Annotated in this window: 45 protein-coding genes and 3 pseudogenes (1 of these 48 only partly in view); 13 read left to right on the forward strand and 35 right to left on the reverse strand. The window is 64.6% G+C overall.

All coding sequences use genetic code 11. From position 1 onward, the window contains the following. Positions 1-55 precede the first annotated feature (55 nt). The 7 genes from K4A76_RS02630 to exaC form a co-directional block, all read right to left on the reverse strand. Entirely contained in the window at positions 56-871 is an 816-nt protein-coding gene (locus K4A76_RS02630) for a zinc-dependent peptidase (RefSeq protein WP_029886279.1), read from the reverse strand. Between the two features lie 9 nt (positions 872-880). Beyond that, on the reverse strand, positions 881-1,528 hold the full coding sequence (locus tag K4A76_RS02635; RefSeq protein WP_009685738.1) for a DedA family protein: 648 nt from the start codon (positions 1,526-1,528) through the stop codon (positions 881-883). Between the two features lie 189 nt (positions 1,529-1,717). After that, on the reverse strand, positions 1,718-2,176 hold the full coding sequence (locus K4A76_RS02640; protein ID WP_054913673.1) for a GNAT family N-acetyltransferase: 459 nt from the start codon (positions 2,174-2,176) through the stop codon (positions 1,718-1,720). A gap of 108 nt (positions 2,177-2,284) precedes the next feature. Further along, a complete protein-coding gene (eutC, locus tag K4A76_RS02645) occupies positions 2,285-3,103 on the reverse strand; it encodes an ethanolamine ammonia-lyase subunit EutC (protein WP_274411471.1) in 819 nt (272 codons plus the stop codon). Positions 3,104-3,111: 8 nt separating this feature from the next. Beyond that, positions 3,112-4,506, reverse strand: coding sequence for an ethanolamine ammonia-lyase subunit EutB (locus K4A76_RS02650; RefSeq protein WP_274411472.1), 1,395 nt, complete (start codon positions 4,504-4,506; stop codon positions 3,112-3,114). Positions 4,507-4,552: 46 nt separating this feature from the next. After that, on the reverse strand, positions 4,553-6,001 hold the full coding sequence (gene eat, locus K4A76_RS02655; protein ID WP_009685742.1) for an ethanolamine permease: 1,449 nt from the start codon (positions 5,999-6,001) through the stop codon (positions 4,553-4,555). Between the two features lie 187 nt (positions 6,002-6,188). Continuing rightward, complete coding sequence (exaC, locus tag K4A76_RS02660) at positions 6,189-7,709, reverse strand: acetaldehyde dehydrogenase ExaC (protein ID WP_274411473.1); 1,521 nt, start codon at positions 7,707-7,709, stop codon at positions 6,189-6,191. A 254-nt stretch (positions 7,710-7,963) separates the two neighbouring features. Between exaC and K4A76_RS02665 the strand changes: the two genes are divergently transcribed. The 4 genes from K4A76_RS02665 to K4A76_RS02680 all read left to right on the forward strand — a co-directional run bounded on the left by K4A76_RS02665 (position 7,964) and on the right by K4A76_RS02680 (position 12,290). Beyond that, a complete protein-coding gene (locus tag K4A76_RS02665) occupies positions 7,964-9,964 on the forward strand; it encodes a sigma-54-dependent Fis family transcriptional regulator (protein WP_274411474.1) in 2,001 nt (666 codons plus the stop codon). 66 nt (positions 9,965-10,030) lie between these two features. Further along, positions 10,031-11,380: a UDP-N-acetylmuramate:L-alanyl-gamma-D-glutamyl-meso-diaminopimelate ligase gene (mpl, locus tag K4A76_RS02670; protein ID WP_173887472.1), complete on the forward strand. Its 1,350-nt coding sequence runs from the start codon at positions 10,031-10,033 to the stop codon at positions 11,378-11,380. Next, the gene (ubiX, locus tag K4A76_RS02675; RefSeq protein WP_173887473.1) at positions 11,377-12,006 is read left to right on the forward strand and encodes a flavin prenyltransferase UbiX; all 630 of its coding nucleotides are present in this window, start codon (positions 11,377-11,379) and stop codon (positions 12,004-12,006) included. The genes mpl and ubiX overlap by 4 nt, the downstream gene beginning before the upstream one ends. Further along, positions 12,003-12,290, forward strand: a complete 288-nt coding sequence (locus tag K4A76_RS02680) for a YceK/YidQ family lipoprotein (RefSeq protein WP_054904355.1) — start codon at positions 12,003-12,005, stop codon at positions 12,288-12,290. The genes ubiX and K4A76_RS02680 overlap by 4 nt, the downstream gene beginning before the upstream one ends. Positions 12,291-12,317: 27 nt before the next feature. On the opposite strand, the gene K4A76_RS02685 is transcribed toward K4A76_RS02680, so the two are convergent. From K4A76_RS02685 to K4A76_RS02715, 7 genes are all read right to left on the reverse strand, one after another. Next, positions 12,318-12,962: an oxidoreductase gene (locus K4A76_RS02685; RefSeq protein WP_009685749.1), complete on the reverse strand. Its 645-nt coding sequence runs from the start codon at positions 12,960-12,962 to the stop codon at positions 12,318-12,320. 27 nt (positions 12,963-12,989) lie between these two features. Continuing rightward, positions 12,990-14,723 (reverse strand): C13 family peptidase, encoded by a 1,734-nt coding sequence (locus tag K4A76_RS02690; protein ID WP_029886943.1) that lies wholly within the window; start codon positions 14,721-14,723, stop codon positions 12,990-12,992. Positions 14,724-15,072: 349 nt separating this feature from the next. Further along, positions 15,073-16,137: a 2,3-butanediol dehydrogenase gene (locus K4A76_RS02695; RefSeq protein WP_223809663.1), complete on the reverse strand. Its 1,065-nt coding sequence runs from the start codon at positions 16,135-16,137 to the stop codon at positions 15,073-15,075. Between the two features lie 52 nt (positions 16,138-16,189). Next, on the reverse strand, positions 16,190-17,296 hold the full coding sequence (locus K4A76_RS02700; RefSeq protein WP_274411475.1) for an acetoin dehydrogenase dihydrolipoyllysine-residue acetyltransferase subunit: 1,107 nt from the start codon (positions 17,294-17,296) through the stop codon (positions 16,190-16,192). Continuing rightward, complete coding sequence (locus K4A76_RS02705; RefSeq protein WP_009685756.1) at positions 17,293-18,315, reverse strand: alpha-ketoacid dehydrogenase subunit beta; 1,023 nt, start codon at positions 18,313-18,315, stop codon at positions 17,293-17,295. The genes K4A76_RS02700 and K4A76_RS02705 overlap by 4 nt, the downstream gene beginning before the upstream one ends. Positions 18,316-18,348: 33 nt before the next feature. Further along, a complete protein-coding gene (locus tag K4A76_RS02710) occupies positions 18,349-19,326 on the reverse strand; it encodes a thiamine pyrophosphate-dependent dehydrogenase E1 component subunit alpha (RefSeq protein WP_274411477.1) in 978 nt (325 codons plus the stop codon). Between the two features lie 22 nt (positions 19,327-19,348). Further along, positions 19,349-20,404, reverse strand: a complete 1,056-nt coding sequence (locus K4A76_RS02715; RefSeq protein WP_274411478.1) for an ATP-NAD kinase family protein — start codon at positions 20,402-20,404, stop codon at positions 19,349-19,351. Between the two features lie 283 nt (positions 20,405-20,687). Between K4A76_RS02715 and K4A76_RS02720 the strand changes: the two genes are divergently transcribed. Continuing rightward, positions 20,688-22,541: a sigma-54-dependent Fis family transcriptional regulator gene (locus K4A76_RS02720; protein ID WP_274411480.1), complete on the forward strand. Its 1,854-nt coding sequence runs from the start codon at positions 20,688-20,690 to the stop codon at positions 22,539-22,541. A 203-nt stretch (positions 22,542-22,744) separates the two neighbouring features. On the opposite strand, the gene accC is transcribed toward K4A76_RS02720, so the two are convergent. The 6 genes and pseudogenes from accC to K4A76_RS02750 all read right to left on the reverse strand — a co-directional run bounded on the left by accC (position 22,745) and on the right by K4A76_RS02750 (position 30,662). After that, positions 22,745-24,100 carry an acetyl-CoA carboxylase biotin carboxylase subunit gene (accC, locus tag K4A76_RS02725; RefSeq protein WP_009685761.1) on the reverse strand — a complete coding sequence of 452 codons (1,356 nt, stop codon included), beginning with the start codon at positions 24,098-24,100 and terminating at the stop codon, positions 22,745-22,747. Positions 24,101-24,117: 17 nt separating this feature from the next. Continuing rightward, on the reverse strand, positions 24,118-24,582 hold the full coding sequence (gene accB / locus K4A76_RS02730) for an acetyl-CoA carboxylase biotin carboxyl carrier protein (protein WP_054914092.1): 465 nt from the start codon (positions 24,580-24,582) through the stop codon (positions 24,118-24,120). 98 nt (positions 24,583-24,680) lie between these two features. Further along, on the reverse strand, positions 24,681-25,136 hold the full coding sequence (gene aroQ, locus K4A76_RS02735; protein WP_003255330.1) for a type II 3-dehydroquinate dehydratase: 456 nt from the start codon (positions 25,134-25,136) through the stop codon (positions 24,681-24,683). Positions 25,137-25,315: 179 nt separating this feature from the next. Next, positions 25,316-27,088, reverse strand: a complete 1,773-nt coding sequence (locus tag K4A76_RS02740) for a protein-disulfide reductase DsbD (RefSeq protein WP_274411482.1) — start codon at positions 27,086-27,088, stop codon at positions 25,316-25,318. Positions 27,089-27,191: 103 nt separating this feature from the next. Next, positions 27,192-27,716: pseudogene (locus K4A76_RS23815) on the reverse strand (methyl-accepting chemotaxis protein); the annotation flags it as partial. A 1,590-nt stretch (positions 27,717-29,306) separates the two neighbouring features. Next, positions 29,307-30,662 carry a diguanylate cyclase gene (locus K4A76_RS02750; RefSeq protein ID WP_274411484.1) on the reverse strand — a complete coding sequence of 452 codons (1,356 nt, stop codon included), beginning with the start codon at positions 30,660-30,662 and terminating at the stop codon, positions 29,307-29,309. 248 nt (positions 30,663-30,910) lie between these two features. Here K4A76_RS02750 and K4A76_RS02755 point away from each other — a divergent pair, with 248 nt between their 5' ends. The 4 genes from K4A76_RS02755 to speA all read left to right on the forward strand — a co-directional run bounded on the left by K4A76_RS02755 (position 30,911) and on the right by speA (position 35,268). Continuing rightward, positions 30,911-31,978 (forward strand): DUF2333 family protein, encoded by a 1,068-nt coding sequence (locus tag K4A76_RS02755; protein ID WP_274411485.1) that lies wholly within the window; start codon positions 30,911-30,913, stop codon positions 31,976-31,978. 2 nt (positions 31,979-31,980) lie between these two features. Continuing rightward, on the forward strand, positions 31,981-32,517 hold the full coding sequence (locus K4A76_RS02760; RefSeq protein WP_009685767.1) for an NUDIX hydrolase: 537 nt from the start codon (positions 31,981-31,983) through the stop codon (positions 32,515-32,517). A gap of 316 nt (positions 32,518-32,833) precedes the next feature. After that, a complete protein-coding gene (locus K4A76_RS02765; RefSeq protein ID WP_009685768.1) occupies positions 32,834-33,205 on the forward strand; it encodes a translation initiation factor Sui1 in 372 nt (123 codons plus the stop codon). A 149-nt stretch (positions 33,206-33,354) separates the two neighbouring features. Beyond that, a complete protein-coding gene (gene speA / locus K4A76_RS02770; RefSeq protein ID WP_029885908.1) occupies positions 33,355-35,268 on the forward strand; it encodes an arginine decarboxylase in 1,914 nt (637 codons plus the stop codon). 109 nt (positions 35,269-35,377) lie between these two features. Here speA and K4A76_RS02775 read toward each other — a convergent pair whose 3' ends face one another. Then, positions 35,378-35,833: an REP-associated tyrosine transposase gene (locus tag K4A76_RS02775; RefSeq protein WP_274411486.1), complete on the reverse strand. Its 456-nt coding sequence runs from the start codon at positions 35,831-35,833 to the stop codon at positions 35,378-35,380. Positions 35,834-35,953: 120 nt separating this feature from the next. Further along, positions 35,954-37,291 (reverse strand): MATE family efflux transporter, encoded by a 1,338-nt coding sequence (locus tag K4A76_RS02780; RefSeq protein ID WP_274411487.1) that lies wholly within the window; start codon positions 37,289-37,291, stop codon positions 35,954-35,956. 239 nt (positions 37,292-37,530) lie between these two features. On the opposite strand from K4A76_RS02780, the pseudogene K4A76_RS02785 reads away from it, so the two are divergent. After that, a pseudogene (locus tag K4A76_RS02785) lies at positions 37,531-42,432 on the forward strand (alpha-2-macroglobulin family protein). 133 nt (positions 42,433-42,565) lie between these two features. On the opposite strand, the gene K4A76_RS02790 reads toward K4A76_RS02785, so the two are convergent. Next, on the reverse strand, positions 42,566-42,859 hold the full coding sequence (locus K4A76_RS02790) for a hypothetical protein (protein WP_009685776.1): 294 nt from the start codon (positions 42,857-42,859) through the stop codon (positions 42,566-42,568). A 77-nt stretch (positions 42,860-42,936) separates the two neighbouring features. Here K4A76_RS02790 and pbpC point away from each other — a divergent pair, with 77 nt between their 5' ends. Next, the gene (gene pbpC, locus K4A76_RS02795; RefSeq protein ID WP_274411488.1) at positions 42,937-45,291 is read left to right on the forward strand and encodes a peptidoglycan glycosyltransferase PbpC; all 2,355 of its coding nucleotides are present in this window, start codon (positions 42,937-42,939) and stop codon (positions 45,289-45,291) included. A 54-nt stretch (positions 45,292-45,345) separates the two neighbouring features. On the opposite strand, the gene K4A76_RS02800 is transcribed toward pbpC, so the two are convergent. The 8 genes from K4A76_RS02800 to K4A76_RS02835 all read right to left on the reverse strand — a co-directional run bounded on the left by K4A76_RS02800 (position 45,346) and on the right by K4A76_RS02835 (position 51,477). Beyond that, complete coding sequence (locus K4A76_RS02800) at positions 45,346-46,122, reverse strand: response regulator transcription factor (protein WP_178126201.1); 777 nt, start codon at positions 46,120-46,122, stop codon at positions 45,346-45,348. 120 nt (positions 46,123-46,242) lie between these two features. Then, positions 46,243-46,713 (reverse strand): prepilin peptidase, encoded by a 471-nt coding sequence (locus K4A76_RS02805; protein ID WP_274411489.1) that lies wholly within the window; start codon positions 46,711-46,713, stop codon positions 46,243-46,245. 180 nt (positions 46,714-46,893) lie between these two features. Then, a complete protein-coding gene (locus tag K4A76_RS02810; RefSeq protein ID WP_029885902.1) occupies positions 46,894-47,463 on the reverse strand; it encodes a DUF4136 domain-containing protein in 570 nt (189 codons plus the stop codon). A 19-nt stretch (positions 47,464-47,482) separates the two neighbouring features. Continuing rightward, positions 47,483-48,106, reverse strand: a complete 624-nt coding sequence (locus tag K4A76_RS02815) for a DUF4136 domain-containing protein (protein ID WP_047149812.1) — start codon at positions 48,104-48,106, stop codon at positions 47,483-47,485. Between the two features lie 21 nt (positions 48,107-48,127). Then, positions 48,128-48,877: a methyltransferase domain-containing protein gene (locus K4A76_RS02820; protein ID WP_274411491.1), complete on the reverse strand. Its 750-nt coding sequence runs from the start codon at positions 48,875-48,877 to the stop codon at positions 48,128-48,130. Next, the gene (locus K4A76_RS02825) at positions 48,874-49,179 is read right to left on the reverse strand and encodes a MazG-like family protein (RefSeq protein WP_009685784.1); all 306 of its coding nucleotides are present in this window, start codon (positions 49,177-49,179) and stop codon (positions 48,874-48,876) included. Before K4A76_RS02825 ends, K4A76_RS02820 begins: the two co-directional genes overlap by 4 nt. A gap of 91 nt (positions 49,180-49,270) precedes the next feature. Further along, positions 49,271-50,122 (reverse strand): MaoC family dehydratase, encoded by an 852-nt coding sequence (locus K4A76_RS02830; protein WP_274411492.1) that lies wholly within the window; start codon positions 50,120-50,122, stop codon positions 49,271-49,273. A 2-nt stretch (positions 50,123-50,124) separates the two neighbouring features. Then, positions 50,125-51,477, reverse strand: coding sequence for a 3-oxoacyl-ACP reductase (locus K4A76_RS02835; protein WP_274411493.1), 1,353 nt, complete (start codon positions 51,475-51,477; stop codon positions 50,125-50,127). Between the two features lie 118 nt (positions 51,478-51,595). Here K4A76_RS02835 and K4A76_RS02840 point away from each other — a divergent pair, with 118 nt between their 5' ends. Continuing rightward, positions 51,596-52,873, forward strand: coding sequence for an acetyl-CoA C-acetyltransferase (locus tag K4A76_RS02840; protein WP_054913409.1), 1,278 nt, complete (start codon positions 51,596-51,598; stop codon positions 52,871-52,873). A gap of 108 nt (positions 52,874-52,981) precedes the next feature. After that, positions 52,982-53,761, forward strand: coding sequence for an AraC family transcriptional regulator (locus K4A76_RS02845; RefSeq protein ID WP_009685789.1), 780 nt, complete (start codon positions 52,982-52,984; stop codon positions 53,759-53,761). Positions 53,762-53,834: 73 nt separating this feature from the next. Here the strand turns inward: K4A76_RS02845 and K4A76_RS23820 are convergent, their stop codons facing one another. From K4A76_RS23820 to K4A76_RS02860, 4 genes and pseudogenes are all read right to left on the reverse strand, one after another. Continuing rightward, positions 53,835-54,602, reverse strand: a complete 768-nt coding sequence (locus K4A76_RS23820) for a methyl-accepting chemotaxis protein (RefSeq protein ID WP_370593767.1) — start codon at positions 54,600-54,602, stop codon at positions 53,835-53,837. 138 nt (positions 54,603-54,740) lie between these two features. Then, positions 54,741-55,778 (reverse strand): annotated as a pseudogene (locus K4A76_RS23825) (cache domain-containing protein); the annotation flags it as partial. 156 nt (positions 55,779-55,934) lie between these two features. Next, entirely contained in the window at positions 55,935-56,345 is a 411-nt protein-coding gene (gene cueR, locus K4A76_RS02855) for a Cu(I)-responsive transcriptional regulator (RefSeq protein ID WP_274411495.1), read from the reverse strand. Beyond that, positions 56,342-57,671, reverse strand: the 3' portion of a protein-coding gene (locus K4A76_RS02860; RefSeq protein WP_054913407.1) for a heavy metal translocating P-type ATPase. The gene runs 1,070 nt beyond the window's last position; 1,330 of the gene's 2,400 nt are visible here — the last part of the coding sequence; its start codon lies off the right edge, out of view; the stop codon is at positions 56,342-56,344. Before K4A76_RS02860 ends, cueR begins: the two co-directional genes overlap by 4 nt.

Raw genomic sequence — 57,671 nt, forward strand, 5'->3', positions numbered from 1 at the left:
GATTATAGGCACATTCTGCCGGGGCATGCCACGCCTGGCCTGATGTGCGGCCGCGTCAGGCGTGGCTTTCGCGGTAGTCGGGGTGCTCGGCCTGAAGCCGGCGCAGGCGCGCCAGCGGGTCTTGCCGGTAGAACAGCGCCAACTGCTGATAGACCAATGGATAGGCCTGATGGAGCAGGTCGGGGGCACTAAAGAAGTATTCGCTGGTGACGGCAAAAAACTCGGCGGGGTTCTCTGCCGCATAGGGGTCGATGGCGGTTTCGGCGTCGGGGTTGGCATCGAGCTGGCGGTTAAGGTCGTCGTAGGCCTGTTGCATGGCGGTGGCCCACTCGGCCACGGGCATGCCGCTGTGCAGCGGCGGCAGGCCGTTGGCATCGCCATTGAGCATGTCGAGCTTGTGCGCCAGTTCGTGGATGACCAGGTTGTAGGCCTCCCAGCCGCCACTGGCCAGTACGCCGTTCCAGGCCAGGATGATCGGGCCCTGCTGCCAGGCCTCGCCACTGTGCTCGCCGTCCCACACGTGCTCCACGCCACTGGCATCGCGGTGGCGCTGCGGGCTCTTGAAGTCGTCGGGGTAGAGCACGATTTCGTGAAAGCCCTGGTACCAGTTCAGTTCGCCCAGGTGCAGCAGTGGCAGTTGCGCCTGGGCGGCGAGCAGCAGCCGCTGCTGGTCGCCCAGTTCAACGCCCGGCAGGCACGTGAGGTGCTTGTCGAGCAGGAACAGGATGCAGGCTTCGCGCAGCCAGTGGTCTTCTTCGTCGGTGATGCCGTCCAGCATCGGCAGGCATTCGCGTACGGCCTGCCATTGCTGTGGCGTGATCGGGTAGCGTGCCAAGGCCCGCTTGCGCCGCCAGGCGCGGAAAGACCACATGCTGGCCGGTCAGTGCGCCTTGGCTGCGCGGCCCAGGCGGGTACGCAGCAGGCCGAGGATCATCGGTACCAACGACAGGATGATGATGCCCACCACCATCAGCGACAGGTGTTGCTTGATGAACGGCACGTTACCGAAGAAGTAGCCCAAGGTGACCAGGCCACCTACCCACAGCAACGAGCCGGCCACGCTGAAGCCCAGGAAGCGCGGGTAATGCATGTGGGCAATACCGGCCACGAATGGGGCGAAGGTGCGCAGAATGGGCAGGAAGCGCGCCATGGTCACGGTCTTGCCGCCGTGGCGCTCGTAGAAGTCGTGGGTCCGCTGCAGGTAATCGCGACGGAAGATCTTCGAATTGGGGTTGTTGAACAAACGTTCGCCTGCCGTGCGCCCGATCACGTAGTTGGTGCTGTCGCCCATGATTGCAGCAGCCATCAGCAGGCCGGCCAGCAAGACGGGGTCCATGCCGCCGCCTGCGGCTACGGCGCCGGCGATGAACAGCAACGAATCGCCCGGCAGGAAGGGCATCACCACCAGCCCGGTTTCACAGAAAATCACGGTAAACAGGATGGCGTAGATCCAGGGGCCGTAATTGGTGACCAGCAAATCGAGGTAGGCATCGAGATGCAGGATAAGGTCGAGCGGGTTGAAATCCATGTACAGCACCTGTGTTCTTGGGCGTAGGCTCGGTTTACCGGCGGATGGGTAAATTTTCACACATGACAGGTGGGCCATTATACGGCTAAGTGACGATCATGCCCGGGGAGTTTGTAGCGGGGGGTTACTGCACGCGGTAGTGCCGTATCCGCCCCTGGGCGGGCTTGCCCGCGCAGGGGCGGACGCAGGTCAATCCTGGTTGATGGACAGGATGTAGCTCTTGAACTCGGTATCTTCACGAAAACCGATGGACTCGTAGGTCTTGTGCGCCGTCTCATTGTTGCTGCTTGTGGACACCCGCATGCGCACGGCGTTGGTTTCCTTGGCCATTTTCTTCGCTTCGCGCATCAGGTGGTCGGCTACCAGCATGCGCCGGGAGTCTTCGGCCACGTAGATATCGTTGAGAATCCATACCCGCTTCAGCGACAGCGACGAGTAGCTCGGGTACAGCTGGCAGAAGCCCAGCAGCTTGTTGTCGTCATCATCGGGGAGCGCCAGGTAGATCACCGATTCGTCCCGCTGCAGGCGTTTTTCCAGGAAGCTGCGCGAGCTGTCGGGATAGGGCAGTTGCCCATAGAATTCACGGTATTTGACGAACATAGGCGTCAACAGGTCGAGGTGTTCCAGTTTTGCCTTGATGATGCGCATGTGCGGCCCTCAGAGTCCATTAGGGAAAACAGCGGATTGCCAGCAGCTTCGAGGGCATGCTGCCCCAAGCCCGGCCCGCGGCGCAATCCGCTTTGCATGACAGGGTGTTCAGCCCTCGCCAAGCAGGAAGTTGCCTCGCTGCGCGGGGCCATGTTCGCTGTCGATGCTATGGACCTCGGCTTCGTCCTTCAGATTCACCCCCGACAGCTGGCGCCGGCAGGCTTCACGCATCAGGTACAGCAGGCGGTGTGCGGCCATGCCATAACTCAAGCCCTCCAGGCGTACGTTGGAAATGCAGTTGCGGTAGGCATCGGTCAGGCCGATCTTTGGCGCATAGGTGAAATACAGCCCCAAGCTGTCGGGCGAACTGAGCCCGGGCCGCTCGCCGATCAGCATCACTGTCATGCGCGCGCCCAGCAGTTCACCCACCTCATCGGCCACTGCCACGCGGCCCTGCTGCACCAGCACCACCGGTGCGCTGGTCCAGCCGTCGGCGGCGGCCTGTTCCTCGAACCGGCTCAGCAACGGCAGGGTATGCCGGTGTACGGCAAGCGCCGACAGGCCATCGGCAACCACGATGGCCAGGTCGACCCCACCTGGGTTGGCCTGGGCATGCTGGCGCAGGGTGGCGACCGATGCTTCGTTCAGGCGCCGGCCCAGGTCGGGCCGTTGCAGATATTCGTGGCGGTCGCTGGCGGCGCTGTGCAGCACCAGGCTTTCGCGGCCGCGTTCAGCCAGCTGGGTAGCCAGGCCAGCGTGGTCGAACGCCAGGTGCACGGCATCACGGGCCTGGGCATGGGCGAACTGGAAGTCCAGTTGCGCCCCGGTCGGCAGGCTGGTACCGCTGCGGCCCAGGGCGATACGCGCCGGGGTCAGCGTGCGCAGGGCCAGCCAAGGGTTTTCAGGGGTAGGGGTGCGATGGTCCATGGTGATCCCTATGCAAGCTGTGCCAAGGCCTGGCGGAAGGCCGGCGGCAGGTTGTCACCGAAGCGCACCCGGCCATCGGCCTGGGTGAATATGCCGGTGCGGGCCAGCCATGCCTCGAATTCCGGCCCGGGCTTCAGGCCCAGGGTCTGGCGCGCGTAGAGCGCGTCGTGGAACGAGGTGGTCTGGTAGTTGAGCATGATGTCGTCGGAACCGGGGATACCCATGATGAAGTTGATCCCGGCCACACCCAGCAGGGTCAGCAGGGTGTCCATGTCGTCCTGGTCGGCCTCGGCGTGGTTGGTGTAGCAGATGTCGCAGCCCATCGGCACGCCCAGCAACTTGCCGCAGAAGTGGTCTTCGAGCCCGGCGCGGATGATCTGCTTGCCGTTGTACAGGTACTCCGGGCCAATGAAACCGACCACGGTGTTGACCAGGAACGGCTTGAAGTGGCGGGCCACGGCATAGGCGCGGGTTTCGCAGGTTTGCTGGTCGACCCCGTGGTGTGCATTGGCCGACAGCGCACTGCCCTGGCCGGTTTCGAAGTACATCAGGTTCTGCCCCAGGGTGCCGCGCTTGAGCGAAAGGCCGGCCTCGTAACCCTCCTGCAGTACATTCAGGTTGATGCCGAAGCCGGCATTGGCCGCTTCGGTACCGGCGATGGACTGGAACACCAGGTCCAGCGGCACGCCGCGGTTGATCGCTTCGATGGAGGTGGTGACGTGGGTCAGCACGCAGGACTGGGTGGGTATGTCGTAGCGCTGGATGATGGCATCGAGCATTTCCAGCAGGGCGCAGATCGAGGCAATGCTGTCGGTTGCCGGGTTGATGCCGATCATGGCATCGCCGTTGCCGTACAGCAGGCCGTCGAGAATGCTGGCGGCAATGCCGGCCGGCTCGTCGGTCGGGTGGTTGGGCTGCAGGCGGGTCGACAGGCGCCCGCGCAGGCCCATGGTGCCGCGAAAACGGGTGACCACACGTATTTTTTGCGCCACCAGCACCAGGTCCTGCACGCGCATGATCTTCGATACCGCCGCCGCCATTTCCGGGGTCAGCCCCGGCGCCAGGGCGCGCAGGCTGTCCTCGTTGGCCTCTTCACTCAGCAACCAGTCACGCAGGCCGCCGACGGTGAGGTGGCTGACCGGCGCAAATGCCTGGGCATCGTGGCTGTCGATGATCAGCCGGGTGACCTCGTCGGCTTCGTAGGGGATCAGGGCTTCGTTGAGAAAATGCGTCAGCGGGATATTGGCCAAGGCCATCTGCGCGGCTACGCGCTCGCCGTCGTTGCTTGCCGCAACGCCTGCCAGGTAGTCCCCGGAGCGCGCCGGGCTGGCCTTGGCCATGACATCCTTGAGGCTGTCGAAGCGGTAGACCAGGTGGCCGACCGTGTGTACGAAACTTGCCATACAGAATCTCCAGAGCCGCGGGTTGCCCCGCGGCGGGTGGCGCCGGTCAGTGCAGAGCCTCTTCGGCCTGCTGGATCGCGGCGAATTCCTCTTCCGGGGTGCCCGCTACCAGGTGGTGGCGGCTGTAGAAAGCAAAGTAGGCAATTAATACCGCATAGATCACTGCGGCGCCAATCACCACGCGCGGGTCCACCAGGAAACCGGCGACCACGGCGATGCACGCCAGCACCAGGGCCAGGCCGGAGGTGAAGATGCCGCCAGGGGTACGGTACGGGCGCTCCATCTTCGGCCGGCGGATGCGCAGGGTGATATGCGCGGCCATCATCAGCACGTACGACAGCGTAGCGCCGAACACCGCCACCAGGATCAGCAGGTCGCCCTGGCCAGTCAGCGACAGCGCAAAACCGATGATGCCAGGTATGACCAGGGCCATGACCGGCGCCTTGCTCTTGTTGGTTTCCGACAGCTTGCGCGGCAAATAGCCGGCGCGGGAAAGGGCGAAAATCTGCCGGGAATAGGCGTAGATGATCGAGAAGAAGCTGGCGATCAGGCCGGCCAGGCCGACCAGGTTGACGAAGCTGCCCATCCAGGTAGCGCCGCCGTAGGCTTTGGCCAATGCTTCGACCAGGGGGTTGCCGGAAGCTTTCAGCGCCTCGGAACCCGCGCCGCCAGGGCCGACCACCAGGATCAGCAGGGCAAAGGCCAGCAGCACCAGCATGGCGCCGATTAGGCCGCGTGGCAGGTCACGTTTGGGGTTCTTGGTTTCTTCGGCGGCCAGCGGCACGCCTTCGACGGCGAGAAAGAACCAGATGGCATACGGGATCGCCGCCCATACCCCGACATAGCCGAACGGCAGGAAGCTGCTGGCGCCGACAGCGTCCGTTTTGGCGATGTCGAACAGGTTGGCTGCATCAAAATGGGGCACCATGGCCACCAGGAACACCGCCAGGGCAATGGCGGCGATGGCCGTGATGATGAACATCAACTTCAGTGCTTCGCCCACCCCGAAGATGTGGATGCCGATGAACACCACGTAGAACGCCAGGTAGATCATCCAGCCGCCAATGCCGAACAACGACTGGCAGTAGGCGCCGATGAAGGTCGCGATGGCGGCGGGGGCGATTGCGTATTCGATGAGGATCGCCGTGCCGGTAAGGAAACCGCCCCAGGGGCCGAAGGCGCTGCGGGCAAAGCCGTAGCCACCGCCAGCGGTCGGGATCATCGAGGAAAGCTCGGCCAGCGAGAAGCACATGCACAAGTACATGGTGGCCATCAGCAGGGTCGCGAGGAACATGCCGCCCCAGCCACCCTGGGCCAGGCCGAAGTTCCAGCCGGCGTAGTCGCCGGAAATGACGTAGGCCACCCCCAGGCCGACCAGCAGCACCCAGCCGGCCGCGCCTTTTTTCAATTCACGTTGCTGGAAATAGTCCGAACCGACCTTCTCGAAGTCGACGGAAGAGCCTGCCGGCGAGCCGGCGGATTGATCGCTTGGCATAGTTTCACCTGTTGTTTTTCTTGGTGGGCGGAAGGGGTCCGCGCCGATGGTGATGGGTACTGCAGGAAGCGAGCCAGAGCAGGTCTGGCCTCTTCGCGGGCTTGCCCGCTCCCACAGGTAGTACGCAAGTATGAAATATGCGTGGTCCCTGTGGGAGCGGGCGAGCCCGCGAAGCAGGCGATGCGGTTTAGAAGAAGCCCAGCGGATTGATGTCGTAGCTCACCAGCAGGTTCTTGGTCTGCTGGTAGTGGTCGAGCATCATCTTGTGGGTTTCACGCCCAACCCCGGACTTCTTGTAGCCACCGAACGCGGCATGCGCCGGGTACAGGTGGTAGCAATTGGTCCATACACGGCCAGCCTTGATCCCGCGGCCCATGCGGTAAGCGCGGTTGATGTCGCGGGTCCACACGCCGGCGCCCAGGCCGAACTCGGTGTCGTTGGCAATCGCCAGCGCTTCGGCTTCGTCCTTGAAGGTGGTGACGCTGACCACCGGGCCGAAGATTTCCTCCTGGAACACGCGCATGCGGTTGTTGCCCTTGAGCAGGGTCGGCTGGATGTAGTAACCGGTGGCCAGCGAGCCTTCGAGTTTTTCAACCTTGCCACCGGTCAGCAGCTCGGCACCTTCCTGCTGGGCGATCTCGAGGTACGAGAGGATCTTCTCGAACTGCTGCTGCGAGGCCTGTGCGCCAACCATGGTGTCAGTGTCCAGAGGGTCGCCGCGCTTGATCTGCAGCACCTTCTTCATCACCACTTCCATGAACTGCGGGTAGATCGACTCCTGCACCAGCGCCCGCGATGGGCAGGTGCACACTTCGCCCTGGTTGAAGAAAGCCAGCACCATGCCTTCGGCCGCTTTCTCGATGAAGCTCGGCTCGGCTTGCATGATGTCTTCGAAGTACACGTTCGGCGACTTGCCGCCCAGTTCTACGGTAGACGGGATGATGTTTTCGGCGGCGCATTTCATGATGTGCGAGCCAACCGGGGTAGAGCCGGTGAAGGCAATCTTGGCGATGCGCTTGCTGGTCGCCAGCGCTTCACCTGCTTCGCGGCCATAGCCCTGCACCATGTTGAGCACGCCTTTGGGCAGCAGGTCACCGATCACTTCCAGCAGCACGGTGATGCCCAGCGGGGTCTGTTCCGCCGGCTTGAGCACCACGCAGTTGCCAGCGGCCAGGGCCGGTGCAAGCTTCCAGGCGGCCATCAGGATCGGGAAGTTCCACGGGATGATCTGCCCGACCACGCCCAGCGGTTCGTGGATGTGGTAGGCCACGGTGCCTTCGTTGATTTCGGCGGCGCCACCTTCTTGTGCACGAATGCAGCCAGCGAAATAGCGGAAGTGATCGACCGCTAGCGGAATGTCGGCATTCAGGGTTTCGCGGATCGGTTTGCCGTTGTCCCAGGTTTCGGTAATGGCCAGCAGTTCGAGGTTCTGCTCGATGCGGTCGGCGATTTTCAACAGCACATTGGAGCGGTCCTGCACCGAGGTGCGGCCCCAGGCGTCGGCGGCAGCGTGGGCAGCGTCCAGTGCCTTGTCGATGTCTTCGGCAGTTGAGCGGGGGAATTCGGCAATCGGCTGGCCGTTCACCGGGGACGTGTTGGTGAAGTATTCACCCTTTACCGGAGGAACGAACTCACCACCGATGTAGTTACCGTAGCGGTTCTTGAAGGAAACCTTCGCGCCTTCGGTACCGGGATGTGCGTAACGCATGGTGTGTCTCCTGGCTATTGTGTTTGTTAGGGAGTAAAAAGCGTAGAGCAAAGGTTGGGCCAGCGTGCGCGGCACCCGTAAAATCAATGGCTTGGGCGGGTGTGGCGGACACGTGGCAGCCAGCCTGTGCCGGTTGCGGTACGCCTGGGGGTGACATTTTGTGCCGTTCACGACACGTCACCCGTGGGTGCATTGCAATGCCTTCGCCGGTGGAGGATGCTGGTGACACGCTCTATCTGCGGAGAACTACAACAATGCAGAGCAATCACTTCAGCCGCCATGCCCGGCAGGTCCACACTGTGGCCCATGGTGGTGCTGGCGAGGGCGTCAGCGACCCCTCCATTGCCCGCTCCTGGCTGCGTTGCCTGGAGGACTACCACCTCGACCCAACGGTGATCGAGGCGCCGGTGGTGCTCGAGCACGGGCGCTTGCTGGAAAGCCGCGAGCGCTTGCGCCAGGTGCTGCAGATCGCCGACCACGAAATGAACAGCCTGCACCAGCAGCTCTCCGGGGCCGGCCATGCGGTGTTGCTGACCGATGCCCGCGGGGTGATCCTCAATTGCGTCAGCGCGGCCAGCGAGCGGCGCAGCTTCGAGCATGCCGGGCTGTGGCTGGGCGCCGACTGGAGCGAGGCGCGTGAAGGCACCAATGGCATCGGCACCTGCCTGGTCGAGCGCCAGGCGCTGACCATCCACCAGAACGAGCACTTCCGCGGCCGCCACACCGGGCTGACGTGCTCGGCCAGCCCGGTGTTCGACCCCCATGGCGAGTTGCTGGCGGTGCTCGACGTATCCTCGGCACGCCCCGACGTCTCACGGCAAAGCCAGTTCCATACCATGGCCTTGGTCAACCTGTCGGCCAAGATGATCGAAAGCTGCTACTTTCTGCGCCATTTCGAGCAGCAGTGGCTGCTGCGTTTTCACCTGCAGGCCGAGTCGGTTGGCCTGTTCAGCGAGGGCCTGCTGGCCTTCGACGGTGATGGCCGGATCTGCGCGGCCAACCAGAGCGCCCTGAACCTGCTGGGCAGCGTACGCAGCGGTGTGCTGGGCCAGCCGTTGGAGCGGTTTTTTGCCTGCAGCCACGATGAGCTGTTCGGCCGCGCGACGCCCGGGGGCAGCACGGCCTGGCCGCTGCGCACCCTGGACGGCCGCCAGGTGTTCGCCAGCCTGCGCGGGCAGGCGCGCGCGCCTGTATGGTCGGTGCCCGTGGCCCAGCCGCGGCCTACGCGTGCTGCAGAGCCGCTGGTATGCCTGCTCGACCCGGCGTTGCAGAATGATTTCCGCCGCAGTGTGCGGGTGTTCGAGCGCGATGTGCCACTGCTGCTGCGCGGCGAGACCGGCTGCGGTAAAGAGGCCTTTGCCCAGGCCGTGCACCAGGCCAGTGAGCGCCGCAGCCAACCCTTCGTGGCCATCAACTGTGCCTCGATCCCTGAAAGCCTGATCGAGAGCGAGCTGTTCGGCTACCGCGGTGGCAGCTTCACCGGTGCGCGAAAGGAAGGCATGCGCGGCAAGCTGTTGCAAGCCGACGGTGGCACCTTGCTGTTGGACGAGATCGGTGACATGCCCCTGGCCCTGCAGACACGCCTGCTGCGCGTGCTGGAGGAGCGTCAGGTAGTGCCGATCGGCGGCGAGCCACAGGCAGTGGACGTGCGCATCGTCAGCGCCACCCACCGTGACCTGCTGCAGCGGGTCGAGCAGGGCAGTTTCCGTGAAGACCTGTATTACCGCCTCAACGGCCTGGAAGTGGCATTGCCGGCCGTACGCGAGCGCAGTGACAAGGCGCAGTTGCTGGACTTCCTGCTGCGCCAGGAGGCGCAGGGCCAACTGATCGACATCGAACCGAGGGCGCGCCAGGCGCTGCTGGACTTCGCCTGGCCGGGCAACGTGCGGCAGATGCGCAACGTGCTGCGTACCCTGGTGGCGCTTTGCGAAGGTGGCCGCATCACTTTCTCGGATCTCCCTGCCATTGTGCGCAGCCACACCGGGCCTGTGGGACCGGGCGCGCCCGCGAAGCCGTCTGCCCAGCCGACACAAGGCGAGGGCGTTGCCCCGGTTCGCGGGCTCGCCCGCTCCCACAGGTCCGACAATGGACCAGGTGAGGGTACCGAGGTGTTGCAGGACGCAGAACGGCAAGCACTCATTGAGGTGCTGCAGGCAAAACACTGGCACCTCACCCGTGTCGCCGAACACTTGGGCATCAGCCGCAATACCTTGTATCGAAAACTGCGCAAACACGGCATCACCCGGGGCGACTGAGCGAAACAGCGGGTGCGATTTGTCGCGCCCTGGGCTACCCTGCCTCGATGTTTTGCGAGGTCGACCATGCATATTCACATTCTCGGTATTTGCGGCACTTTCATGGGCTCGCTGGCAGTGCTGGCCAAGGAGCTTGGCCATCGCGTGACCGGCTCGGACGCCAACGTCTACCCGCCGATGAGCACGCAGCTCGAAGCCCAGGGCATCGAGCTGACCCAAGGCTACGACCCGGCTCAACTGGAGCCGGCACCCGACCTGGTGGTGATCGGCAACGCCATGTCGCGCGGCAACCCGGCGGTTGAATACGTGCTGAACAAGGGCCTGCCCTATGTTTCCGGCCCGCAGTGGCTGGCCGACCACGTGCTGCAAGGCCGTTGGGTGCTGGCCGTGGCCGGTACCCACGGCAAGACCACTACCAGCAGCATGCTGGCCTGGGTGCTGGAGCACGCCGGCATGAGCCCGGGCTTCCTGATTGGCGGTGTACCACAGAACTTCTCGGTGTCGGCCCGCCTGGGGGCTACGCCGTTCTTCGTGGTCGAAGCCGACGAGTACGACAGTGCCTTCTTCGACAAGCGTTCAAAGTTCGTTCACTACCACCCGCGCACTGCGATCCTCAACAACCTTGAGTTCGATCACGCAGACATTTTCCCGGACCTGGCCTCGATCGAGCGGCAGTTCCACCATCTGGTGCGCACCATCCCCAGCGAAGGCCTGGTCATCCACCCGACCACCGAACAAGCGCTGGAGCGGGTCATCGGCATGGGCTGCTGGACCCCAGTACACACCACGGGTGAAGGTGGCCAGTGGCAGGCCCGCCTGCTCAGCGCCGATGGCTCGCGTTTTGAAGTGCTGTTCGAGGGCCAGGCGCAAGGCGTGGTGGACTGGGCGCTGACCGGTCAGCACAACGTCGCCAACGCCCTGGCTACCCTGGCAGCCGCTCGCCATGTAGGCGTGGTGCCGGCCATGGGCATCGAGGGCCTCTGCGCCTTCAAGAGCGTCAAGCGGCGCATGGAGAAGGTTGCCGAAGTACAGGGCGTGACCATCTACGATGACTTCGCTCACCATCCGACTGCCATCGCTACCACCCTCGACGGCCTGCGCAAGCGCGTTGGCGAGGCGTCGGTGATCGCGGTAATCGAACCGCGCTCCAACTCGATGAAGTTGGGTGCACACCGCGATGGCCTGCCAGAAAGCGTCAACGACGCCGACCAGGTGATCTGGTACGCGCCGGCCAACCTGGGCTGGGACCTCGCTGCTACTGCTGCGCAGTGCAAGGTACCGAGTGTGGTTGCCGAAAGCCTCGAGGCGATCATCGAACGCATCAAGGGCCAGGCCCGCCCGGGCACCCACGTGGTGATCATGAGCAACGGCGGCTTCGGCGGCCTGCATGGCAAGCTGGCCGAGGCGCTGAAGTGAACGGGCCGGAACGCGTTACCCTGGCCATGACGGGCGCTTCAGGCGCCCAGTACGGCCTGCGCCTGCTCGATTGCCTGGTGCGCGAGGACCGCGAGGTGCATTTTCTGATCTCCAAGGCGGCGCAACTGGTAATGGCCACCGAGACCGATGTGGTGCTGCCGGCCAAGCCCCAGGCGATGCAGGCCTTCCTCACCGAATACACCGGTGCTGCCGATGGGCAGATCCGCGTGTATGGCAAGGAAGACTGGATGTCGCCAGTGGCCTCGGGCTCGGGCGCTCCGGCAGCGATGGTGGTGGTGCCGTGTTCCACCGGCACCTTGTCGGCGATTGCCACCGGGGCCTGCAACAACCTGATCGAGCGCGCAGCCGACGTGACCCTCAAGGAGCGCCGCCAGTTGATTCTGGTGCCCCGCGAAGCGCCATTCTCCACCATTCACCTGGAGAACATGCTCAAGTTGTCGCAGATGGGCGCGGTGATTCTGCCTGCGGCGCCGGGCTTCTATCACCAGCCGCAAACCATCGACGACCTGGTCGACTTCGTTGTGGCGCGTGTTCTCAACCTGCTGAACATTCCCCAGGACATGCTGCCGCGTTGGGGCGAGCACCACTTCGGGGTGGATGATTGAAACGGGCGCTGGCCGGCTTGCTGGCGCTGGGGTTGCTGAGTGGTTGTGCCACGGTGCGCACGCTGGATGCCAACAAGCCAGGGGCGCCGGTGGTGTATGCCGGTACGCGTCTGGATCTGTATGTGATCAACGGTGGTTGCTGCCCGCAGGATCGGTTTGGGGCTCAAGCCCCGAGCTATCCGGGGCTGGACCTGCCAGGGAGCATGCTGCTTGATACCCTGTTGCTGCCGTTGTCCTTGCTGACTGCTGCCGGTGTAGGCTTCCAGGCCACAGGGGGGCTGTGAGGGATTGCACGGTCCTGTGGGAGCGGCTTACTTCTTGCCCAGCTTGCGCAATTCATCCGACTCCACAATCCGCACCCCGTCTTCTTCTTCGAGGGCCAGGCGCCATAGCGCACGGGCCAGGGTGCAGGCCTCGATCCCCCGGTATTTCCCTGGAATCAGCCGGGACAACGGTGAAACCAACTGCTCTGCCAGCCGCGGCTTGATGCGCTCGCCCAGCAGCAGAGACGGCCGCACGATGGTCAGTTGCGGCCAATCCTGCGCTTTGAGCGCCTCTTCCATCTCGCCCTTCACCCGATTGTAGAAAATCGATGACTTCGGGTCGGCGCCCAAGGCACTGACCACCAGCAAATGCCGTGCGCCCATTTCCCGGGCCCGTTTGCTGAACGCCACCACCATGTCCAGGTCCACCGCGCGGAACGCCGACTCGGAGCCGGCCTGTTTGAGGGTGGTGCCCAGGCAGCAATAGGCAACGTCGACCCTGCCGGCCAGCTGCGGCAGGAACACTGCCGGGTCACCCACCGGGTTTTCCAGGTGCGGATGTTCGGCCAGCGGCCGGCGGGTGGGGGCCAGCACGCGGGTGATGGTGGGCTCGTTGAGCAGGCGGTCGAGCAGGTGTTCACCGGTGAGGCCGGTGGCACCGGCAAGCAGGACATGCTGAGGCGTCAAGTACATGATGTCTCTCCCTTGTTACACCCAAGTCTAGTGGTTGCCCGGGGTTTTTGCCTGTGCGCCCACCTTGGCCTGGGTCGTGTTGCGCAATGCTTCCTCGGCCTGTTGCCGGCGCAGTTGCTGCCAATGCTCAAGCACCGCCGGCGGCGCCCACAACTGAGGCTCAGAGGCGTCGAAACCTTCCCTTTGTTCCCTTTCGGCAACACTGCCGCGTGCCAGTTCAAACGCCTGTTTCAGGTCGTCGGTCTGGTTCAGGGCCTGGGCGAACAGGGCTTCGCCAAAGTAGGTGAAATCAGCTTCCTCCGAGCAACCGAAGGAGACACGGTCGGCGCGTGCGGCAGTCATGATCAGGGTACGCTCATCTTTCAGCGGGGCGATATACCCCCCTGAATAGCAGGCCGAGATGACAATGACCTTGTCGCGATCCTTCAACGGCGCAAGGGCCGTTGCCAGCTCGTCGGCGGACAAGTCGGCCAGTTGCAGGCGGGGCTGGTCGAGCACCAGCTGGTGGTCTGCGCTGCCGTGGCTGGTGAGGTAGATGAACACCAGGTCTTCCGGGCCGCTGCGCTCGGCCAGGGTGCGGGCGGCACGGGTGAGGTTCTCGCGGGTTGCCATGGGGCGGTTGGCCAGGTGGTCGCGGTGGTTGACCAGGGTCACCTGGCCGCGGGCGCCAAAGCGTACCTTGAGCATGTTGCTGACGTAGTCGGCTTCACGCAGGAACACACTCTGTTGGCCATCACCGCCCACCACCAGGCTGTACAGCTGAATCGGCGGGGCCGAGCGCGGCACTGCGGCCAGCGCCTGTTGCAGTAGCCGGCCCTGGTTGAGCAGGGCCAGGTCAAGCGGGTCGGGCAGCAGCGTGCCATGCTGGTCGCGCACGCGCACCCCGTTGGCCCACACGCCGCTTTCGACCTTGCCGTTGGGCAGGATCAGGCGCCCCTTGCCGTTGTAGGCATCGTTCAGAAAGCCGCCTACGTACTGGCTGCCGTCGGCCAGTTGCAAGCTGCCTTGGCCAGACAGCCGCCAGTCGGCGAACGTGCCTTTGTAATGGCTGCCGTCGCTGCCCAGCAATTCACCTTCGCCGATCAGCGAGCCGTCCTTGAATTGGCCGATCCAAACATCGCCATCGGCACTCTCATAGCGGCCACGGCCTTCAATACGGTTGTCCTTGAACTCGCCGATGTACTGCTCGCCATCGACGCTGTCGTAGGTGCCGCTGCCTTGCAGTTGGCCATTGCTGAAATGGCCGCTGAACCGGTTACCGCTGGCGTCGCTGCGCACCCCCGCGCCGTTGGGCTTGCCCTTGGCGAACAGGCCCTGGTAACGGCTGCCGTCGGCCAGCACCAGCTCGCCGGCGCCGTCGTACAGGTCGTCCTTGAATTGGCCGCGGTAGGTTTGGTCGGCTTGCTTGAGGGTGCCTTCGCCATCACGGCGGCCGTGCTTGAACGTGCCGGCATAGTGGCTGCCCGGTGTGGTCAGGTCGCCCAGCCCCTCGAACAGCCCCGCGGCGAACTGGCCGCGGTACACCTCGCCGTTCTGGCCGTGCCATTCGCCCTGGCCATGCCACTGGCCGTCCTTGAAGGTGCCGGCATACCAGCTGCCGTTGGGATAGTCGATCCGCCCTTCACCCTGCAGCAGGCCATCGACCACCTGGCCCCGGTAGCGCCCACCGTCGGGCAGGCGGGCATCCGGCGGCAGCAACGATTCGCCATCGCCACAGGCGGCGAGCAGCAGGACCAGGGTAATGGGGAGCAGTGGACGCATGGCGAGAACCGGGCAATAGGTCTGCCGATTATGACGCAGAATGGGATCCTGAAACAGCGAGCGCCTGCGCTGACGCACATCCCCGTAGGAGCGGCCTTGTGTCGCGATGGGGCGCGCAGCGGCCCCACGATTCCAGCTTCGCCGCAGAAATCGCCGGGGCCGCTTCGCGCCCCATCGCGACACAAGGCCGCTCCTACAGGATGAGGTGCCGCTTGTGGGCCTATACCTGTCTTAAAAGCTGGCGCAACCCCTGTGGGAGCGGGCGTGCCCGCGAACACCGGCGAAGCCGGTGCCATCTACCGAGTCGTCGGCTTCGCGGGCACGCTCGCTCCCACAGGTTGAGGTGCAATCAATGCCCGCCTGGCGACACGATGATCTTCACGTTTTCCTCCTTGTTGTTCACCAGTTCCTCAAACCCTAGCTCGACAATCTGCTCCAGCCCGATCCGCCCGGTCACCAGCGGGCGAATGTCCAGCCGCCCGTCTGCAATGAAGGCAATGACATCGGCAAATTCGCCGTTGTACGCCAATGCCCCCAGCACCTGCTTCTCGGTGGATACCAGTTCGAAGAAGTTGAATTCGCTGGGCTCTTCAAAAATGCCTACCAGCACGCACTTGCCGGCCTTACGGATGGTGTCGATGGCCAGTTTGGCCGTGTGCTTGTTGCCGATGCACTCGAAGCTCACATCCGCCCCCAGGCCGCCGGTAAGCGCGCGAATCTCTGCCAGGGCATCGCACTGGCTCGGGTCGAGCACCACGCTGGCGCCGACTTCCCTGGCCTTGGCCTTGCGCGCAGATGACATTTCCAGCGCAATTACCTGCGCCGCACCAGCTGCCTTGGCGCACATGATGGTGCACAGGCCGATGGTGCCGGCGCCCACCACCACCACGGTCTGGCCCAGCAAGCTGCCGGCCTTCTTCACCGCATGCATGCCCACCGCCAGCGGCTCGATCAGCGCGCCAGCCTCAGCCGGAAAGCCCTGCGGCAAGCGGTACAGCAGGTTTGCCGGCACATTGACCCACTCGGCGAAGGCGCCGTTATTCATCAGGCCGGTGAAGGCCAGGCGTTCACAGATGTTGTACAGGCCATGGGTACAGTAGTAGCAGGTGCCGCAATGCTGGCAGGCGTCTGCAGCCACCGGGTCGCCGACGGCAAAGCCTTCGACGCCCTCACCCAGTTTGGCGATCTGACCACAGAATTCGTGGCCGAGGATGCACTGGCCCTGGATGCCGGTCAGCGGGTGCGGCGCCTCGACCGGGATGAATACCGGGCCGGCGACGTATTCATGCAGGTCGGAGCCGCAGATGCCGCACCAGTCCACTTTGATCTGCACCCAGCCTGGCGCCGGGTCGGCTGGCAGGGGGACCTGTTCTACGCGAATGTCGTTGCGGCCATGCCATACGGCAGCGCGCATGTGGGTGTGGCTCAAGTCATTCATGGCTGTTCTCCAGGCTCACGGAATAGGTTCAGTGCTTGCGCAGGAATGCGAGCAATTGCTGGTTGACCTGGTCGGCCGCCTCCATCTGCACCATATGGCCGGCTTCGGGCAGCACCAGTACTTCGGCCTCCAACCCTTCGGCATGGCTGGCCGGGATGATCGCGTCCTTGCCGCCCCACACCACCAGCGCCGGGTGCTGCCCCAGCACGCCACGCAGGTCGTGGCGTTGGCGGTCGCCGTCGGCCAGTGCCGCAGCCAATTGCTGCAGGGCCTGGTCAACGCCTTCCAGGCGCTTGAACCTGAGCATGTCTTCCAGCATCTGCCGGGTGACCAGCGCCGGGTCGGCGAACAGCTGCACCATCTGTGGCTTCAGGGCATTGCGGTTGGCTGCGCTGACGAAGCCTTGCAGGTATTGCCCGTTGATCGCTTCACCCAGGCCGGCACTGGCCACCAGGCTCAGGCTGGCCACCCGCTGCGGGGCTAGGCGCGCCACGTTCAGGCTGACTGCACCGCCCATCGAATGCCCCGCCAGGTGCGCCTTGGCAATGCCCAGGTGGTCAAGCAGGGCCAGCACGCTCTCGCTCAGTTCATCCAGATCGCCGCGCTGCAGGGCCTTGGCCGACTCGCCATGCCCCGGCAGATCCACGGCGATCACCCGCCGCTCGGCCGCCAGCGCCGGGTGGTTGAACAGCCAGTTGTTGAGGTCGCCGCCAAAGCCGTGCACCAGCACCAACGGCGTGCCGCCTTCACCCAGCTCGAACCAGCGCAGCAGGCGGCCACCCACTTCAGCCTTTTGCGGGGCCGGGCCCTGGGCCTGGTCGGCGCCGCCTTCGGCGACGAACTCGGCCTGGAAGCGCTGCACCACGGCATCGATCTCGGCCTCTTCGGCTTCGCCTTCCACGACCACGGCCAGCAGCGCGCCCACCGGCAGGGTTTCATCCGGCTTGGCCACCTGGCGGCGCAGCACGCCGCTGAACGGGGCCTCGACACTGCTGCTGATCTTGTCGGTCTCGACGTCCAGCACCTCGTCGCCCTTGGTGATCGGGTCGCCTTCCTGCTTGAGCCAGGTGTCTACCCGGCCCTCGGTCATCGACAGGCCCCACTTGGGCATGGTCAGGGTATGGATCTGGCTCATGCGGCACTCCTTGCAGCTTCGATCACTTTGCGCACGGCGGCCTCGATCTTCGCCGCGTCAGGGATGTACAGGTCTTCCAGGGCGTCGGAGAACGGCACCGGGGTGTGCGGTGCGGTGACCATCTCGATCGGGCCCTTGAGCGCAGCGAAAGCCTTCTGCGCCACCAGGGCACTGATATCAGTGGCCATCGAGCAGCGCGGGTTGGCTTCGTCGATGACTACCAGGCGGCCGGTTTTTTCCACGCTTTCCAGAATGCTGTCTTCGTCCAGCGGGCTGGTGGTGCGCAGGTCCAGTACTTCGCAGTCGATGCCCTGGCGGGCCAGGTTGTTGGCGGCCTCCAAGGCTACATGCACCATGCGCCCGTAGGTGACCAGGGTCACGTCGTCGCCATCACGCAGGAAGTTGGCTTCGCCGAAGGGTACCGTGTACACCTCTTCCGGCACTTCGCCCTGCATGCTGTAGAGCAGCTTGTGCTCGCAGAAGATCACCGGGTCGTTGTCACGGATCGCCTGAATCAGGAGCCCCTTGGCGTCGTATGGCGAGGAGGGGCACACCACCTTCAGGCCTGGAATGTGCGTCCACAGCGAGGTGAGCATTTGCGAATGCTGGGCCGCTGCACGCAGGCCTGCGCCGTACATGGTGCGCATCACCAGCGGGGTGACTGCCTTGCCGCCGAACATGTAGCGAAACTTGGCAGCCTGGTTGAGTATCTGGTCCAGGCAGCAGCCGGCGAAGTCCACGAACATCAGCTCGCACACCGGGCGCAGGCCCTGGGTGGCGGCACCGACCGCTGCGCCGACGTAGCCGATTTCCGACAGGGGAGCGTCCAGTACTCGGCCCGGGAACTGGTGGTACAGGCCCTTGGTCACGCCCAGCACGCCACCCCAGGCGTCTTCCTCACCGGGCGCCCCGGCACCGCCGGCAACGTCCTCGCCAATGATGAACACACTGTCGTCGCGGCGCATTTCCTGGGCCAGTGCTTCGTTGATGGCCTGCTGGTAGCTGATCTTTCTTGCCATGGTGGTTCTCCTGTTGTTCTTGTAATGCGCGGCTTAGGGGTAGGCGACGTAGACATCGCTGAGCAGGTCGGCGGGCAGTGGCTTGGGGTCGGACTTGGCGCGCTGCACAGCGTCTTCGATCAGGTCCTCGACGCGTGCGTCGATAGCGTCCAGCTGCTGGGCCGTGAGCAGGCCGGCGCGGGTGGTCTTGTCGCGGAACTGCATCAGGCAGTCGCGCGATTCGCGCAGGTTCTTGACTTCATCCGCCGCGCGGTAGGTTTGCGCGTCGCCCTCGAAATGGCCGTAGTAGCGGCTGAGCTTGACCTCGACCAGCGATGGGCCTTGCCCGGAACGGGCGCGTTCGATGGCCGCACCGGCGGCCTCGTACACGGCAAAGAAATCGAAGCCGTCGATGGTCACCCCGGGCATGCCGAAGCCGGCCGCGCGGTCGGCGATGTGGTCGCAGGCCACCGACCAGTTGGAGGCGGTGGCTTCGGCGTAGCCATTGTTCTCGGCGACGAAGATGCACGGCAGGTTCATGATCGACGCCATGTTCATGGCTTCGAATACCGCGCCTTCGTTGGAGGCCCCGTCGCCGAAGAAGGCCACCGCCACGTCGTCGCGCCCCTTGAGCTTGGCCGCCAGCGCCGCGCCGGCCACCAGTGGGGCGCCGGCGCCGACGATACCGTTGGCCCCGAGCATGCCTTTCTCCAGGTCGGCAATGTGCATCGAGCCACCCTTGCCACCGCATACGCCGGTCTTCTTGCCGTAGATTTCGGCCATCATGCCGTACACGTCCACGCCCTTGGCGATGCAATGGCCATGGCCGCGATGGGTCGAGGCGATGCAGTCGCTGTCGCGCAGGTGGGCCATGACCCCGGCAGCCGAGGCCTCTTCGCCGGCGTAGAGGTGCACGAAACCGGGGATTTCGCCAGTGGCGAACTCCACGTGCAGGCGTTCTTCAAAGGCGCGGATGGTGCGCATCACTTCATAGGCATGCAGCAGTTGTTCGGTACTGAGTTGATTGGACATGTTGTTGTTCTCCGGGGTTGTCTCAACACGGGTTTGCAGGGTGCAGCCGATGGCCGCGAGGCACGGCCAGCAGGTGGTGACGGGCGGCATGCGCCAGCACGGACTCGACGTCCACACTGAGCGGGCCGCGGTGGTCGAGGGTGATGGTGGGGGTGTCGTGTTCGGCGAATTCGATTTCGCGCTCGCCGTCCAGGGCCAGGGTGCCGCTGGCCAGGCTCAGGCGGTGGGCGACATCGGGCAGCAGCGTGCCGCTGGCGGTGATGCCACAGGCTTGCAGCAGGCCGGGGGCCAGCGGCGCGAGCAGTGCCTGTTCAGCGCCGGGTGCCAGGCGAACCCAGGCGCCGTGCGGGGCCTGGCGCGACACCGGGCACCACAGGCCACACAGCGCCGACAGGCCGATGGCATGCGGTTCGGCGAAGCAGGCGAAAACTTCGGCAAGGTCTTCGCTGCGGCTGAGTGCGCGGGCGCCAATGAAACGCTGCGGTGACACTGCCACTTCCACCAGGGCCCATTCGGCCAGTTGCTGCTGCGGCACTGTCACCAACAGGCGCTTGTTGCGGCGCAGGCCAATGCTGGGCGGTACCCGGCCGGTGGCCAGCAGGCCGCCGGCAAGACCGGCGCTGGTGGCCTCGCGCAGTTCGGGGAAGGCATTGTTGGTGCCGGTGGAGAGGGTCAGCAGTGGCACATCTTGCGCCTCGGCGGCGACGGCCTTGTGGGTGCCATCGCCCCCCAGCACGGCGATCAGCGCCACACCGCGCTCGACCATGCGTCGGGTGGCCAGGCGGGTGTCGGCTACGGTCTGCGACAACGGCAGGTCGAGTATTTCGATGGCTGGCCAGTGCTGGTCGAGCGCAGCCGGGCCCTGGCTGGCCTTGAGCACGGCGGCGGCGATGCCGGTCATGTCGCTGGGCAGCAGCACCTGGCCGATGCCGGTGGCGCCGAAGGCGGCCAGCAGGCGCTGAATTGCCGAAGCCTTGTCGGTGCTCGAATAGAGCCCGGCGCTGGCCGTCAGGCGGCGCAGGTCACGGCCGGAGGCAGGGTTGGCAATGATCCCGACGAGCGGGGCGGGTAGCGGCATGGCGCACCTCGTATTCTTGTTTGCCAGGACTGGAGCAAGGGCGGTGCCAGCTTTGCCCAAGGGCGCCGAAGGGGCCGTTGCAGAGCGCTTTGGCCTGCCTTGGTGGCGGCTGCAGGGCGGGTACGGCGAGACGCCCGGTGCCAGTGCGCAGCTGCGTTGAGCGAGACGCTGAGACGCTGCGTCTCAAGCCAGCCGGTAGCCACACAGTGCTTGTCGGGGCGGGCGCGCAAGCGCTTAATGGCCGAACAACGATAAAAACAGCAACGAGAACCGGAGGGCCCGAATGCTTGCCGCGAACTCCCGAGCCCATGTCGATTGCGTCAGCAGGGTGCTGAAGAATGCCGACCGCCTGCCACAGGCGCCGGTACCGCCGCTGATCCTCGATTCATGGCGCCGTTCCATGGAGCTGTACCGCCTGGACCCCGCTTCCCAGCAGGGCCCACGCATCCTTTCCCAAAGCCTGCTCAATGAGTGCCGTGAACGCGCGCAGCTGTTTCTGCGCATCGCCAGCGACGCCGTGGCCCGCCTGCACGAGCGCGTACGGGGCGCCGACTATTGCGTGCTGCTGACCGACGCCCAAGGGCGCACCATCGACTACCGGGTCGAATCGGCCATTCGCAACGACTGTCGCAAAGCCGGCCTGTACCTGGGCACTTGCTGGTCGGAGGGCGAGGAGGGTACCTGTGGCGTGGCGGCGGTGCTCACCAGCAAAGCCCCGGTCACGGTGCACAAGCGCGACCACTTCCGGGCGGCGTTCATCGGCCTGACCTGCACGGCGGCACCGGTGTTCGACCCGTTGGGCGAGTTGCTGGGGGTGGTGGATGTGTCTGCCTTGCAGTCACCGGACGACCGCCGCAGCCAGCACCTGATCCGTCAGCTGGTCGAGCAAACCGCTCGCGACATCGAAAACGCCTTTTTCATGCACACTGCCCAGGGCCACTGGGTGATGCGCGCCCATGGCACGCCGGGCTATGTGGAAAGCCAGCCTGATTACCTGCTGGCCTGGGATGCCGATGGTCGCCTGCAGGCCATCAACAGCCTGGCCCGGCAGCGCCTGGTCGAACGCCTGGGCCGTTTGCCGGCGCACATTGGCGAGCTGTTCGACATGGACCAGCTACGCCGGGTCAGCGCGTCGTCGGCCCAGCGCCTGCCTGGCCTGGGTGGTTTGTACGGCCGGGTCAGCGCCCCTCGGCAACGCCAGCGGGCGCAACCGCTGCAGCAGGCCCAGGACAGCCGCATCGAACAGCATCTGCGCTTGGCTACCCGCCTCAAGGACTGCAACCTGGCCGTGCTGGTGCTGGGTGAAACCGGGGCCGGCAAGGAGGTGTTCGCCCGTCAGCTGCACCAGCAGAGCCAGCGCCGTGACGGCCCCTTCGTAACCCTGAACTGTGCAGCCATCCCCGAGAGCCTGATCGAGAGCGAGTTGTTCGGTTATGTGGCGGGGGCTTTCACCGGTGCTTCCAGCAAAGGCATGCAAGGGCTATTGCAGCAGGCCCACGGCGGTACGTTGTTCCTCGACGAGATCGGTGATATGCCACTGAACCTGCAAACCCGGTTGCTACGGGTGCTGGCCGAGGGCGAAGTGGCGCCGCTGGGCGCGGCGCGGCGGGAGCGGGTGGATATCCAGGTGATCTGTGCCACCCACCGTGATCTGGCGGCAATGGTAGAAGACGGGCGTTTCCGCGAAGACTTGTACTTCCGCCTGGCCAATGCCCGCTTCGAGTTGCCGCCGCTGCGTGAGCGGGAGGACCGGTTGGGGCTGATTCACCAATTGCTGGCCGAAGAGGCCGCGGCCTGTGGCGTCGAAGTTGTACTGGCGGACGATGCCTTGCAGGCGCTGCTGGTTTATCGCTGGCCAGGCAATTTGCGCCAGCTGCGGCAGGTGTTGCGCTATGCCTGTGCGGTCTGCGAGGGCGGGCAGGTGCGGGTGCAGGACTTGCCGCAGGAGGTGCGGGGTGGGGCGGTAGGCTCGGTCGCAAGCGGGGTGTCGTGCCCGGCGCGGCAACTGTTGCTGGATGCGCTGATCCGCCATCGCTGGAAGCCGGCCGATGCGGCGCGGGCGTTGGGCATTTCGCGGGCTACCCTGTATCGGCGGGTGCATGAGCACCGTATCGAGATGCCGCGGATGAAGGGGTAACCTGCGGTCCCTGTAGGAGCGGCCTTGTGTCGCGATGGGGCGCGCAGCGGCCCCACGATCTCAGCTTCGCCGCAGATATTGCCGGGGCCGCTTCGCGGCCCTTTCGCGACGCAAGGCCGCTCCTACAGGGGGTGTGTGAGCCTTGGCTAAGCAATAAAAAACCCCGGCACAAGTCCGGGGTTCTGGTCCATCACACTACACGATCACTCCTGGTTGGCCAGTTTGTGCTCGAGGTAGTGAATGTTGACGCCGCCTTTGCAGAAACCTTCATCACGCACCAGGTCGCGGTGCAGGGGGATGTTGGTCTTGATGCCGTCGACGACGATCTCGTCCAGGGCATTGCGCATGCGCGCCATGGCTTCGTCACGGTCTTTGCCGTAGGTGATCAGCTTGCCGATCAGCGAGTCGTAGTTCGGGGGTACCGAATAACCGCTGTACAGGTGCGAATCCACGCGCACGCCGTTGCCACCCGGTGCATGGAAGTGCTTGACCTTGCCTGGGCTCGGGATGAACTTCTTCGGGTCCTCGGCGTTGATCCGGCACTCCAGCGAGTGGCCACGGATGACAACGTCTTCCTGGCGGAACGACAGCTTGTTGCCAGCGGCGATGCTCAGCATCTCCTTGACGATGTCGATACCGGTGACCATCTCCGACACAGGGTGTTCAACCTGCACCCGGGTGTTCATCTCGATGAAGTAGAAGCGGCCGTTTTCGTACAGGAATTCGAACGTACCGGCACCGCGGTAGCCGATCTCGATGCACGCATCGACGCAGCGCTTGAACACTTCCTGGCGGGCCTTTTCATCGATACCCGGGGCTGGTGCTTCTTCCAGGACCTTCTGGTGGCGACGCTGCAGCGAGCAGTCGCGGTCACCCAGGTGAATGGCGTTGCCCTGGCCGTCGGACAGCACCTGAACTTCCACGTGGCGTGGGTTGGTCAGGAACTTTTCCAGGTAGACCATCGGGTTGCCGAAGGCAGCACCGGCTTCGGTGCGGGTGAGCTTGGCCGAGGCGATCAGGTCCTCTTCCTTGTGCACCACGCGCATACCGCGACCACCACCGCCACCGGCGGCCTTGATGATCACCGGGTAGCCGACGTCACGGGCGATTGCCAAGGCGACTTCTTCGTCTTCCGGCAGCGGGCCATCGGAGCCCGGAACGGTTGGTACGCCCGACTTGATCATCGCGTCCTTGGCCGAAACCTTGTCGCCCATCAGGCGAATGGTGTCGGCTTTCGGGCCAATGAAGGCGAAACCGGATTTTTCCACCTGCTCGGCGAAATCGGCGTTTTCCGCCAGGAAGCCGTAACCCGGGTGAATCGCGGTAGCGCCAGTCACTTCGGCGGCAGCGATGATCGCCGGGATATGCAGGTAGGAATCCTTCGACGATGCAGGGCCGATGCAGACCGACTCGTCTGCCAGGCCCAGGTGCATCAGTTCACGGTCGGCAGTGGAGTGCACGGCGACGGTCTTGATGCCCAGCTCTTTGCAGGCACGCAGGATCCGCAGGGCAATTTCCCCGCGGTTGGCGATCAGGACTTTTTCGAGCTTCCCAGACATCGTTGGCTCTCCGCGATTCAAACGATGGTGAACAGCGGCTGGTCGAACTCAACCGGCTGGCCGTCTTCTACCAGGATGGCGTCGATGACACCGCCAACATCGGCTTCGATGTGGTTCATCATCTTCATGGCTTCGACGATGCACAGGGTGTCGCCCTTCTTCACGCTCTGGCCAACTTCAGCGAAGTTCGGCGAGGTCGGCGAAGGTTTGCGGTAGAAGGTACCTACCATTGGCGAACGGATCACGGTGCCTTTCAGCGCCGGGGCAGCAGCAGCGGCTTCGGCGGCTGGCGCAGCAGCGGCGACCGGGGCAGCAGCGGCCGGGGCGGCAGCCATCGGGGCCGGTGCGTAGAACTGCTGGGCAGCTGGGGTCTTGCTGTGACGGCTGATACGAACCGACTCTTCGCCTTCCTTGATCTCCAGCTCGTCGATGCCAGACTCTTCCAGCAGCTCGATCAGTTTCTTGACTTTACGGATATCCATTAATCATCAACTCCCAAAGGTTCGGTCAGGGGGCGAAATACAAAAACGTATCTAGAACGTTTCTCTGGAACCCCGGCCCATCGAGGCCGGGGTTTTCATCATTTGGGCTGTGCGTTGGCAGCCAGTTGTTCCAGTGCAGACTCCAGGGCCAGGCGATAACCGCTGGCGCCCAGGCCGCAGATCACCCCTACGGCCACATCGGAAAAGTAGGAGTGGTGACGGAACGGTTCGCGTTTGTGCACGTTGGACAGGTGCACTTCGATGAATGGGATGCTCACCGCAAGCAATGCGTCACGTAATGCGACGCTCGTGTGGGTGAAAGCAGCCGGATTGATCAGGATGAAGTCCACACCCTCGTTGCGTGCCGCATGAATGCGGTCGATCAATTCGTATTCGGCATTGCTCTGCAGGTACTGCAGATGGTGGCCTGCGGCGCGGGCACGTTGCTCCAGGTCCTGGTTGATCTGGGCCAGGGTCACGGCGCCGTAGTGGCCAGGCTCGCGAGTACCGAGCAGGTTGAGGTTGGGGCCGTGAAGCACCAGTAGCGTTGCCATCTGTGGATTCCTTGGATTTGTAGGGCAATTCGACACAGCGCGGCGAGTGTGCCGTAAAGCGACGGCAAGTGTCCAGTTCCCGGCAATAGCCAGCACGATGTCCGAGATTCGCGCGAAGTATGTGACCAAATATTTAAATCTGGTCACCTAATCGAGGATTTTTCCCGGCCCGCGGGAAGTTATAGACCGAGTTTGCCGCGCACGCGCGTGAGAATCTGCGCGAATTCCCCGGCATTTATCTCGCCAATCACCCGATCGGCGGTAATTTCGCTGCCGTTCGCGGCAAAGAACAACAGCGCAGGCGGGCCGAAAAGTTGGTACCGGTCAAGTAGCGAGCGTTGCTCGGCGTTGCTTGCGGTGATGTCGAACCGCAGCAGCTTGAACGCCGCCAGTTGCGGCTGCACCTGGGCGGCGTTGAGCACCTCGTGTTCGATGACCTTGCAACTGATGCACCAGTCGGCGTACCAGTCCAGCAACACCGGTTGGCCGGCTGCCTTGGCCTGTGCCAGCGCGGCATCCAGGGCTTGCGGGGTGGTGATGGTTTGCCAGGCCTGCGCTGTGGCCGCGGTAGTGCCAGCGCTGGCCGCCTGGCTGGGCACGGGCAGTGGCCGCAGCGGGTCGCCCTGGCCACTGAGGGCGCCATACCAGCAAGCCAGCGCGTATACCAGCAAGGCCAGGCCGAGCAGTTGCGCCAGGCGCTGGCGCGCAGTCTTGACCACGAACTCCAAGGCGCCGAGGAACAGTGCCACGCCTGCGGCAAGCAGGCCGACCAGCAACAGGGTTACCGGGCCTGGCAGCACCCGGCTGAGCAGGCCGATGGCCAGCCCCAGCAGCAGTACGCCGATGGCGTTTTTCACGGTGTTCAGCCAAGGGCCGCTTTTCGGCAGCCAAGCTGCGCCACCGGTGGCCACCAGCAACAGTGGCGCGCCCATGCCCAGGCCCAGGGCGAACAGTTTGAGCGCCCCGCCCAAGGCATCGCCGCTGGCGCTGATGTACAGCAGCGCGCCTGCCAGGGGCGCCGACACACAGGGCGAAACCAGCAGGCTGGAGAGCACGCCGAGTACTGCAGCGCCCAGTAGCGAACCGCCCTTGGTGTGGTTGGCGACGTTGTTCAGGCGGTTATTCAGGGCTTGCGGCAGCTTCAGTTCGAACAGGCCGAACATGGCCAGGGCGAACACCACGAAAAACAGCGCGAAGGGCACCAGTACCCAAGCCGATTGCAGGCGTGCCTGCAGGTTCAGGCCGGCGCCGAACAAGCCCATCAGCGCGCCGAGTGCGGCGAAGCTGGCGGCCATTGGCAGTACGTACGCCAGCGACAGCGCCAGCCCGCGTGGCCCACCGACCTGCCCGCGCAGTACCACGCCGGAGAGAATCGGCAGCATCGGCAGCACACAGGGGGTGAAGGTCAGGCCGACCCCGGCGAGGAAGAACAGCAGCAGCGATTTCCAGCTCCAGGCCTGCTCGATTGCGTCAGGGGTGTTTGTGCCGGCTTCGCCATCGATGCTCAGCCGGGCGGTTTCCGGCGGGTAGCACAGGCCCTTGTCAGCACAGCCCTGATACCCCACCAGCAGGGTAAAGGCGCGCGGATCGTTGCGTGGCAGTTCGATATCGAGCACGCCGTGGTACACCTCCACGTCGCCGAAGAACTCATCGTGCTTAGCCTCGCCCTTGGGGATGTTCGGCGTGCCCAAGGCGATGTCGGCGGGTTCGGTGTGGAACTGGAAGCGGTGGCGGTAGAGGTAGTAGCCGTCGGTGGCGATGAAGCGCAGCTTGATGGTGTGCGCATCGGCCTGGATCAGGTCGAGCTTGAACGCCTCGTGCACTGGCAGGAAGTCGGCGTTGTTGGCCAGCGAAGCGGCGCCGAGGGTGGCGCTGGGGCGGTTGTCGAGCAGGCCGGTGGCGAAGACAGGGCTGGCCAGCAGCAGGAACAGCAGGAAAAACAGGCGGCGCATGGCGAACTCGCGAGGTGGAACGTGCCGGGCATGATAACGGAGTTGGCGCAGGTTGAAAGGGACGGCGACACCTGGCGCCACTTGTGTATTGCCTGTGCCGGCCTCAGACCCTGAAGGCCCGCACCGCCTTGCTCAGCTCCCCGCCGAGGCTCAGCAATTGCTCACCCTGCTCACGCCCTTCACCAATGCGCTGCAGGTTGTCTTCACCCAACGTGTGAATCCGCTCGCTATGATCACGAATCTCACTCACCGCGCCAGTCTGTTGCGCGGTGACGTCGGCAATGCGTACCGCCGTATCGGCGATCGTGCGGATCGCGCTGACGATCTCATCCAGCGCGCCATCGGCGGCCTGGGCCTGGTTGGCGGTGGTTTCGGCGTGTTCGAGCTGGGTGCGCATGCCGGCCACCGACTCCCGCGCCGCCTGTTGCAAGCGGTCGATCAGTGCCTGGATTTCGCCAGTAGCCCCGGTGGTGCGCTGCGCCAGCGAACGCACCTCGTCAGCCACTACGGCAAAGCCGCGGCCCATCTCGCCAGCCCGGGCCGCTTCGATGGCGGCGTTCAGCGCCAGCAGGTTGGTCTGTTCCGCAATCGAGCGTATCACCGTCAGCACGCCGCCGATGGTGGCCGATTCTTCGGCCAGTTGCTCGATCATGCGCGCATTGCCCTGTACCTCATCGACCAGTTCCCGCAAGCCCGACAGGCTCTGGCCAATCACCGCCTGGCCCTGTTCCACCGCACGCCCGGCATCGCGGCTGGCATGGGCGGCAGCGCTGGCGTCACCGGCCACTTGCTGAATGGTGGCTTCCAGCTCGCCCAAGGCGTCGCGGATCTGCCCGGTATCGCCGGCCTGGCGGTGGGCGCCATCGTGCAGCGCGGCGCTCATGCCGGCCAGGGCATGGCTGCTGCCGGCGACTTGTTCGGCGTTGTGGCGAATGGTGCCCACCAGTTCGACCAGGTACTGGCGCAGGCGGTTGAGCGATGCCTGAATGTCATGCAGTTCGCGGTTGGTCTTGCCCAGGGCGATCACCTGGGCGAAGTCGCCCTCGGCCCAGCACGATAGCGCCGGGGCCAGGCCGGTCAGGGTGCGCGCCAGGCGCCGCTGCAGGGTATCGATCAACAGGGCGATGAACAGGATCAGGGCGATCATCAAACCCTGGATGATGCGCACCTCGCCGGCAATTTGGCCATGTTGGGCGCGCACTTGCGGTTCCAGCGCGGCGATGGCCTGCTGTACGGCTTCCAGGCGCTGGCCGGTGCTGGCAGCCAGGGCGGCACGGCGCTCGATCTGTCCGCGCGTGCGCTGCAATTCGGCCGGGTAGCGGCCCAGCAGGTTTTGCAGCTCACGCTTCAGGCCCACGGCGATGTCTTCCTGCCGGGCGCTGGCCTGGGTTTGCAGGCCCATCATGGCGGCGAAGTCGTCGGCACCAGAGGCAGCAGCGCGGGTGACACCGAGCAAGGGCAGGGCATCGATAGCCTGTGCCTGGCTGCGGATCAGTTGCAACTCACGCTCCACTTCGTCAGCAAGCTCCGGGCGGCCGCTGCTGACCAGCTTGTCGCGGGCCAGTGCCAGCCGGCCCAGGTGCACGCTGGCGTCGAGCAGCGGGAGCAAATAGCGGTTGGCCTCGGCAGTGCCACTGTCGCGGGCGTAGCCGGCCAGTTGCTCGAAATTGGCCCCCAATTCCCGTTCGGCCTGCAACAGCAGCGCTTGCGGGTCGCCAGCCAGCTTGCCGGCCGCCAGCAGTTCGTTGCCGGTGAAGGCCTGCAGGCTGGCCAGGCTGGGGCGCAGGTTGGCCGCCAGTTCGGCGGGCCAGTCGGCCAGGGCGCCCTGCAGTTGCTGGATGGCCTGCGTGGCGGCGGCATGGCGCAGGGCATCCCCGCTGCCCAGGTAGGCGTGGATATTGCCCGCCACCTGCTGCTGGAACTGCTGGGACAGGCCCAGGTAGCGCTCCATCAGCTGATAGGGCCGTTCCAGCGCCCGTTGCGACCACCACAGGGTAGCGGCCAGGGTGAAACACACAGTCACCAGCAACAGCGTGTTGAAATTGGTCAGCCACTTCAGGCGCATAGCCGCGAACTTCCTGCGGAGGGGAGTGGGGGTAGGCGGCTGAAGTTATGGCGATTGTGTGACCGGATGATGACGCCGAGGGCTTGGCGTCAGAAAAAAGTGGCGGAGTGCCTCTATCTGATGGCGCTACTGATTCCTCGCGGCAGGGCCGTTTCAGCGCTCTACCCGTACTACACAGTTACGCCCGGCATGCTTGGCGCGGTACAGGGCTTCATCCGCCGCGCTGGCCATGGTCAACGCGTCCAGCCCCTCATCCATCTGCACCACCCCGGCACTGAAGGTGCACTGCAAATCCTGCGGCTGTGCCGGATAGATGATCTCGGCAAAGCGCCGACGAATCTCGTCAAGCACCTTGTAGGCGGCCTCCAGCGCGGTATTGGGCATGACGATGGCAAATTCCTCGCCCCCGTAACGGCCAATGAAGTCGGTCTTGCGCAGGCGCTGCTTGAGGAACAGCGCCAGGCTCTTGATTACCCGGTCCCCCATGGGGTGGCCGTGGCGGTCGTTGATCTTCTTGAAGTGGTCGATGTCGAGCATGGCGAAACTCAACGGCTGCTGCTCACGGCGGGCGCGGAAGCTGCAATCCTCAAGCAATTGCAGGATATGGGTGTGGTTGTACAGCCCGGTCAGGCTGTCACGCACCATGCGTGCCTTCAGGTGCCGCGCACGGGCCGCACGGTTGCGCACTGTGGTGATCAGGTGGCGCGAGCGAAACGGCTTGGTCAGGAAGTCATCGCCGCCTTCGCTCATGGCATCCAGTTGCTTGTCCAGGTCGTCTTCGGCGGACAGGTAGATGATCGGCACGCTCACATAGCGGTCACTGTGGCGGATCACCTTGGCCAGTTCCGGGCCGGTGCAAGCCGGCATGTACAGGTCGAGAATGATCAGGTCGGGCTGAAAGTCGGCCAGCTCGGCCATGGTGCGGATCGGGTCGGTCAGGCTGCGGGTCAGCATGCCGGCGCTGGCCAGCACCCGTTCGGTGTGCAGCGCCTGGGTGCGTGAGTCGTCGATGATCAGCACTCGCAATGGGTCGTGCGGGCCGGCGTTGGTCAGCAATTCGATCTTTTCCAGCAGGCTGGATGCCTCCAGGCTGCCGGTCAGAAAGTCCTGCCCACCGGCGCGCACGGCAGCCAGGCGCGTCGGTGTGTCAGCTTCGTGGTGGCTGAAGAACAGCAGCGGAATGTTCTGCGCCAGGCCGTGTTGTACCTGGGCGGCCAGCAGCAGGCCCTGGCCGCTGCCGGTGAAGTCGACATCCATGATGATGGCCGCAGGCGGGTATTCGCCGACCGAAGCCAGAAACGCGGCAGCGTTGGGCAACGCCTGCACCAGCAGCCCGAAGAATTCCAGTTGCTGGGCCAGGCGCTGGGCCCGCTCGTGGTCCTGCAGCAGGATGTACACCGGCTTGCGCAGGGGCACCAGTACCTCGTCAAGGGAGTCGTCCTTGCGCAGGCCGCTACGCGACAGTTGCGGGTCGGGGCACAGCGGGCTTGGCTCGACGGCTTGGCTCATGACCTGGCTACTTGTAGGTTGGGATATGCAGGGGCAATGATGGCTCTATGCTAGCAGTTCTTTTCCCTCGCATGAGTGCCCTGCATCAACATTGCGTTCTGAACGAATATTCAGTTACCGACCGATTGGTCGCTTATGCGTAAGGCGGTGTCTGCTTTATAGTGCTGCCACGCGGGCTTGCCGTGGCACCCTGGCGCAGGCCTGTGGTCAAAGCCCCTGAACCGTCGTGACTGATTAAGGACAAAGCCATGCTGGATTGGAAAAACCGCGAGGCCAAACCCGAGCCCCGTGAGCGTGTCGACGGCCGCGGCGCTGCCGCCCGTAGCTACCTTGGCGGCCTTTGGAGCCGCGCCCTGGGAACCCTGATCGGGTTGTATCTGCTGGTGTGCATCGGCCTGGGCTGGTACTGGAGCCAGGAACCTGCGCTGTTCCCGGTGCAGCAGAATGCCCAGGCTGCAGCCGAGCACAATGGCCAGCAGATGGTGATTGGCTACACCACCGTTGAAACCCTCAAGACCGTGGCCGGCACCCTGCTGAACAAGCCGGGCGGTTACATTTCCAACGACCGCTTCCCGCCAGGGCTGTGGATGGACAACATGCCGAGCTGGGAGTACGGCGTGCTGGTCCAGGTGCGCGACCTGTCCCGCGCCTTGCGCAAGGACTTCGCCCGTTCGCAGTCGCAATCTACCGAAGACGCCGACCTGGCCAAGGCCGAGCCGCGCTTCAACTTCGACAACAAGAGCTGGATCCTGCCCTCGAGCGAGTCGGAGTTCGAAGAGGGCATCAAGTCGCTGTCGCGCTACCAGACCCGTCTGGCTGCTGGCGACAAGGGCGCGATCTTCTATACCCGTGCCGACAACCTGAACAACTGGCTGGGTGACGTCGCCACCCGCCTGGGTTCGCTGTCGCAGCGCCTGTCGGCCAGCGTTGGCCGGGTCAAGCTCAACACCACGCTGAAGACCGAGTCGGTGGTTGCCGGCCAGGCGCCGCAAGTGGACGAAGAGCTGGTGGAAACCCCATGGCTGCAGATCGACAACGTGTTCTACGAGGCCCGTGGCCAGGCCTGGGCGCTGTCGCACTTGCTGCGTGCCATCGAGGTTGACTTTGCCGATGTACTGGCGAAAAAGAATGCCACGGTCAGCGTGCGGCAGATCATTCGTGAGCTGGAAGCCTCGCAAGAGCCGCTGTGGAGCCCGATGGTGCTCAACGGCAGCGGTTTCGGCATGTGGGCCAACCACTCGCTGGTCATGGCCAATTACATTTCCCGGGCCAACGCTGCGGTCATCGACCTGCGCCAGTTGCTGTCGCAGGGTTGAGCATGGCCATCAGCGCCAACGAGGCCGCCCACCGGGCGGCTTCCGACCGTGAACTGGTCACCTGGGTCGACGAAGCCGACCAGGTGCTGGGCGCCTTGCCCCGCGCCGAGCTGCGTGAGCGCGGCCTGATCGGCCGCTGCACGTTCATCCTGTTGTTCAACAGTGCTGGTGAGTTGTGTGTACACCGGCGTACCTTGAGCAAGGCGCTGTACCCAGGGTACTGGGATGTGGCGGCGGGTGGCATGGTCACGGCCGGCGAAGGGTATGCCGAGTCGGCGGCGCGTGAACTGGCCGAGGAGCTGGGCATTGAAGGCGCGGCACTGCGCTTTCATGAGCGGTTCTACTTTGACCAGCCCGATAACCGTTTGTGGTGTGCGGTGTATTCGGCGGTGTCGGATGCGCCGCTGCGGTTGCAGCCGGAAGAGGTGATCGAGGCGCGGTTCATTGGCCTGGCGCAGGCTGAGGAAGAAAGCCTGATGAAGCCGTATTGCCCGGATTCGCTGGCGGCGTTGCAGCGCTATAAAGCCAGCCTGGGATGACGTGGGGACCGCTTTGCGGTCCTTTCGCGACGCAAGGCCGCTCCTACATCGATCGGCGTATGCAGGACCTTGTGGGAACGGCCTTGCGTCGCGACAGGGCTGCAAAGCAGCCCCAGTTCCCGGGTAGTCGCAAAACATTCGCAAAATGCCGCAATCCTGTACTTAGCAATCGCCGCATTTCTCGTTACACTGCGCGCCCTTTTCGGGCTGCCGCATGTCTTGCAGCAGTAGCGCCGCCCCTGCCAGAGTGGGGCTTCGCGGTCGGCCTCATCCCCAAGGTACGACCAGTTTTTGTCCTCTGCACCGAGGAACAAAAGTGGCCAAGAAAGCTTCTTCCTTCGCCGCCCTTGGCGGTCTCGTTTACTCCACCGACGCCGGTCGGCATTGCCCCGACTGTGGCCAACCGGTGGATGCCTGTACCTGCAAGCAGCAGGTCATCCCCGAAGGCGATGGCATTGCCCGTGTGCGCCGTGAAAGCAAAGGCCGCGGCGGCAAGACCGTGACCACCGTCACCGGTGTGCCGTTGCCGCCCGATCAGCTCAAGGAGCTGGCCACCACCCTGAAGCGCCGTTGCGGTACCGGTGGCGCGTTGAAGGATGGGGTCATCGAAATCCAGGGCGACCATGTCGAGCTGCTGATCGCCGAGCTGATCAAGCAGGGCTTCAAGGCGAAAAAGTCCGGCGGCTGAGCCGGCGCGCATTTTTGCCCAGTGCTTTCTAAACTCGTTGCCGTGGCCAGGGTCTACCCTGGGGCACGGACGAATCGTCATTTTCGGCTTTTACACTGCGCCCGCCAGCATGCAGGGCAGTGTCTTCGACTTATCTATAGGGGACTTGAATGTCCGTACGACGCACACGCAAAGACGATGGTAGCCAATGGACCGTGGCCGACAGCCGCAGTGTTTATGGCATCCGCCATTGGGGCGCTGGTTATTTCGCCATCAATGAGGCCGGGCGCGTCGAAGTGCGCCCCAACGGCCCGAACAGCGCGCCGATCGACCTGTTCGAACAGGTCGACGAACTGCGCCAGAGCGGCTTGTCGTTGCCCTTGCTGGTGCGCTTCCCCGACATTCTGCAGGACCGCGTTCGCCAGCTGACCGGCGCTTTCGACGCCAATATCGCGCGCCTGGAGTACCAGAGCCAGTACACCGCGCTGTACCCGATCAAGGTCAACCAGCAGGAAGCGGTGGTGGAGAACATCATCGCCACGCAGAACGTGTCGATCGGCCTGGAGGCCGGCTCCAAGCCCGAACTGCTGGCGGTGCTGGCGCTGGCGCCGAAAGGCGGCACCATTGTCTGCAACGGCTACAAGGACCGTGAATTCATCCGCCTGGCGCTGATGGGCCAGAAGCTCGGCCACAATGTGTTCATCGTCATCGAGAAAGAGTCGGAAGTGGCCCTGGTGATCGAAGAGGCCGCCGAGCTCAAGGTCAAACCCCAGGTTGGTCTGCGCGTACGCCTGTCTTCGCTGGCTTCGAGCAAGTGGGCCGACACCGGGGGTGAAAAGTCCAAGTTCGGGTTGTCGGCCGCGCAGTTGCTGTCTGTTGTCCAGCGTTTCCGCGATGCCGGGTTGGACCAGGGCATCCGCCTGCTGCACTTCCACATGGGGTCGCAGATCGCCAACCTGGCCGACTACCAGCACGGCTTCAAGGAAGCCATCCGTTACTACGGTGAGCTGCGTGCGCTGGGCCTGCCGGTGGACCACATCGATGTGGGTGGCGGCCTTGGTGTCGATTACGACGGGACCCACTCGCGCAATGCCAGTTCGATCAACTACGACATGGACGACTACGCTGGCGTGGTGGTGGGCATGCTCAAGGAGTTCTGCGATGCGCAGGGCCTGCCGCACCCGCACATCTTCTCCGAGAGCGGCCGTTCGCTGACCGCGCACCACGCCATGCTGGTGATCCAGGTGACCGACGTCGAGAAGCACAACGACCAGGTTCCGACCATCGAGAACAAGGAAGCCTTGCCCGAGACCGTGCAGTGGCTGGTCGACCTGCTTGGCCCGACCGACATCGAGATGGTGACCGAAACCTACTGGCGTGCCACCCACTACATGGGTGACGTGGCTGCGCAGTATGCCGATGGCAAGCTCACCCTGAGCGAGAAGGCCCTGGCCGAGCAGTGCTACTTTGCGGTCTGCCGCCGCCTGCACAACTCGTTGAAGGCGCGCCAGCGTTCGCACCGTCAGGTGCTGGACGAACTCAACGACAAGCTGGCCGACAAGTACATCTGCAACTTCTCGGTGTTCCAGAGCCTGCCGGACACCTGGGCCATTGGCCAGGTACTGCCGATCATCCCGCTGCACCGCCTGGACGAAGAACCCCTGCGGCGTGCGGTATTGCAGGACCTGACCTGCGACTCCGACGGCAAGATCAACCAGTACGTCGACGAGCAGAGCATCGAGACCAGCATGCCGGTGCATGCGGTGCAGGAGGGCGAGGATTATCTGTTGGGCGTGTTCCTGGTCGGTGCGTACCAGGAAATTCTGGGTGACATGCACAACCTGTTTGGTGACACCGACTCGGTGAACATCTACCAGAACGCCGATGGCAGCGTGTACCACGCCGGCATCGAGACCCACGACACCATCGAGGACATGCTGCGCTACGTGCACCTGTCGCCCGAAGAGTTGATGACCCACTACCGCGACAAGGTTGCCAGCGCCAAGATCACTGCCCGTGAGCGCACGCAGTATCTGGATGCCTTGCGGCTTGGTTTGACCCGGTCGTCGTACCTGTCGTCGTAAATGCCGGGGCCGCTTTGCGGCCCATCGCGACACAAGGCCGCTCCTACAGCTCATCCCTGTAGGAGCGGCCTTGTGTCGCGAAATGAGGCCGAAACCCTCACCGGCGCTGTCACAGCCACACACAATACCAATGTGGATATTCACCCGCCTTGCGCACCAGACCGGCGCGAATGGGGTTGGCGATGATATAGCGTGCGGCAACTCTCACATCTTCGTCTTTGCGCAGCGCGCGGTCGTAGAAGCCTGGCTGCCATATGTGCTGGCGCGCAGCACCGGTACGGTAGAGGGCACAACTGCTCCGCGACTTGAAGGCGCACATGAGCTTGCTCAGATGGGTTGGCCCAAGCTCGATCAGCCAATGCAAATGGTCCGGCATCAATACCCAGGCCAGAGTCCGGCAGTCGCCTTGCTGATCGCTGAGTTGCAACTGCCGGATCACTGCGCGCGCAAACCAGAGGTTGCGGAACAAGGGGTACCGCTGGCGAGTAATGGTTGTGAGCAGATACAGTCTGCCCGGCTCTGAGAAGCGCCCTTGGCGAAAACGGTGATTGCCGCGACGATCCATGTCGATTTCCTTTGAACATCCCGTTCGCAGGATAGGAGGCGGGACAAGGATCGGCGCAGGTGGATCATTACTGACTATGACAGTTGGAGCCGCGTTATCCGGTCGATGGGCTATCCCCGCTCAGCCAACCCACAGCCCCCGCTGCTGCAACCGCCACCCCACCCACCCCAACGTCACCGCCCGCAACCCCATGAACCCGAGAAACGCCAACCACAAGCCATGGTTGCCAAACCCGCTCATGGCCACCGCCACCGGCAGCGCAATCAGCACCGAAACCAGCATCGCATTGCGCATCTCCCGCGCGCGGGTGGCGCCGATGAACAAACCGTCCAGCAAATAACTCCACACCGCAATCAATGGCAGCAACGCCAGGTAAGGCAAGTACGGGTAAGCCGCTGCGCGGACGCTGTCGATGTCGGTCTGCAGATCGATGAACAGGTGCCCACCCAGCAGGAACATCCCGGCAAACCCGAGACTGGTGATCAGTGACCAACCACAGGCCACCACCAGCGAGCGGCGCAAGGTGAGGCGATCACCGGCACCGATGGCGTGGCCGCACAGTGCCTCCACCGCATGCGCCAGCCCATCCAGCGCATAGGCGGTCAGCAGCAGGCCATTGAGCAGCAGTGCGTTGGCCGCTACGGTCGCCTCGCCCAGGCGTGCGCCTTGCAGGGTGATCAGCAGGAACACCAACTGCAGCGCCAGGCTGCGCAGGAAAATGTCGCGGTTCACGGCCAGTAGCGGTCGCCAGGCCTGCCAGTGCTTCAGTGCTGCCCATGCGACCTGCCCTGGGTAGGCGCGCAGCGCCGGGCGGGTCAGGGCCAGGCCGAGCAGGGCGGCACTCCACTCGGCAATCACCGAGGCCCGCGCTGAACCCAGCACACCCCAGTCCAGGCCCAGAACGAACCACAGGTTCAGCGCGATGTTCAGCAGGTTGGTCGTCAGCAGGATCGCCAGCGGCGCGCGGGCGTTCTGCGTGCCAAGGAACCAGCCGACCAAGGCATAGCTGGCCAGCGCTGCAGGCAGCCCGAGCAGGCGGGTGTGGAAGAAGTCTTCGGTGGCTTGCTGCAACGCGTCGCTGGGTTGCATCGCATGCAGTGCCAACTGGCTGAAGGGAATGGCCAGCAGGCCAATCAACAGGGCAAAGCCGACCGCCAGCAGCAGCCCTTGAACCAGCACCTGGCGCAACGCCGCGCCGTCGCGCCGCCCGGCGGCCTGGGCGGCGAAACCAGTGGACCCCATGCGCAGGAAGCCCATGAGGCCGACCATGAACGTGAACAACGTGGCGCCCACGGCCACTGCGCCCAACTGGTGGGCGTGGGGCAGGTGGCCGATGACGGTGCTGTCGACCAGGGCTACCAAGGGCACGGAGATGTTGGACAGGATCATCGGCGCGGCCAGCGCCCAGACCTTGTGGTGGGTGGGGCGGTGGCGCCAGTCGGCGGTCAGTGCAGTCATTGCGGTCCTTGGGAATCTGGGGCTGCTGCGCAGCCCAATCGCGACACAAGGCCGCTCCCACATCGATCGGCGTACGCAGGCCTTTGAGGTGCGCCCTTGTGCGCGAAAGGGGCGCAAAGCACCCCCGGCTATTCTGAATGGGCACAGTGTAACGGCCAGGCAAGCAAACCGCGCGAACATGATTCCGGCCAGCTATAATTGCGGCCCTTAAGTACCCGCTGCCAAAGAGTTCCTACTCCATGTTCAACAAAGGATTGTTGCTGGCCTGCGCGCTGGCCTTGCTCAGTGCCTGTGACTCTTCCACGCCGGACAAACCGGCGCCGGCCGAGAAGCCGGCAGCCACCGCGCCCGCCGAGGCCCCCGCTGCCAAGCGCGAAGACCCTGCCGTGCTCGCCAAGCGCTATGCAGGCCGCGAGCTGGCTGTGCTCGACGTTTCCGAAGTGCAGCTCGACGGCGCCGCGACGCTGTCGATCAGCTTCTCTGCCCCGCTGGATGCCAAGCAGGACTTCGCTACCAAAGTGCACCTGGTCGATACCGTCAAAGGCAAGCTCGATCGCGCCTGGGAGCTCTCCGACAACCAGATGGAGCTGCGCCTGCGCCACCTCGAACCCCAGCGCAAGCTGGTGCTGACCGTGGACAAAGGCCTGCTGGCGGTGAACGGCGAGCAACTGGCCAGTGAGTCGGTGACCCGCCTGGAAACCCGCGACATGCAGCCGACCATCGGCTTCGCCAGCCGCGGTTCGCTGCTGCCCACACGCCTGGCAGAGGGCCTGCCGGTCATCGCCCTGAACGTCGACAAGGTCGATGTCGAGTTCTTCCGGGTCAAGCCGGAGATGCTCTCGAACTTCCTGGCCAGCTGGGGGCGCAACAGCAGCCTGTACTACTACCAGTCCAAGGAAACCCTGGACATGGCCGAACTGGTCTACAGTGGCCGCTTCGACCTGAACCCGGCACGCAACACGCGCGAGACCGTGCTGCTGCCCATCGCTGGCATCAAGCCGCTGCAGGCGCCTGGCGTGTACCTGGCTGTGATGCGTGCCTCCGGCACCTACGATTACTCGCAGCCGGCCACCCTGTTCACCCTCAGCGACATTGGCGTTTCCGCGCACCGCTACCGTGACCGCCTGGACGTATTCGCCCAGTAGTTGGAAGGCGGCAAGGCCATGAGCGGCGTCAACCTGGAAATCCATGACGACAAGGGCAAGCTGCTGGCCCAGGCCGCCACCGATGGCAAGGGCCACGCCCAGTTGCCGATCACGCCCAAGGCCGACACCCTGATCGCCACCCAGGGTGTGCACACCACGCTGCTGCGCTTGAACACTGCCGCGCTGGACCTCGCCGAGTTCGACATCACCGGGCCCCAGGCCAACCCCTTGCAGTTGTTCATCTTCGGCCCGCGCGACCTGTATCGCCCAGGCGAAACGGTGCTGCTCAACGGCCTGCTGCGTGACCAGGACGGCAAGCCCGTCAAGGCCCAACCGGTGAACGTGGAAGTGCGCCGCCCGGATGAACAGGTCAGCCGCAAGTTCGTCTGGGAGACCGATGCCAATGGCCTGTTCCAGTACCAGTTGCAGCTGGCCGGCGAGGCCCCGACCGGTCGCTGGCAACTGTTGCTCGACCTCGGCGGTGGGCGCCAGCAGGTCTACGAATTCCTGGTTGAAGACTTCCTGCCCGAGCGTCTTGCGCTGGAGCTCAAGGGCAGCAGCGAGCCACTGTCACCGGATGAAAACGCGCGCATCCAGGTCACTGGCCGTTACCTGTACGGCGCTCCGGCGGCCGGCAACCGCCTGAGTGGCCAAGCCTACGTGCGCCCCTTGCGCGAGGCGGTGCCGGCGTTGCCGGGTTACCAGTTCGGCTCGGTCACCGAAACCGAACTGAACCAGGACCTGGAGCTGGATGAAGTCACCCTCGACCAGGCGGGCAAGGCCGTGGTCGATATCGAAAGCCGCTGGGCAGAAGCCCGCTCGCCGTTGCAACTGACCGTGCAGGCCAGCTTGCAGGAGTCCGGCGGCCGGCCGATCACCCGGCGCCTGGAACAGCCGATCTGGCCGGGCGAGCGCCTGCCAGGCTTGCGCGGCCTGTTTGACGGTGAGGAAACCGATAGCGACGGGCCGGTGGAGTTCGAGGTACTGGTGGCCGACCACGACGGCAACAAGCTGGCGGCCAACGACCTCAAAGTGCGCCTGGTGCGTGAGCGTCGTGATTACTACTGGAACTACTCGCAAAGCGATGGCTGGAGCTATGCCTACAACGAGAAGTTCCTGACCCAGAGCGAAGAGACGGTCAGCGTCAAGGCCGGCTCCACGGCCAAGCTGAGCTTCCAGGTGGAATGGGGCCCTTACCGGGTCGAGGTGGAAGACCCGCAGACCGGCTTGGTGTCCAGCGAGCGCTTCTGGGCCGGTTACCGTGCCCAGGACAACGCCGAAGGCGGTGCCGTACGCCCCGACCAGGTCAAACTGGCGCTGGACAAGCCGGCCTATGCTGATGGCGCCACGGCCAAAGTCACCGTGACCCCGCCGGCTGCGGGCAGCGGTTACCTGATGATCGAGTCCAGTGACGGCCCGCTGTGGTGGCAGGAAATCGACGTGCCCGCCGAGGGCAAGACGTTCGACGTGCAACTGGACAAGGCCTGGGCCCGCCATGACCTGTACATCAGTGCGCTGGTAATCCGCCCTGGTGAGCGCAAGGCCAATGCCACGCCCAAGCGTTCGGTCGGTGTGCTGCACCTGCCGCTGGACCGCGCCGGCCGCAAGCTGGCGGTGAGCCTGCAAGCCCCCGAGAAAATGCGCCCCAAACAGCCGCTGACGGTGAACGTGAAGGCCGCCAACGCCGACGGCAGTGTGCCGCGGCAAGTGCATGTGCTGGTGTCGGCAGTGGACGTAGGTATCCTCAATATCACCGACTTCAAGACCCCCGACCCGTTCGCCAGCCTGTTCGGGCGCAAGGCCTACGGTGCCGACCAACTGGACATCTACGGCCAGTTGATCGAGGCCGGGCAAGGCCGCCTGGCCAGCCTGGCATTCGGCGGTGACGCGGCCATGGCCAAGGGGGGCAAGCGCCCCAACACCACGGTTACCATCGTCGCCCAGCAAAGCGTGCCGGTTACCCTGGATGACAACGGCCAGGGCCAGGTAACGGTCGATATCCCCGACTTCAATGGTGAACTGCGCCTGATGGCCCAAGCCTGGACCGACGACCACTTCGGCATGGCCGAAGGCAAGACGGTAGTCGCTGCGCCGCTGATCGCCGAGCTGTCGGCACCGCGTTTCCTCGCCGGCGGCGACCGCACCAACCTGGCCCTGGATTTGGCCAACCTGTCGGGCCGGGCCCAGCAGTTGCAGGTTGAAGTCAGCAGCGAAGGGCAACTGAGCCTGGCCGCCAATGCCTTGCACACCGTGGCCCTGGCCGAAGGCCAGCGCTCGACGCTGCTGATTCCAGTGCAGGCCCAGGGCGGCCTGGGGCAGGGCAAGGTCCGGGTGCGTGTCACCGGGTTGCAACTGCCCAACGAGCCAAGCACCGCCTTCGAGCGCGAGTGGGCGCTGGGCGTGCGCCCTGCCTACCCGGCGATGCTCAAGCACTACCGCGTGGCCTTGAAGGACCAGCCATGGACGCTGCCCGAAGCAGACCTGGCCGCCTTCGAACCGGCGGGCCTGGAGGCCAGCCTGGCCTTGTCGAGCCGGCCACCGCTCAACCTGGCCGAGCAGATCCGCGCGCTGGAGGCGTACCCGTACGGTTGCCTGGAGCAGACCACCAGCGGCCTTTACCCGTCGCTGTATGCCGATCCCCAAAGCCTCAAACGCCTGGGCATCAAGGGTGAGCCGGCAGATGTGCGCAAGCGCAAGATCGAGATGGGCATCGAGCACCTGCTGGGCATGCAGCGCTACAACGGTAGCTTTGGCCTGTGGAGTTCGGACAGCGAGGAGGAATACTGGCTGACCGCCTATGTCACCGACTTCCTCCTGCGGGCCCGCGACCAAGGTTATGGGGTACCGGCCGAAGCGCTGAAGAAGGCCAGCGAGCGCCTGCTGCGCTACCTGCAGGAGCGCAACCTGATCGAGGTCGACTACAGCGAAAACGCCGAACATACCCGCTTCGCCGTGCAGGCCTATGCCGCGCTGGTGCTCGCGCGCAGCCAGCAAGCGCCGCTGGGCGCGTTGCGCGGTTTGTTCGAGCGCCGGGCCGATGCCCGCTCTGGGCTGCCGCTGGTGCAGCTGGCGGTGGCACTGGACAAGATGGGCGACAAACCGCGTGCCCAGCAAGCCCTGCAAGCCGGGCTTGGCATCAGCCGCAGCAAGGGGTGGATGGCTGACTATGGCAGCCCGCTGCGTGATCAGGCGCTGATCCTGGCGCTGCTGCAGGAAAGCAACCTGGCCACCAACCAGGTCGACCAGCGTCTGTTTGCCCTGTCGGATGAACTGGCGGCCAACCGCTGGCTGTCGACCCAGGAGCGTAATGCCTTGTTCCTCGCCGGCCGTGGCCTGCTGGGCAAGCCCGAGGGCCAGTGGCAGGCGCGCCTGGACAGTGCCGGCGAAGTGCGCGAGTTGAACAACGCCGAGTCTGGCATGAAGCTGGATGGCCCGCTGCTGGCCTCGCCGCTGAGCGTGCAGAATGAAGGCAGCGCGACCCTCTACCAGCAACTGACATTGTCTGGCTACCCGCGCCAGGCGCCTGCCGCCGGCGGTAACGGTATGCAGATCCGCCGCGAATACCTGGGCATGAATGGCCAGCCACTGGACCTGCACAACCTGCGCAGTGGCGATCTGGTCCTGGTGCACCTGGCGCTCAAGGCCCAGGACCGCGTGCCCGATGCGCTGGTAGTGGACCTGCTGCCGGCTGGCCTGGAGCTGGAGAACCAGAACCTGGCGCAAAGTGCCGCCAGCCTGGACAACGCCAGCAGTGCGGTGAAGGAATGGCGCGAATCGATGCAGAACGCCAGCGTGGTGCATCAGGAGTACCGTGACGACCGCTACGTGGCGGCGCTCAAGCTCGACGGTTATGGCGCCACGCACCTGTTGTACCTGGCGCGGGCGGTGACCCCGGGCACCTACCGCGTACCGCCGCCGCAGGTTGAGTCGATGTATCGGCCGAACCTGCAGGCGGTGGGTGATGGGCAAGGCGAGATGACGGTAAAAGCCCGCTAGGCTTGTGCTGCTGTTACCGGCCTCATGCTGGCAAGCCAGGTGCTGCACCTGGCTTCGATGCTGCTGCGGTCACCGTGGCAGCCGGCTTGCTGGCGGGCCGCCGTGCGGCCTCCCGGGCGGTCCCTGGGATGGCTCAGTGGATCACCCAGCTCATTACCCACAACCCCAGCACCAGCCAGATGATCCCAAGGATGATCGACGCACGCATGAATGCGCGGATGGCCGAGTACAGCAGCATCAGGCCGATGATCAGGGCCAGGATGCTGACCAGCGAGGTGTCCATGCCCAAGGTGCGCGCCAGGCCGTCGATGAAATTGCCACCGGCATTGGCCAGCAGGTTGAACAGCCCGCTCAATGCGTCGACGATGAAGCGAATCAACGATCCCAGTGCCTGGCCCAGCCACTCGAAAAAACCTTCTACATGCATAGTTGCTTCCTGATGAACGAGTCGGCGAGTTTGCCGTCCCCAAGCCTTTGGCCATCACCTGGCCAGGTCGGTTCCCGATGCCAAGCTTAGCGCGGCCACGCAGCCGTGCGGGCAGGTTGTTGCGCGCCGTGCTGCTCGGCCTGCTGTTGCTGGCTGGCCTGTTGTGGCTGGCAGACCGCATTTGGCCCCTGCCCATGCCGGGTGACGACCTGGCGCGGGTAGTGCTGGCCGAGGATGGCACACCGTTATGGCGGTTTGCCGATACTGATGGCGTGTGGCGTTACCCGGTCAGCCCTGATGAGGTTTCACCGCTGTATCTGCAGGCGTTGTTGACCTACGAAGACCGCTGGTTCTATCACCACCCCGGGGTCAACCCGCTGGCGCTGGCCCGTGCTGCCTGGCTGAACCTGCGCGGTGGGCGAGTGGTGTCGGGCGGCAGCACGCTGTCGATGCAGGTGGCCCGCCTGCTCGACCCGCACGACCGCACCCTGGCTGGCAAACTGCGCCAGCTGTGGCGCACGTTGCAACTGGAATGGCACCTGTCCAAGCGCGAGATCCTGCAAATCTACCTGAACCGCGCGCCGTTCGGCGGTACCTTGCAGGGGGTGGCCGCAGCCAGTTGGGCCTACCTGGGCAAGTCGCCGCGGCACCTGACCCCGGCCGAAGCCGCGTTGCTGGCGGTGTTGCCGCAGGCACCCAGCCGCCTGCGCCCCGACCGCCACCCCGAGCGGGCACAGCGCGCACGCGACAAGGTACTGCAGCGCCTGGCGGAGTATCAGGTGTGGCCGGCAAGGCAAATTCGTGAAGCGGCCGAAGAACCGCTGGTGCTGGCCCCACGGCAAGAGCCAGCGCTGGCGCCATTGCTGGCGCGGCGCTTGAACAGCGCCAACAGCCCACCGCTGATCCGCACCACACTCGATGCGGCCTTGCAACGGCGCCTCGAAGACTTGCTGCTGGGCTGGCGCGCACGCCTGCCAGAGCGCACCTCTGCCGCCATTCTGGTGGTCGAAGCACAGACCATGGCCGTGCGTGCCTACCTGGGGTCGATCGACCTGGCCGACGAGCGCCGCTTTGGTCATGTCGACATGGTGCGTTCGCTGCGCTCGCCCGGCTCTACGCTCAAACCTTTCCTGTACGGCATGGCATTGGACGACGGCCTGATCCATTCCGAATCGCTGCTGCAGGATGTACCGCGACGCTACGGCGACTACCGGCCGGGCAATTTCTCCATGGGTTTCAGCGGACCGGTGTCGGCCAGCTCGGCGTTGGCGCTGTCGCTGAACCTGCCGGCAGTGCAACTGCTGGAAGCCTACGGCCCCAAGCGCTTTGCCGCGCAACTGCGTATGGCGGGTATGCCACTGGCACTGCCGCCTTTGGCAGAGCCCAACCTGTCGCTGATCCTGGGCGGCGCCGGTAGCCGCCTGGAAGACCTGGTGGGCGGCTATGCCGCGTTTGCCCGGGGCGGCAACACCGCGCAGGTCCGCCTGCAGCCGCAGGACCCGCTGGTCGAGCGGCGTCTGTTGTCGCCGGGTGCAGCGTGGATCGTGCGGCGTATTCTCAGCGGCCAGGCACGCCCCGACCGTGACCCGCATGCCGAACTGGTGCAGCGCCCGCAACTGGCCTGGAAGACCGGCACCAGCTATGGCTTTCGCGATGCCTGGTCGATTGGCGTGGGCCCGCGCTACCTGATTGGTGTGTGGATCGGTCGCCCAGACGGTACGCCGGTAGCAGGGCAGTTCGGCCTGGCGTCGGCCGCCCCCCTGATGTTGCAGGTGCACGACCTGTTGAGCAATCGCGACAGCCAGCGGGGTATCAGCGTGCCAGTCTTGCCGGTGCCCGCCAGTGTCGGCGTGGCCGCGATCTGTTGGCCGCTTGGCCAGCCCATGGCCAGGCAGGACAGTAACTGCCGGCGCCAGCGGTTTGCCTGGACCTTGGACGGCACCACGCCGCCAACCTTGCAGGCCGCCGACCAGCCGCTGGGCCTGGGCTTGCGCGAGACGGTGTGGGTCAACCCGCATGGCTTGCGTGTGGATGGGAGTTGCCCAGGCGCCACGGCCCGCGATATTGCCCTGTGGCCGGCACCGCTGGAGCCTTGGCTACCGCGGATGGAGCGGCGTGCCGCACGGTTGCCGGCCATCGACCCAAACTGCCCGCCACAGGTACCGGCCAGCGCACCACCGCTGTCGATCGTGGGGGTGCGCCCGGGCGACAATCTGCGCCGGCCGGCCACCAGCAGTGAGCCTTTGCAGTTGCATGTTTCGGCCCTGGGGGGCGGCGGCCGGCGTTGGTGGTTCCTCAATGGCCAGCCGCTGGGGGAGACCCAGGGGCAGGACAGCCTGCTGCTGCGTTTGCCCCAGGTTGGCCAGGCCGAACTCAGCGCCCTGGATGAAAGCGGTGAGACTGCCCGGGTGGCGTTTCAGGTCAGTGAGTAGGCGCCCGAGGGCAATGTGGGGCGGTAATACGCCCCGGGTACAGCAGGCCGCCGGTCAGTGGGTAGTGAAACGTTGATGCACTGGCGATGAGCTGGGCGTCAGCGCCAGCGCCAATTGGGTACGGTTATGCATATGCGTCAACCGCAGCACCTGCGACACGTACAGTTTGACGGTGTTCTCGGTGATCCCCAGTTCACAGGCAATCTGGTAGTTGGTCTTGCCCTTGCTCACCAGCCGCGCGACCTCCAACTGGCGGGGCGACAGTTTCTCGAACGCTGCGGGTAGCTCGCTCTCGCTCTCTTCGCCATCCGTGGCACGCCGGTGGGCGCCTTGGCCGCGGGCTTTCTCCAGCTCCTGATACAGCTCGTCCACAGACTCGGCCAAGTCTTGCAAACGCTGGTTCAAGCCGCCCAGGTTGCGGAGGTTGCGCTGGCGCTCGAGCAAGGCCTGCTCCTGCTGGCGCACACCTTCGAGCAGTTCCTCAAGGTCCATGGGTTTCTGGTAATAGTCGGCAAAACCTGCGCGCAGGGCGCGGATCACGTCCTGTTTTTCCCCCCGGCCGGTCAGCATGATGGCCTCGAACATGCGTTGGCTGCCGTCGATCTCCTTCAAGGCGCGCACCAGCTCGATGCCGTCCCGTTCGGGCATTTCAAGGTCGCAGATGATGAGGCCGACTGCAGGGTCCGACGTATACCGCTCTATGGCTTCGTCGGTGGAATAGGCGGGTACGCAGGTGTAACCCGCGGTTTCAAGGTATTCACATAGCTGCTCGACAATGACCGGTTGGTCGTCGACCACCAATACCTTCACTTCACTCACTGGTCTGGACACGATCAACTCCCTGTTCGTATACGGCCCTGCTCCCGGGCCAGACGCTCTGGCAATGTAAAAAGTAGTCGCACGCGGCGATTCTGTACAAACCCTGTACACATTGTCCGACCGCAGGCATCGCTATTGGATCCATACGGCTGTCAGCAGAAAGCCGGCGAGCACGTAGGGGACGAACGCCTGCTTGTCGCCCATCTCCTCGGTCAGGGCTTGCAGGCGCTTCTTGATCTTGGGGTTGAGCAGCAGCCATAAACGCCGACGGGCAAGCAGCCAGACCAGCACGCTGACCCCAGCGCCAATGAACGTGCCAAGCACGTATTGCGTGCCGCTGGCCAGGGCCAGGGCGCCCATCAGCTTGACATCATCGGCGCCGAAGTGGCCGTACATATAGCCGGGCAGGGTCAACAGCATGACGATGGCCAGCGCCCATCCGGCATCGCTGGCATCGGCACCCATCCAGCTATGGCCAGTGGCGAACAGCCAGAGCAGGGCACAGCTGGCCACACCCAGGGTAAGCAGGTTGGAGATCTGGCGTTGACGCACATCCTGTTCGGAGCACAAGGCAAGCCACAGCAGCAGAACAATGCTTTGCATTGGCAGGTCGCCCTTCCTAAAAGTTGAACACTTCTACCCGGTCAGTCAGGTTTCCTTGACTGAAGATAGACCGGAACGTGCGCAGAAGTAGGCCTTGCAACCGAAAAAGGCGTGGTCGGAACGGATTTTGTCGTAGTTGTCACCGGGGGCTGCGCTTGAGCCCCTGGCTGCTTTTGGAGGTTACTTCCGGCTACCCGGCGGGTAATTGCCCAGCACCTTGGCCACGGTGTTTTGAATGGCGCTGTTACGCTCTTCAGGGCCCGGTGGGTAGTTGTTCATGATCTGCTCGGCACTGCCGCGCCAGACCAGCTTGCCGTCACGGCCATCGAAAAGGTCGACCTGAATGGTGGCCACCTTGTAATCGACGCTGCGGGTTTCGTTGTACATGGGGCCACCCCAGTACCCGCCCCAATAACCACCCCAGCCCCCGCCGTAATTGGTGGTGATCTGTTGCTGGCGCTGCTCGACGATCAGGTAGGTACGTACGGTCAGGTCTGGCCGCGCGCCGCCCTGCACCGGGCGCAGGCCGCGCTGGTCGAGCTGCTCGGCCACTGCCGTACGGATGCGCTGTTCGGTCAGGTCGCTCTTGATGCGAGGGTCATCCGGGCGGTACTGCAAACCTGGCTCCTGCCATGCCCAGCTGCGGTAGGCGGCAAAGTCGCGGCTGGCATCGAAATCCTGCTGAACGTTAGTGCTCGAGCAGGCTGACAATACCAGCGCGAATGACAGTAGAACGAGACGGCGCAACATGATGGTTCTCCGTTGGCTATTAACTGGGAGGATAGCCGCTGAGCGCCTTGTGCACAGCATCGCGCACGGCGTTTTCGCGTTCGCGTGGCGAGTCCTTGTCGCTGCCGCTTTCGGCGCTGGCGCTCCATACCGGTTGGCCGGTACGGGCGTCGTAGAGGTCGATGCGCACCACCATCACCTGCACCTCGTAGGTCCGCACCACTGGCACGCTGGCATAGCCCCCGTAGCCGTGGCGGTAACCGCCATAGCCCACGCTGCCGTAGGGGTAAGGGTCATAGGTGTCGTAATCGCGCACTTGCCGCAAGCGCCTCTCCAGCCGCATGTCGGCGCTTACCAGCAAGTCGCCGGGGCCGCCCCGCGCCGGGCGCAGGCCATGCTGGTCGAGGGCACCACCAACGGCATCGGCCAGGGGCGCCGGGTCGGCCCCCGCCGAGCCACTGGGCAACCGGCCGTTACGCCAGCTCCAGCTGCGGTAGCGCCCGTAATCGCGTGCCGGTGCCGGGTAGGCACTGGCATCGAAGGTAGCGGCCGCCTGTGCCGGCGCCGGGGGCAACGGCCGGCTGCTGGCAACATACGGATTGGGGCTCTGGCAGCCAGCCAGGGCCAGCGGCAGCAGGGCCAGGTACAACAGACGGTATGGCATGTATTCCTCCCGGCAGGCCGCTCAGCGAGGGCGGCAAACCCAGTGCAGGTAGCGCCCGAGCCCGGCGAACCCAGGGTGGCGGCGGTACGCCAGCTCCATCTCCAGCAGGTCGAGCAGTTCGGCCTTGGCCTGGAACTCCTTGGGCATGTAGTCGTGGAACACCCGCGCACCGCTTTCACTTTGCACCTGCCACAAGGGTTCAAGGTGCGCCTTGAGCTCGCGTGGATCAAGCGGTTTCTGTGGCGTCAGGCTCTGCTTTTCACCTTCCAGGCGGTTGCTGCGCAGCTTGCGGAAATGGCCTTTGAGCAAGTTGCGGTAGACCAGGGCGTCGCGGTTGTAGAACGCCAGCGACAACCAGCCACCCGTGGCGGTGAGCTGGTGCAGCACGGGCAGGATGCTCTCGGGTTCGGCCAGCCATTCCAGCACAGCGTGGCACAGCACCAGGTCGTAGGGCTCGTTCAATTGGCCGAGCAGGTCTTGCCAGGGGGCCTGGAGGAAGGTGGCCGTCTGGCCGGCTTCGGCAAAACGGGCCTGGGCGCCGTCGAGCATGGGTGCAGCCGGTTCTGCCAGGGTCACCTGGTGGCCACGTTCGGCCAGCCACAAGGCCATGTGACCCAGGCCGGCGCCGATATCCAGAACACGCAACGGGCGATCAGGCAGCGCCTCGGCCAGGTCGGCCTGCAAGACGGCCAGGCGGATCGCGCCCTTGGCGCCGCCGTAGATCTTTTCCGCGAAGCGGGTGGCCAGTTCATCGAAATGACGGTCGTTCATCGAGCGAAACGCCTCTCGCTGTCGGCCAGCTTGGCCCGCACCACCTGGTCCATGTCCAGGCCCAGCTCACTGCACAACAGCAACAGGTAGAGCACCACGTCACCGACTTCCTGCCCGGCGTGGGCCAATTTGTCGGCAGGCAGCTGGCGCGATTCGTCTTCGCTCAGCCACTGAAAAATCTCGACCAGCTCGGCCATTTCGACGCTGGCGGCCATGGCCAGGTTCTTCGGGCTGTGAAAGCCACGCCAGTCGTTGTTGTCACGGATCTGGTGCAGGCGTTGGGTAAGCTCTTGCAGGTTCATCGAGGGTCTCCAAATGCTGCATAGCTTCTGCCCTGGCCCGATGCAAAGCAAGGGGCCGCCGCGTAGCGCCCCCAGGTTCCGGCAATGAGCTCTAGAGCTGATCCCAGCGGCCGAGCATATGCAGTATGCCCCCATGCCCATCCAGCCGCAGCACTCCTGCAGGCCCCGCCTCGCTGGCACTGAGCACCACTTCGGAGGGCAACCTGACCGGCTTGCGGAAAGCCACCTCAAAGGCATAGCCGCTGTGCGGCAGGTGCCCGCGCAATGCGGCCAGTGCCATGGCCTTTGTCCACATGCCATGGGCAATAGCCGTGGGAAAGCCGAACAACCGTGCACTCACCGCACTCAGGTGGATAGGGTTGTAGTCCCCGCACACCTTGGCATAACGCCGACCGATGTTACTGTCGGCATACCAGCGGGTGGCCTCGGGCAAGCAAGGCGGTTCGTCGTCGGCCCGCCCGCCGGCCTGGCCATCCAGCTTCAGCCCACGTACCAGCATGCGGCTTGTTTCACGCCAGAGCACGCCGATGCCATCTTCGGCTTCTGTCACCAGGTCGAAGGTGCCACCTTTGTCATGCGCCTGCAGGTTGTGCGCATACACCGCAAAGCGCAGCCCTTCGATAGCGCCCAGTGGCCGCAGCACTTCGATGCGATTTTGCAGGTGCACCAGCCCCAGCAGCGGGAAGGGAAAGTCACGGGCGGTCATCAGCTGCAATTGCAGCGCAAAAGCCATGACGTGTGGATAAGTAGCCGGCAGGCGGCCATCGTCGGGGAAGTGGCAAAGCCGCCGATAGGCGTCCAAGTTGGCCGGATCAACCTGGATGAAGCAGCGCAGGCCATCGTCGGGCAGGTGCTCACCGCTGATCGTGCGCTTGCTGGCGGCACGCAGGTACAGACTGGGGCGGGCAGCAGGGCTATGCAGGTCGTGCCATTGTCGGCTCATGGTCAGGCCCCCATCAGTGCCTGGCCGCAAACACGCAGCACCTGGCCGTTGACCGCCCCCGAGCCCGGCTGGCTGAGCCAGGCAATGGCCTCGGCCACGTCCTGTGGGCGACCGCCCTGGCCCAGCGAACTCAAGCGTCGCCCGGCTTCGCGCAGGCCCATGGGCATGGTTGCGGTCATGTGGGTTTCGATGAAGCCGGGGGCCACGGCGTTGATGCTCGCGCCCCGCTCGGCGAGCCTCGGCGCCCAGGCCTGGGCCAGGCCGATCAGCCCGGCCTTGCTGGCGGCATAGTTGGCCTGGCCGCGGTTGCCGGCAATGCCGCTGACCGAGGCCAACAAGGTTATGCGCGCATGTTCACCCAACGCGCCACCGTCAAACAGCGCCTGGGTCAGCACCTGTGGCGCCTGCAGGTTGACCGCGAGCACGGCGTCCCAATAGTCCGGGGTCATGTTGGCCAGGGTCTTGTCGCGCGTGATGCCAGCATTGTGCACAACGATGTCTATGGCGTCGGGCAGGGCAGCCAGCAGTTGTGAGGCGGCATCGCTGGCGCAGATGTCCAGCGCCAAGGCCTTGCCGCCAAGCCGGGCAGCGAGCGCATCGAGTTCTCGGCTGGCCTGTGGCACATCCAGCAGCAGAACGTCGGCACCGTCACGTGCCAAGGTTTGCGCAATGGCCGCACCGATACCGCGCGCGGCGCCGGTAACAAGTGCACGGCGGCCAGCCAACGGGCGGGTCCAGTCCTCGACCTGGCTGGCGCAGGCTCCAAGGCGCAGCACCTGGCCGGAGATGAACGCGCTCTTGGGCGAGAGGAAGAAGCGCAAGGCACCTTCCAGTTGGTCTTCAGCGCCGGGGCCGACGTACAGCAACTGAGCGGTTGCGCCATTGCGCAGTTCCTTGGCCAGCGAGCGGCTGAAGCCCTCCAGGGCGCGCTGGGCGATACTGGCCAGCGGGTTGTCGAGGCTTTCCGGTGGCCGGCCCAGCAGCACGATGTGGGCGCACGGGCCCAGGCTGCGCAGCAGCGGCTGGAAAAATTCGCGCAACTGCTTCAGCTCATCGCTGTCGGACAAGTGACTGGCGTCGAACACCACGGCTTTGATTTTCGGCCCCAGGCCAGCGACCCAAGGCTCGCCCTGCAGGTGGTCGGCATTGAAACGGTATATGTTATCGGTAAGGCGCGCGGCGAAGGCTTCGACCTGGCCTGCCAGGGGGCCGCCACCCAGTACCAACGCCCCCTCCACCGGGCGCAAGCGGCCAGCCTGCCAGCGCTCCAGTGGTGCAGGGCGTGGCAGGCCCAGGGCATCCACCAGGCGGCGGCCAAGGTTGGAGTTGGCAAAACCGAGGTAGCGATCGCTCATGAGTAGGTCTCCGCAAAGGCAAGCTTGAAAGTGTGGACCAAGTTTGTGGCATGGTCGTTCGACCAGGGTAAGAACACCCAGGCAGTACGGTTCAATTTGTTTCAGGAGGAACAGGCATATGCGTTCACTTCGCCGGGTCGCGATCTTGGGCGGCAACCGAATTCCCTTTGCCCGCTCCAATGGGGCCTACGCCACCGCCAGCAACCAGGCGATGCTGACCGCGGCCCTTGAAGGGCTGATCGAGCGCTATCGCCTGCATGGGCTGCGCTTGGGTGAGGTGGTCGCTGGCGCGGTGCTCAAGCAGTCCCGCGACATGAACCTGACCCGCGAATGTGTGCTGGGTTCGCGGCTTTCGCCGCAAACCCCTGCCTACGACCTGCAGCAAGCTTGCGGCACTGGCCTGGAGGCGGCGCTGCTGGTGGCCAACAAGATTGCGCTGGGGCAGATCGACAGCGGCATTGCCGGTGGCGTGGACACCACGTCGGATGCGCCGATTGCGGTCAACGAAGGCCTGCGTCATATCCTGCTGCAGGCCAACCGTGGCAAAAACCTGGGCGAACGGCTCAAGCCTTTTCTGCAGTTGCGCCCGCACCATCTGCGCCCTGAGTTGCCACGCAACGGCGAGCCGCGCACCGGGTTGTCGATGGGCGAGCATTGCGAACGCATGGCCCAGGCCTGGAAGATTGACCGGGCTGCCCAGGACGAGTTGGCGTTGCTCAGCCACCAGCGGCTGGCGGCTGCCTATGCCGAAGGTTGGCACGATGACCTGCTGACACCATTTCTGTCGCTGATGCGCGACAACAACTTGCGCGCGGACCTGACACTGGAGCAGTTGGCCAAGCTCAAGCCGGCCTTCGACCGCAGTGGCCAGGGTACGTTGACGGCAGGCAATTCCACGCCCTTGACCGATGGTGCGTCGCTGGTGCTGCTGGCCAGTGAAGAGTGGGCCGCGCAACAGGGGTTACCGGTGCTGGCGCACTTGGTTGATGGTGAAACCGCAGCGGTGGACTTCGTCACTGGCCGCGAGGGGCTGCTGATGGCACCGGCGTATGCAGTGCCACGCTTGCTGGCCCGCAATGGCCTGACCTTGCAGGACTTTGACTACTACGAAATCCACGAAGCCTTTGCGGCCCAGGTGTTGTGTACGCTCAAGGCCTGGGAAGACGCTGGATACTGCCGTGAGCGGCTGGGGCTGGATGCGCCGTTGGGGGCCATCGACCGCAGCAAGCTCAACGTCAAGGGCAGTTCGCTGGCTGCCGGGCACCCGTTTGCCGCGACCGGCGGGCGAATACTGGCCAACCTGGCGAAATTGCTGGCAACGGCAGGGAAGGGGCGCGGCTTGATTTCCATTTGTGCGGCGGGCGGGCAAGGGGTCACGGTCATCGTCGAGCGGTGAAGAGCCGCCGTCTGTTTGGCAGGCATGCCCGCGCGGCAGGCGGCAGATATCCCGCAGGCGTCGACCGTAACTGTTAGGCTTGTCTGGTCAGCACTAACAGAAGCCGCCATGCCGATCATCGGACAGCCCCGTCCCATTCCTGAACTCAAGCAGTTGCCCAGGCCACTGTACGCACGTGCCGAAAGCCTGGGCGCCGGTTCCTGGACCACACGCCACCAGCACGATTGGGTACAGTTCTCCTACGCTATCAGCGGCGTGCTGGGTGTTTACACCGACGCAGGCAGCTACTTTGCGCCACCGCAGTGGGGGGTGTGGATCCCGGCTGACGCCGAGCATGCGGTGGTGACCTCGATGCAGGCCGAAATGCGCAGCCTGTATGTACGCCGGGACGCCTGCCCCTGGGCTGCCCCGCAGTGTCGGGTATTGGAGGTGACGCCGCTGGCGCGTGAGTTGATCAAGCAGTTCTGCCTGTACCCAGCCGATTACCCTGAGGGCGATAGTGCGCAGGCGCGGCTGGTGGCGGTGCTGCTCGACCAGTTACGAACCCTGCCGGAAGTCGGCTTTTCCTTGCCGTTGCCGCGCCACCCGGGTTTGCTGGCGCTGTGCAATGGCTTGATCGCAGCGCCGGACCAGGCGCAGACCTTGCAGCAATGGGCGCGGCAGCTGGGGTGTTCCGAAAAAACGCTGATGCGCCTGTTCCAGCGTGAAACCGGCTTGAGCTTTCGCAACTGGCGCCAGCGCATGCGCTTGCTGTCGTCGCTGGCCTTGCTGGAGGCGGGGGAGAGCGTGACCGAGGCGGCGCTGGGTTGTGGGTATGATTCCACATCCGCGTACATTGCGGCGTTCAAGCAGCTGTTTGGTGCAACACCGGGGGAGCTGAGGCTATGACGAGGGGTTGCCGGTGCTGGCCTATGTGTAGCTGAAGCCGCCCCTGTACGGGGCGGCCTGCACCAGCGCCTTGTCAGGTGCGGAACCTGCGCACCAGTACGTCCAGTTCATTGGACAACCCGGCCAGGCTTTCCGAATCCTGGCGTGCTGCCTGGGCCAACTCGGCCACCAACTGCGCATCCCCATGAATCTGGCTGATGTGGCGGTTGATATCTTCGGCTACCTGATGCTGTTCCTCGGCTGCGGTTGCAATCTGCGTGTTCATGTCACGGATCACGTCCACCGACTCGCGGATCTGCCCGAAACTGTCGCGGGCCAGGCCGATACGGCTGACCGACTGCTGCGAAACTTCCAGGCTGGCGTGCATCTGTGCAGCCACTTCGGAGGTGCGGTTGGCCAGGTTGCCCAGCAAACCGTCGATTTCTGCGGTTGAGTCGGCCGTGCGCTTGGCCAGCGCCCGCACTTCATCGGCTACCACGGCAAAGCCACGGCCTTGCTCGCCGGCTCGCGCGGCCTCGATGGCGGCGTTCAGGGCCAGCAGGTTGGTCTGCTCGGCAATCGAGCGAATGGTGCCGAGGATCGACTGGATGGCATTGCTGTCACGCTCCAGTTGCTGGATCGACTGCGCCGACTGCTCGATTTCCTGGCTCAGGCGGTCAACGCTGTGGACCGCCGCATCGATCTGCTGCTGACCTTCACGGGCCTGTTGCTGGCCGCTGTCCGCAGACTGGGCCGCCTGGCTGCACGAGCGCGCCACTTCGTTGGCGGTGGCAACCATCTCGTGGAAGGCTGTGGACACCATGTCCACGGCCTCGCGCTGGCGGCCGGCCGCTTCGGCCATGTTGCTGGACACCTGGGTCGAGCTGTGCGAGGTGCTGAGGATCTTGCTGGCCGCCGCACCGATATGCTGGATCAGGCTGCGAATGGCACCAAGGAACTGGTTGAACCAGTTGGCCAGCTGGGCGGTTTCGTCGCGGCCACGAATTTCCAGGCTGCGGGTCAGGTCGCCCTCACCCTGGGCAATGTCTTCCAGCCCGTTGGTGACGCTGTTGATCGGGCGCACGATCAGTTTGGCGAAGGCGGCGCCAACCACGGCAAACAGGGCGGCCAGGACCAAGGCGACCACGCCGATCAGCCAGGTCAGGCGGGTAGTGGTCTGCATCACTTCGCCTTGCTCGATCAGGCCGATGAAGGTCCAGCCCAGGCGCTCGTCGGGGTAGACGTTGGCCATGTAGCGCACACCATTGAGCTCGACTTCGACCAGGCCCTTGCCGGCCTTGGCCAACTCGGCATAGCCGTCGCCAAAACTGGCCAGTTGCTTGAAGTTGTGGCCGGCGTCGCGTGGGTCGACCATCACGTTGCCGTTGCTTTCCACCAGCATCAGGTAGCCGCTCTCGCCCAGCTTGATCTGCTTGACGATCTCGGTCAGGCCCTTGAGCGAAACGTCGATGTTGACCACACCGCCGGGGTTGCCCAACTGGTTGGCTACCGCGCGCACGGTGCTGATGAGCACCGCGTCATCGGCAGCCCAGTAATAGGCGCCGGTGCGCACGGTCTTGCCCGGGTTGGCCATGGCCAGCTGGTACCACGGCCGTGGGCGTGGGTCGTAGTTGACGAACTTCTGCCCGGCTGGCCAGCCGACGTAACCGCCGTCGTTGACGCCGTAGGATACATAGGCATAGTTGGGGTGCGAATCTGCCAGGCGGGTGAAGAAGTCCAGCAGTTGCTTGTCCTGATCGCCCAGCTCGTAGGATGGGTTGGCACTCAGGAACTTGTTCAGGTTGCTGCCTGTGGCGGTCACCATCGGCTGCGCGGCCAGGTACTCGACGTTCTGGTTGATGCCCTGGAAGAAGATGTTCATCGCGTTGCTGACCTGGCGGATTTCCCGGCTACTGCCGTCAAGGAATCCATCGCGGGCTTCGCCACGCAGGTTAAGGACCACCAGGGTGGCCACCAGCACGATGGGCAAACCGGCGATGACCGCGAATGCCCAGGTCAGTTTCTGTTTGATGCTCATCGACGCTCCCGGAATTGTTGTAGTCGACACACGAGGCAGGTAACCAGTGCATCGGCAGCAGCCGGGTTTTATGTAGCCGAAGCGCCCGTATTTATTGGATAAAGTCGTGATTGGTGACTATTCGGTCGTGTATGGACGCTTTTGGCATACCAAACGCTAGTGGCAGCAGTTGCCAGCGGTGCCATTGGCCAGGTCGCTGAGGATCGGGCAGTCCGGGCGGTCGTCCCCCTGGCAGTGGGATACCAGCTCGCCAAGGGTGTTGCGCAGGGTGACCAGTTCCTCGATGCGCCGGTTCAGTTCATCGATGTGCTGCATCGCCAAGGCCTTCACATCGGCGCTGGCCCGCTGGCGGTCTTGCCACAGCGTCAGCAGCTTGCCCACTTCTTCCAGGGAAAACCCCAGGTCGCGGGAGCGCTTGATGAACGCCAGGCTGTGCAAGTCCTCGTCCCGGTACAGGCGGTAGCCATTGTCGCTGCGTGTGGCCGGCTTGAGCAGGCCGATGGATTCGTAGTAACGGATCATCTTGGTGCTGAGCCCGCTACGGCGGGCGGCCTGGCCAATGTTCATTTTGCCTCCTGGGGCGCGCGGGCGGGTTTCCAGGCCTTCAGCCACAGCGCGTTGCTGACCACGCTGACGCTGGACAAGGCCATGGCGGCGCCCGCCAGTACCGGGTTGAGGTAGCCCAGTGCCGCCAGCGGGATACCGATCAGGTTGTAGATGAATGCCCAGAACAGGTTCTGGCGGATCTTGGCGTAGGTCTTGCGGCTGATTTCCAGCGCAGCGGGCACCAGCCGCGGGTCTCCGCGCATCAAGGTGATGCCGGCTGCCTGCATCGCTACGTCGGTGCCACCCCCCATGGCGATGCCGATGTCGGCGGCGGCCAACGCCGGCGCATCGTTTATGCCGTCGCCGACCATGGCGACCACGCCAGCCTGCTTAAGGGCCGCCACAGTTGCGGCCTTGTCGGCCGGCAGCACTTCGGCGTGCACATCGTCGATGCCCAAGGCTTCGGCGACCACCTTGGCGCTACCCCGGTTATCGCCAGTCAGTAGATGGCTGCTGATGTGCTGCGCATGCAGGGTGTCGATGGCCTCGGCGGCCCCGGGCTTGAGGCTGTCACCAAAGGCGAACAGGCCCAGCACCTGAGTTTGCTGACCGCGTTCGATCAGCCACGACAGGGTACGCCCCTCGGCTTCCCAGGCGCGTGCCTTGTCGGCCAGGCCGCCGGGCTGCAGCCCGCTTTCATCGAGCAGGCGGCGGTTGCCCAGTGCCAGCTCACGGCCTTCGACACGCCCGGCAATGCCGCGCCCGGTGAGCGACTGGCTGTCGCTCACGCTGGGTACCTGCAGGCCTTGCTCGGTGCAGGCCTGCAGCACCGCCTTGGCCAACGGGTGTTCACTGCCCCGTTGCAGGGCGCCGGCCAGGCGATGCAGGCTGGCGCTGTCACCGACCAGGGCCTGGCTGTGGACTACCCGCGGGCTGCCCGAGGTCAGGGTACCGGTCTTGTCGAACACCACACGGTTCACCGCATGCGCGCGCTCCAGCGCCTCGGCATCCTTGATGAGGATGCCGTGGCGGGCGGCGACGCCGGTGCCGGCCATGATCGCTGCCGGTGTGGCCAGGCCAAGGGCGCAAGGGCAGGCGATGACCAGCACTGCCACGGCGTTGATCAGGGCGGTTTCCAGCGCCGCGCCAGCCAGCCACCAGCCGAGCAGGGTCAGCAGCGCCAGTACCAGCACGGCGGGGACGAATACCTGGCTGACCCGGTCGACCAGCTTCTGGATCGGCGCCTTGGCGGCCTGCGCGTCTTCCACCAGGCGGATGATGCGCGCCAGCACGGTCTCGGTGCCCAGGGCTTCGGTACGTACCAGCAACCGGCCTTCGCCATTGATG

Origin of the sequence: Pseudomonas sp. NEEL19, from assembly GCF_028751975.1 — a bacterium.
Classification (GTDB): Bacteria; Pseudomonadota; Gammaproteobacteria; order Pseudomonadales; family Pseudomonadaceae; genus Aquipseudomonas; species Aquipseudomonas juntendi.

Excerpts from the sequence above, each read along its gene's own strand:
- K4A76_RS02630 (WP_029886279.1), bottom strand. The coding sequence starts at position 871 with ATGTGGTCTTTCCGCGCCTGGCGGCGCAAGCGGGCCTTGGCACGCTAC.
- K4A76_RS02635 (WP_009685738.1), bottom strand. The coding sequence starts at position 1,528 with ATGGATTTCAACCCGCTCGACCTTATCCTGCATCTCGATGCCTACCTC.
- K4A76_RS02640 (WP_054913673.1), bottom strand. The coding sequence starts at position 2,176 with ATGCGCATCATCAAGGCAAAACTGGAACACCTCGACCTGTTGACGCCT.
- eutC (WP_274411471.1), bottom strand. The coding sequence starts at position 3,103 with ATGGACCATCGCACCCCTACCCCTGAAAACCCTTGGCTGGCCCTGCGC.
- K4A76_RS02650 (WP_274411472.1), bottom strand. The coding sequence starts at position 4,506 with ATGGCAAGTTTCGTACACACGGTCGGCCACCTGGTCTACCGCTTCGAC.
- eat (WP_009685742.1), bottom strand. The coding sequence starts at position 6,001 with ATGCCAAGCGATCAATCCGCCGGCTCGCCGGCAGGCTCTTCCGTCGAC.
- exaC (WP_274411473.1), bottom strand. The coding sequence starts at position 7,709 with ATGCGTTACGCACATCCCGGTACCGAAGGCGCGAAGGTTTCCTTCAAG.
- K4A76_RS02665 (WP_274411474.1), top strand. The coding sequence starts at position 7,964 with ATGCAGAGCAATCACTTCAGCCGCCATGCCCGGCAGGTCCACACTGTG.
- mpl (WP_173887472.1), top strand. The coding sequence starts at position 10,031 with ATGCATATTCACATTCTCGGTATTTGCGGCACTTTCATGGGCTCGCTG.
- K4A76_RS02685 (WP_009685749.1), bottom strand. The coding sequence starts at position 12,962 with ATGTACTTGACGCCTCAGCATGTCCTGCTTGCCGGTGCCACCGGCCTC.
- K4A76_RS02690 (WP_029886943.1), bottom strand. The coding sequence starts at position 14,723 with ATGCGTCCACTGCTCCCCATTACCCTGGTCCTGCTGCTCGCCGCCTGT.
- K4A76_RS02695 (WP_223809663.1), bottom strand. The coding sequence starts at position 16,137 with ATGCGCGCTGCCGTATGGCATGGCCGCAACGACATTCGCGTAGAACAG.
- K4A76_RS02700 (WP_274411475.1), bottom strand. The coding sequence starts at position 17,296 with ATGAGCCAGATCCATACCCTGACCATGCCCAAGTGGGGCCTGTCGATG.
- K4A76_RS02705 (WP_009685756.1), bottom strand. The coding sequence starts at position 18,315 with ATGGCAAGAAAGATCAGCTACCAGCAGGCCATCAACGAAGCACTGGCC.
- K4A76_RS02710 (WP_274411477.1), bottom strand. The coding sequence starts at position 19,326 with ATGTCCAATCAACTCAGTACCGAACAACTGCTGCATGCCTATGAAGTG.
- K4A76_RS02715 (WP_274411478.1), bottom strand. The coding sequence starts at position 20,404 with ATGCCGCTACCCGCCCCGCTCGTCGGGATCATTGCCAACCCTGCCTCC.
- K4A76_RS02720 (WP_274411480.1), top strand. The coding sequence starts at position 20,688 with ATGCTTGCCGCGAACTCCCGAGCCCATGTCGATTGCGTCAGCAGGGTG.
- accC (WP_009685761.1), bottom strand. The coding sequence starts at position 24,100 with ATGTCTGGGAAGCTCGAAAAAGTCCTGATCGCCAACCGCGGGGAAATT.
- accB (WP_054914092.1), bottom strand. The coding sequence starts at position 24,582 with ATGGATATCCGTAAAGTCAAGAAACTGATCGAGCTGCTGGAAGAGTCT.
- aroQ (WP_003255330.1), bottom strand. The coding sequence starts at position 25,136 with ATGGCAACGCTACTGGTGCTTCACGGCCCCAACCTCAACCTGCTCGGT.
- K4A76_RS02740 (WP_274411482.1), bottom strand. The coding sequence starts at position 27,088 with ATGCGCCGCCTGTTTTTCCTGCTGTTCCTGCTGCTGGCCAGCCCTGTC.
- K4A76_RS02750 (WP_274411484.1), bottom strand. The coding sequence starts at position 30,662 with ATGAGCCAAGCCGTCGAGCCAAGCCCGCTGTGCCCCGACCCGCAACTG.
- K4A76_RS02755 (WP_274411485.1), top strand. The coding sequence starts at position 30,911 with ATGCTGGATTGGAAAAACCGCGAGGCCAAACCCGAGCCCCGTGAGCGT.
- K4A76_RS02760 (WP_009685767.1), top strand. The coding sequence starts at position 31,981 with ATGGCCATCAGCGCCAACGAGGCCGCCCACCGGGCGGCTTCCGACCGT.
- speA (WP_029885908.1), top strand. The coding sequence starts at position 33,355 with ATGTCCGTACGACGCACACGCAAAGACGATGGTAGCCAATGGACCGTG.
- K4A76_RS02775 (WP_274411486.1), bottom strand. The coding sequence starts at position 35,833 with ATGGATCGTCGCGGCAATCACCGTTTTCGCCAAGGGCGCTTCTCAGAG.
- K4A76_RS02780 (WP_274411487.1), bottom strand. The coding sequence starts at position 37,291 with ATGACTGCACTGACCGCCGACTGGCGCCACCGCCCCACCCACCACAAG.
- K4A76_RS02790 (WP_009685776.1), bottom strand. The coding sequence starts at position 42,859 with ATGCATGTAGAAGGTTTTTTCGAGTGGCTGGGCCAGGCACTGGGATCG.
- pbpC (WP_274411488.1), top strand. The coding sequence starts at position 42,937 with ATGCCAAGCTTAGCGCGGCCACGCAGCCGTGCGGGCAGGTTGTTGCGC.
- K4A76_RS02805 (WP_274411489.1), bottom strand. The coding sequence starts at position 46,713 with ATGCAAAGCATTGTTCTGCTGCTGTGGCTTGCCTTGTGCTCCGAACAG.
- K4A76_RS02810 (WP_029885902.1), bottom strand. The coding sequence starts at position 47,463 with ATGTTGCGCCGTCTCGTTCTACTGTCATTCGCGCTGGTATTGTCAGCC.
- K4A76_RS02815 (WP_047149812.1), bottom strand. The coding sequence starts at position 48,106 with ATGCCATACCGTCTGTTGTACCTGGCCCTGCTGCCGCTGGCCCTGGCT.
- K4A76_RS02820 (WP_274411491.1), bottom strand. The coding sequence starts at position 48,877 with ATGAACGACCGTCATTTCGATGAACTGGCCACCCGCTTCGCGGAAAAG.
- K4A76_RS02825 (WP_009685784.1), bottom strand. The coding sequence starts at position 49,179 with ATGAACCTGCAAGAGCTTACCCAACGCCTGCACCAGATCCGTGACAAC.
- K4A76_RS02830 (WP_274411492.1), bottom strand. The coding sequence starts at position 50,122 with ATGAGCCGACAATGGCACGACCTGCATAGCCCTGCTGCCCGCCCCAGT.
- K4A76_RS02835 (WP_274411493.1), bottom strand. The coding sequence starts at position 51,477 with ATGAGCGATCGCTACCTCGGTTTTGCCAACTCCAACCTTGGCCGCCGC.
- K4A76_RS02840 (WP_054913409.1), top strand. The coding sequence starts at position 51,596 with ATGCGTTCACTTCGCCGGGTCGCGATCTTGGGCGGCAACCGAATTCCC.
- K4A76_RS02845 (WP_009685789.1), top strand. The coding sequence starts at position 52,982 with ATGCCGATCATCGGACAGCCCCGTCCCATTCCTGAACTCAAGCAGTTG.
- K4A76_RS23820 (WP_370593767.1), bottom strand. The coding sequence starts at position 54,602 with ATGGCCGAAGCGGCCGGCCGCCAGCGCGAGGCCGTGGACATGGTGTCC.
- cueR (WP_274411495.1), bottom strand. The coding sequence starts at position 56,345 with ATGAACATTGGCCAGGCCGCCCGCCGTAGCGGGCTCAGCACCAAGATG.